Origin of the sequence: Sorlinia euscelidii, from assembly GCF_036452135.1 — a bacterium.
GTDB classification, from domain to species: Bacteria; Pseudomonadota; Alphaproteobacteria; order Acetobacterales; family Acetobacteraceae; genus Sorlinia; species Sorlinia euscelidii.
Genome location: NZ_JAWJZZ010000001.1, coordinates 341729 through 399399, shown reverse-complemented (window position 1 = coordinate 399399; position 57671 = coordinate 341729). Strand labels below are relative to the sequence as shown.

General features: G+C 57.1%; 52 protein-coding genes and 1 pseudogene (2 of these 53 running past the window's edge). 36 read left to right on the top strand and 17 right to left on the bottom strand.

Features of this window, described 5'->3' with window-relative positions; all coding sequences use genetic code 11:
* The 4 genes from CGLAMM_RS01930 to CGLAMM_RS01915 form a co-directional block, all read right to left on the bottom strand.
* Positions 1-222, bottom strand: partial view of a hypothetical protein gene (locus tag CGLAMM_RS01930; RefSeq protein ID WP_394819570.1) — the beginning only. The gene continues 252 nt to the left of window position 1, outside the view; only the first 222 of its 474 coding nucleotides appear in the window; it begins with the start codon at positions 220-222; the stop codon falls past the left edge of the window.
* Between the two features lie 20 nt (positions 223-242).
* The gene (locus CGLAMM_RS01925) at positions 243-998 is read right to left on the bottom strand and encodes a 2OG-Fe dioxygenase family protein (RefSeq protein WP_394819571.1); all 756 of its coding nucleotides are present in this window, start codon (positions 996-998) and stop codon (positions 243-245) included.
* Between the two features lie 90 nt (positions 999-1088).
* On the bottom strand, positions 1089-2324 hold the full coding sequence (argJ, locus tag CGLAMM_RS01920; RefSeq protein ID WP_418115278.1) for a bifunctional glutamate N-acetyltransferase/amino-acid acetyltransferase ArgJ: 1236 nt from the start codon (positions 2322-2324) through the stop codon (positions 1089-1091).
* A 143-nt stretch (positions 2325-2467) separates the two neighbouring features.
* A complete protein-coding gene (locus CGLAMM_RS01915) occupies positions 2468-3361 on the bottom strand; it encodes a peptidylprolyl isomerase (RefSeq protein ID WP_394819572.1) in 894 nt (297 codons plus the stop codon).
* A gap of 276 nt (positions 3362-3637) precedes the next feature.
* Here CGLAMM_RS01915 and secA point away from each other — a divergent pair.
* The 15 genes and pseudogenes from secA to glmM all read left to right on the top strand — a co-directional run bounded on the left by secA (position 3638) and on the right by glmM (position 19800).
* Positions 3638-6348, top strand: a pseudogene (gene secA / locus CGLAMM_RS01910) (preprotein translocase subunit SecA).
* Between the two features lie 22 nt (positions 6349-6370).
* Entirely contained in the window at positions 6371-7120 is a 750-nt protein-coding gene (locus CGLAMM_RS01905) for a YebC/PmpR family DNA-binding transcriptional regulator (protein ID WP_394819573.1), read from the top strand.
* Positions 7121-7627 carry a crossover junction endodeoxyribonuclease RuvC gene (gene ruvC, locus CGLAMM_RS01900; protein ID WP_394819574.1) on the top strand — a complete coding sequence of 169 codons (507 nt, stop codon included), beginning with the start codon at positions 7121-7123 and terminating at the stop codon, positions 7625-7627.
* A complete protein-coding gene (ruvA, locus tag CGLAMM_RS01895) occupies positions 7624-8226 on the top strand; it encodes a Holliday junction branch migration protein RuvA (RefSeq protein WP_394819575.1) in 603 nt (200 codons plus the stop codon). The genes ruvC and ruvA overlap by 4 nt, the downstream gene beginning before the upstream one ends.
* On the top strand, positions 8223-9284 hold the full coding sequence (gene ruvB, locus CGLAMM_RS01890) for a Holliday junction branch migration DNA helicase RuvB (protein ID WP_394819576.1): 1062 nt from the start codon (positions 8223-8225) through the stop codon (positions 9282-9284). Before ruvA ends, ruvB begins: the two co-directional genes overlap by 4 nt.
* On the top strand, positions 9274-9693 hold the full coding sequence (locus tag CGLAMM_RS01885) for a YbgC/FadM family acyl-CoA thioesterase (protein WP_394819577.1): 420 nt from the start codon (positions 9274-9276) through the stop codon (positions 9691-9693). Before ruvB ends, CGLAMM_RS01885 begins: the two co-directional genes overlap by 11 nt.
* Positions 9694-9852: 159 nt before the next feature.
* Positions 9853-10500 (top strand): protein TolQ, encoded by a 648-nt coding sequence (gene tolQ / locus CGLAMM_RS01880; protein WP_394819737.1) that lies wholly within the window; start codon positions 9853-9855, stop codon positions 10498-10500.
* A 3-nt stretch (positions 10501-10503) separates the two neighbouring features.
* Positions 10504-10938 (top strand): protein TolR, encoded by a 435-nt coding sequence (tolR, locus tag CGLAMM_RS01875; protein ID WP_394819578.1) that lies wholly within the window; start codon positions 10504-10506, stop codon positions 10936-10938.
* A gap of 14 nt (positions 10939-10952) precedes the next feature.
* On the top strand, positions 10953-11948 hold the full coding sequence (locus CGLAMM_RS01870) for an energy transducer TonB (RefSeq protein ID WP_394819579.1): 996 nt from the start codon (positions 10953-10955) through the stop codon (positions 11946-11948).
* A gap of 34 nt (positions 11949-11982) precedes the next feature.
* On the top strand, positions 11983-13344 hold the full coding sequence (gene tolB, locus CGLAMM_RS01865; RefSeq protein ID WP_394819580.1) for a Tol-Pal system beta propeller repeat protein TolB: 1362 nt from the start codon (positions 11983-11985) through the stop codon (positions 13342-13344).
* A gap of 237 nt (positions 13345-13581) precedes the next feature.
* The gene (gene pal, locus CGLAMM_RS01860; protein WP_394819581.1) at positions 13582-14061 is read left to right on the top strand and encodes a peptidoglycan-associated lipoprotein Pal; all 480 of its coding nucleotides are present in this window, start codon (positions 13582-13584) and stop codon (positions 14059-14061) included.
* Positions 14062-14238: 177 nt separating this feature from the next.
* On the top strand, positions 14239-14943 hold the full coding sequence (locus CGLAMM_RS01855; RefSeq protein WP_418115277.1) for a tetratricopeptide repeat protein: 705 nt from the start codon (positions 14239-14241) through the stop codon (positions 14941-14943).
* A complete protein-coding gene (gene tilS, locus CGLAMM_RS01850) occupies positions 14934-16223 on the top strand; it encodes a tRNA lysidine(34) synthetase TilS (protein WP_394819583.1) in 1290 nt (429 codons plus the stop codon). The genes CGLAMM_RS01855 and tilS overlap by 10 nt, the downstream gene beginning before the upstream one ends.
* A 188-nt stretch (positions 16224-16411) precedes the next feature.
* A complete protein-coding gene (gene ftsH / locus CGLAMM_RS01845) occupies positions 16412-18334 on the top strand; it encodes an ATP-dependent zinc metalloprotease FtsH (RefSeq protein ID WP_394819584.1) in 1923 nt (640 codons plus the stop codon).
* An 86-nt stretch (positions 18335-18420) separates the two neighbouring features.
* A complete protein-coding gene (gene glmM, locus CGLAMM_RS01840) occupies positions 18421-19800 on the top strand; it encodes a phosphoglucosamine mutase (RefSeq protein WP_394819585.1) in 1380 nt (459 codons plus the stop codon).
* A gap of 107 nt (positions 19801-19907) precedes the next feature.
* On the opposite strand, the gene CGLAMM_RS01835 is transcribed toward glmM, so the two are convergent.
* The gene (locus CGLAMM_RS01835; RefSeq protein ID WP_394819586.1) at positions 19908-20633 is read right to left on the bottom strand and encodes a response regulator transcription factor; all 726 of its coding nucleotides are present in this window, start codon (positions 20631-20633) and stop codon (positions 19908-19910) included.
* 378 nt (positions 20634-21011) lie between these two features.
* On the opposite strand from CGLAMM_RS01835, the gene CGLAMM_RS01830 reads away from it, so the two are divergent.
* Positions 21012-21410 carry a hypothetical protein gene (locus CGLAMM_RS01830; protein ID WP_418115276.1) on the top strand — a complete coding sequence of 133 codons (399 nt, stop codon included), beginning with the start codon at positions 21012-21014 and terminating at the stop codon, positions 21408-21410.
* A 58-nt stretch (positions 21411-21468) separates the two neighbouring features.
* On the opposite strand, the gene hisC is transcribed toward CGLAMM_RS01830, so the two are convergent.
* Positions 21469-22536 carry a histidinol-phosphate transaminase gene (gene hisC / locus CGLAMM_RS01825; RefSeq protein WP_394819738.1) on the bottom strand — a complete coding sequence of 356 codons (1068 nt, stop codon included), beginning with the start codon at positions 22534-22536 and terminating at the stop codon, positions 21469-21471.
* 4 nt (positions 22537-22540) lie between these two features.
* Positions 22541-23068, bottom strand: a complete 528-nt coding sequence (locus tag CGLAMM_RS01820; RefSeq protein ID WP_394819588.1) for an ankyrin repeat domain-containing protein — start codon at positions 23066-23068, stop codon at positions 22541-22543.
* A gap of 512 nt (positions 23069-23580) precedes the next feature.
* Here CGLAMM_RS01820 and tkt point away from each other — a divergent pair.
* The 8 genes from tkt (at position 23581) to CGLAMM_RS01780 (ending at position 34398) form a co-directional block, all read left to right on the top strand.
* Positions 23581-25701 carry a transketolase gene (tkt, locus tag CGLAMM_RS01815; RefSeq protein WP_394819739.1) on the top strand — a complete coding sequence of 707 codons (2121 nt, stop codon included), beginning with the start codon at positions 23581-23583 and terminating at the stop codon, positions 25699-25701.
* A 135-nt stretch (positions 25702-25836) separates the two neighbouring features.
* Positions 25837-28704, top strand: coding sequence for a bifunctional transaldolase/phosoglucose isomerase (locus CGLAMM_RS01810; protein WP_394819589.1), 2868 nt, complete (start codon positions 25837-25839; stop codon positions 28702-28704).
* Positions 28705-28785: 81 nt separating this feature from the next.
* Entirely contained in the window at positions 28786-29781 is a 996-nt protein-coding gene (gene gnd, locus CGLAMM_RS01805) for a phosphogluconate dehydrogenase (NAD(+)-dependent, decarboxylating) (protein ID WP_394819590.1), read from the top strand.
* 142 nt (positions 29782-29923) lie between these two features.
* Positions 29924-31468, top strand: a complete 1545-nt coding sequence (zwf, locus tag CGLAMM_RS01800) for a glucose-6-phosphate dehydrogenase (RefSeq protein ID WP_394819591.1) — start codon at positions 29924-29926, stop codon at positions 31466-31468.
* Positions 31469-31497: 29 nt separating this feature from the next.
* Positions 31498-32382, top strand: coding sequence for an HAD family hydrolase (locus tag CGLAMM_RS01795; RefSeq protein ID WP_394819592.1), 885 nt, complete (start codon positions 31498-31500; stop codon positions 32380-32382).
* Positions 32379-33119, top strand: coding sequence for a 6-phosphogluconolactonase (pgl, locus tag CGLAMM_RS01790; RefSeq protein ID WP_394819593.1), 741 nt, complete (start codon positions 32379-32381; stop codon positions 33117-33119). Before CGLAMM_RS01795 ends, pgl begins: the two co-directional genes overlap by 4 nt.
* The gene (rpiA, locus tag CGLAMM_RS01785; RefSeq protein ID WP_394819594.1) at positions 33116-33847 is read left to right on the top strand and encodes a ribose 5-phosphate isomerase A; all 732 of its coding nucleotides are present in this window, start codon (positions 33116-33118) and stop codon (positions 33845-33847) included. The genes pgl and rpiA overlap by 4 nt, the downstream gene beginning before the upstream one ends.
* Positions 33848-33858: 11 nt before the next feature.
* Positions 33859-34398, top strand: a complete 540-nt coding sequence (locus CGLAMM_RS01780) for a gluconokinase (protein ID WP_418115275.1) — start codon at positions 33859-33861, stop codon at positions 34396-34398.
* Between the two features lie 87 nt (positions 34399-34485).
* On the opposite strand, the gene CGLAMM_RS01775 is transcribed toward CGLAMM_RS01780, so the two are convergent.
* Together CGLAMM_RS01775 and cysS are read right to left on the bottom strand one after the other, a co-directional pair.
* Entirely contained in the window at positions 34486-35310 is an 825-nt protein-coding gene (locus CGLAMM_RS01775) for an RNA methyltransferase (protein ID WP_394819597.1), read from the bottom strand.
* Positions 35307-36668: a cysteine--tRNA ligase gene (gene cysS, locus CGLAMM_RS01770; RefSeq protein WP_394819598.1), complete on the bottom strand. Its 1362-nt coding sequence runs from the start codon at positions 36666-36668 to the stop codon at positions 35307-35309. The genes CGLAMM_RS01775 and cysS overlap by 4 nt, the downstream gene beginning before the upstream one ends.
* 97 nt (positions 36669-36765) lie before the next feature.
* Here cysS and CGLAMM_RS01765 point away from each other — a divergent pair, with 97 nt between their 5' ends.
* From CGLAMM_RS01765 to CGLAMM_RS01755, 3 genes are all read left to right on the top strand, one after another.
* Entirely contained in the window at positions 36766-38163 is a 1398-nt protein-coding gene (locus CGLAMM_RS01765) for an MATE family efflux transporter (RefSeq protein WP_394819599.1), read from the top strand.
* 241 nt (positions 38164-38404) lie between these two features.
* Positions 38405-39022, top strand: coding sequence for a 30S ribosomal protein S4 (gene rpsD / locus CGLAMM_RS01760; RefSeq protein ID WP_319806086.1), 618 nt, complete (start codon positions 38405-38407; stop codon positions 39020-39022).
* Between the two features lie 89 nt (positions 39023-39111).
* Positions 39112-40677, top strand: a complete 1566-nt coding sequence (locus tag CGLAMM_RS01755; RefSeq protein WP_394819600.1) for a peptide chain release factor 3 — start codon at positions 39112-39114, stop codon at positions 40675-40677.
* 2 nt (positions 40678-40679) lie between these two features.
* Here CGLAMM_RS01755 and CGLAMM_RS01750 read toward each other — a convergent pair whose 3' ends face one another.
* From CGLAMM_RS01750 to aroB, 3 genes are all read right to left on the bottom strand, one after another.
* Positions 40680-41573: a hypothetical protein gene (locus tag CGLAMM_RS01750; protein ID WP_394819601.1), complete on the bottom strand. Its 894-nt coding sequence runs from the start codon at positions 41571-41573 to the stop codon at positions 40680-40682.
* Positions 41574-41892: 319 nt separating this feature from the next.
* Positions 41893-43032, bottom strand: coding sequence for an OmpA family protein (locus CGLAMM_RS01745; RefSeq protein ID WP_394819602.1), 1140 nt, complete (start codon positions 43030-43032; stop codon positions 41893-41895).
* A 332-nt stretch (positions 43033-43364) separates the two neighbouring features.
* Positions 43365-45047, bottom strand: a complete 1683-nt coding sequence (gene aroB / locus CGLAMM_RS01740) for a 3-dehydroquinate synthase (RefSeq protein ID WP_418115274.1) — start codon at positions 45045-45047, stop codon at positions 43365-43367.
* Positions 45048-45184: 137 nt separating this feature from the next.
* Here aroB and CGLAMM_RS01735 point away from each other — a divergent pair, with 137 nt between their 5' ends.
* The 3 genes from CGLAMM_RS01735 to CGLAMM_RS01725 are packed head-to-tail and all read left to right on the top strand — an operon-like array spanning position 45185 to position 47375.
* Entirely contained in the window at positions 45185-45457 is a 273-nt protein-coding gene (locus CGLAMM_RS01735) for a hypothetical protein (RefSeq protein WP_394819603.1), read from the top strand.
* A 14-nt stretch (positions 45458-45471) separates the two neighbouring features.
* Positions 45472-46392: a tyrosine recombinase gene (locus CGLAMM_RS01730; RefSeq protein WP_394819604.1), complete on the top strand. Its 921-nt coding sequence runs from the start codon at positions 45472-45474 to the stop codon at positions 46390-46392.
* A 29-nt stretch (positions 46393-46421) separates the two neighbouring features.
* The gene (locus CGLAMM_RS01725) at positions 46422-47375 is read left to right on the top strand and encodes an acetyl-CoA carboxylase carboxyltransferase subunit alpha (RefSeq protein WP_394819605.1); all 954 of its coding nucleotides are present in this window, start codon (positions 46422-46424) and stop codon (positions 47373-47375) included.
* Between the two features lie 12 nt (positions 47376-47387).
* Here the strand turns inward: CGLAMM_RS01725 and CGLAMM_RS01720 are convergent, their stop codons facing one another.
* Positions 47388-48143: a competence/damage-inducible protein A gene (locus CGLAMM_RS01720; protein WP_394819740.1), complete on the bottom strand. Its 756-nt coding sequence runs from the start codon at positions 48141-48143 to the stop codon at positions 47388-47390.
* Positions 48144-48208: 65 nt separating this feature from the next.
* On the opposite strand from CGLAMM_RS01720, the gene CGLAMM_RS01715 reads away from it, so the two are divergent.
* The gene (locus CGLAMM_RS01715) at positions 48209-49117 is read left to right on the top strand and encodes an SMP-30/gluconolactonase/LRE family protein (RefSeq protein ID WP_394819606.1); all 909 of its coding nucleotides are present in this window, start codon (positions 48209-48211) and stop codon (positions 49115-49117) included.
* A 2-nt stretch (positions 49118-49119) separates the two neighbouring features.
* Here CGLAMM_RS01715 and CGLAMM_RS01710 read toward each other — a convergent pair whose 3' ends face one another.
* Positions 49120-50130, bottom strand: coding sequence for a bifunctional GNAT family N-acetyltransferase/(deoxy)nucleoside triphosphate pyrophosphohydrolase (locus tag CGLAMM_RS01710; protein WP_394819607.1), 1011 nt, complete (start codon positions 50128-50130; stop codon positions 49120-49122).
* Positions 50131-50188: 58 nt separating this feature from the next.
* Entirely contained in the window at positions 50189-51034 is an 846-nt protein-coding gene (locus CGLAMM_RS01705) for an ATP-binding protein (RefSeq protein ID WP_394819608.1), read from the bottom strand.
* Between the two features lie 112 nt (positions 51035-51146).
* On the opposite strand from CGLAMM_RS01705, the gene yajC reads away from it, so the two are divergent.
* The gene (gene yajC, locus CGLAMM_RS01700) at positions 51147-51464 is read left to right on the top strand and encodes a preprotein translocase subunit YajC (RefSeq protein WP_394819609.1); all 318 of its coding nucleotides are present in this window, start codon (positions 51147-51149) and stop codon (positions 51462-51464) included.
* Between the two features lie 36 nt (positions 51465-51500).
* Here yajC and CGLAMM_RS01695 read toward each other — a convergent pair whose 3' ends face one another.
* Together CGLAMM_RS01695 and CGLAMM_RS01690 are read right to left on the bottom strand one after the other, a co-directional pair.
* Positions 51501-52109 (bottom strand): superoxide dismutase, encoded by a 609-nt coding sequence (locus CGLAMM_RS01695; protein WP_394819610.1) that lies wholly within the window; start codon positions 52107-52109, stop codon positions 51501-51503.
* Positions 52110-52801: 692 nt separating this feature from the next.
* Positions 52802-53383, bottom strand: coding sequence for a LabA-like NYN domain-containing protein (locus CGLAMM_RS01690; RefSeq protein ID WP_394819612.1), 582 nt, complete (start codon positions 53381-53383; stop codon positions 52802-52804).
* Positions 53384-54082: 699 nt separating this feature from the next.
* Between CGLAMM_RS01690 and rpoZ the strand changes: the two genes are divergently transcribed.
* The 4 genes in view from rpoZ to lepB are tightly spaced (at most 50 nt apart) and all read left to right on the top strand, a layout consistent with a single transcriptional unit that may run on beyond the window.
* Positions 54083-54466 carry a DNA-directed RNA polymerase subunit omega gene (rpoZ, locus tag CGLAMM_RS01685; protein ID WP_394819613.1) on the top strand — a complete coding sequence of 128 codons (384 nt, stop codon included), beginning with the start codon at positions 54083-54085 and terminating at the stop codon, positions 54464-54466.
* Between the two features lie 50 nt (positions 54467-54516).
* Positions 54517-56781 (top strand): RelA/SpoT family protein, encoded by a 2265-nt coding sequence (locus CGLAMM_RS01680; RefSeq protein WP_394819614.1) that lies wholly within the window; start codon positions 54517-54519, stop codon positions 56779-56781.
* Positions 56782-56788: 7 nt separating this feature from the next.
* Positions 56789-57223 (top strand): holo-ACP synthase, encoded by a 435-nt coding sequence (gene acpS / locus CGLAMM_RS01675; protein ID WP_394819615.1) that lies wholly within the window; start codon positions 56789-56791, stop codon positions 57221-57223.
* A gap of 35 nt (positions 57224-57258) precedes the next feature.
* On the top strand, positions 57259-57671 hold the 5' portion of the coding sequence (lepB, locus tag CGLAMM_RS01670; protein ID WP_418115273.1) for a signal peptidase I. 376 nt of this gene lie beyond the right edge of the window; 413 of the gene's 789 nt are visible here — the first part of the coding sequence; it begins with the start codon at positions 57259-57261; the stop codon falls past the right edge of the window.

Sequence of the window (57671 nt, the reverse complement as noted above, 5' to 3'; positions counted from 1 at the left end):
CATGGTCACAAGGATGATCGGGTCATCATTATGGCGGCGTGCATCTTTGATCGCCTCCGCATTGAGCTGCCGCGCAAGGCTTTCAATCGCCGGCGTTGCGGGCGTCGTGAGTGTCAATGATTTCGAGGCAGCCCGCACGGTGACGGCGTTCAGGGTCAGCGCGCTGCTCCAGACGGCGCATAATAAGAGGCTGCGGCGATAAAGAGATGATTTCAAAAGCATTGACCTCTCACTGAATGTCATCATGCGCGACGGATTGTGACAACCAGGACGTCGCGATGCCCCGGCGCGGAAGGGTCGACCCGGGTGATGGGCGTCACACCATGATAGACCCGGTGATCATCAACGAATGCACTGTCTAACGGGTTGCGCAGGGTGAAACGTCCGACCTCGTTCTTTGACAGATCATGGATTGAGGTCACGCCCTCCGCGACGTTCTGCCGCGCCACCATCATGACCCAGACCCAGTCAACACCATCCCGATGGAGCCCCTCCGGCGTGGGGTTGCCCGTCCCTTCCTCCGCAACTTCAATCCGAAACTGATGCATTTCCGCGTGCCATTTTTCAGGCTGGGCGGCGTCTGGCGTCAAAATTGTGGCGAGATGATAGAGATGACCGAGAATTTTCAGTAGAAGCGGGTTGCGTCCCGTGGCTTCCTCAACCGGGCTGAACCAGCGCTGCACGCCGCCATTCAACGTATTATAGTCGCGACTTTGATAATGCGGCTGGTGCTGCTTGGCCGTGATGTGGCCATCATGAAGTGAGAAGACCCCATAGCGGCGGCGGCGATAACGCCCCCCATCCGCCATGTAACGGTCAAGCCCGAGATGGTTCCAGCTCTCCGCAAAATGGGGCCAGCTCTCCAGTTCCTGCGGCGTGAAAGCGGATTTCATCTCCTCACCCGTTGCGAAAACGAACCCGCTTTGGATGAGCGATTTCCTTATATCATCCGGTAGGCTCGGCTTCTGATCCGACGGGTGGTGATCTGAATGCTTCATGTTGGTGGCCCCGACCTCATTCATAACAGTGCTGCGCTGCACCCCGTCCACGTCCGTATGAAGCCGGGCCTCGCGTCACATCGCCTCGGTTCAGCTGCGGTAGGAACCATTAATATCGACATAACCATGGGTCAGATCGCAACCCCAAATCCGCGCTGCTCCATTGCCGAGACCGAGATCAATCTGGATGGTGACGTGACGCTCATGAAGGTGCTTCTGGATAGGGGCCTCCTCATAATCCGCAAGCAACATGCCATTACGCGCAATCCAATGACCGCCGATCCCGACGGAAAGCGTGTCCCGGTTGGCGGGCTCACCACTTTTCCCCACGGCCATGACGATCCGCCCCCAATTTGCATCCTCGCCGGAAATCGCGGTTTTGACGAGAGGGGAGTTGGCGACAGCCAGCCCGATTCGTCTGGCAGAATGCGAGTCGACGCCCCCCGAGACATCAATCTGAATGAGCTTGCTCAGGCCTTCCCCATCTTTGACGATCATAATGGCGAGTTCCTGCATGGTGTCCGCGAAGGCGCGGCGGAAATCGGCAAAAGACGGGTCGTTCACGTCGCGGACCTTGTCGTTCGCGGCCGCGCCGGTCGCGAAGGCGAGGACCATATCCGAGGTGGACGTGTCTGAATCGACCGTGATGCTGTTGAAGCTGGTTTCAACGGTGCTGGAGACGAGCGTCTGCAACGCGTCATGGCCAATCCGGGCATCCGTCGTGATGAAAGCCAACATCGTTGCCATGTCGGGCGCGACCATGCCGCTTCCTTTGGCGATACCCTGAATTGTCACCGTCGTCTCGCCGATTTTCACCTGTTTGGACACGGCTTTCGGGAAGGTATCGGTCGTCATGATGGCGCGGGCTGCGTCTTCCCAACCGTCCGGCTTGAGACTATTAAATAAATCCGGCAGAGCATCGGTGATTTTCTGGGTGGGTAAAATCTCCCCGATGACCCCGGTTGACGCTAGAAAGACCTCCGAAGACGCACAGCTGATCAGCCGCGCCGCGTGGGCGGCTGTGACCTGCGTGGCCTGCGCCCCCGCCCGCCCGGTAAAAACATTGGCATTACCGGAATTGACGACCAGGGCTCGCGCATTGCCGAGTGAAAGGCAGGCCTTACACCAGTCAATCGGCGCCCCCGGGCAGCGGCTTTTCGTGAAGACCCCCGCAACCGACGTGCCTTTATCAAACACCATCATCATCAGATCAGGCCGGTCCATATATTTGATCTGCGCCGCCGACGCGCCGAGACGCACACCCTTGACCGGTATGAATGACGGCAAGGGGCACGCCAAAGGGGAGACGGAGGTGATATTGGCCATTATCTGGGTCCTTTTCTGCACTTCAGGGAGCATATCGTTGGGAGCGGCATCTCACGGCGGCTGAATCAAAAGAGGCCCGGCCCGACAATATTGTCGTAAAAGCCGGGCCCCGATAAATATGGCTGAGATCGCCTGATTCGAAATTATTTCGCCTTAGCCGGCGCCACAGCTTTGCCTTTATCATCGTAATGGACGATTTTGACCTGTGACATGGCGTTTTGCACTACCTTCTGCACGTCTTCACGCACGAGTTGCTGGCGGATTTCCTCCCGCACCTCATTCAGCGGCGGTACTTTCGCCTTGCGGCTACCGAGGACTTCAATCACGTGCCAGCCATACTGCGTTTTGACCGGTGTCTGGCTGACGGTATTCGGCTTCATTTTGAAAGCAGCATCTGAGAAAGCCGGAAGCATGTCAGTTTTCTTGAACCAACCGAGATCACCGCCACTTGCACCCGTGCCCTTATCGGTGGAGAGTTTTTTGGCCAGGTCGGCGAAGTTTGCGCCTTTCTTGAGCTGGGCAATGGCATCCTTCGCCTGCGCTTCCGTCGCGACAAGAATGTGGCGGGCGTGGATCTCAATATCATTTTTATGGGCTTCGTAATCTTTCTGATAAGCCTGCTGGATGGCGGCATCCGTCACCATCGGGCGGACTTTTTCAGAGAGATAGGCGTTCTGCAATGCGCTGTTGGCTGCATTCTCCATCATGGCCTTGACTTCAGGCTTCTTGGCCAGTCCGTCACGCTCTGCGGCGATCTGAACCGCTTTCTGGCTGATCATCTGGTTCGTCAACGCGCCGATGATGGTCTGGACAGGGAGGCGCTGCAGCTGAGGGGGCAGGTTGGCGGCGGCCTGTCTGACATCGTTGAGATAGATCTTCTCGCCATTAACGGAGGCAATAAGGGGGTTTTCATTTTCTTTTGCTGCGGGGGCAGGCACTGTCGATTTCGCCGGAGCGGGCGCCGCGAAAACCGAGGACGACAAAGCTGTGCCGGAAATGATCATGGCGCCAAGGAGCGCGGAGCGGATAAGCCGCATGTTGTTTAACCCTCAAAGAATTGCGTCGGTCACGAATTATGAAGGCTTTGAGGTGTCATAACAAGACGCGGCGGCTAAATAATCGTAATTTAATAAAACCCCCTTCCGGGCAGGAGAGTGCGGCCAGCGCGCCTCACGACGAGGTTGCGGGGGTGAGAAGCGGCGACATCGTACTTGACCCGGCAAATGCAGGTGTTGGCGATAGTTGGTGCTGGTGTTAGAATCCCGCGCCTTGTTTCTGAAGTCGTTCAGCTTCTGGTTGTCAAAAGGACTATTATGTTCGGATCTCTCGCCCGTGCGCTTTTTGGTACCGCAAATGAGCGTTCGCTCAAAGCCTTTCAGCGGCGTGTGCCCGAAATCAATGCCCTTGAGCCCCAGATGCAGGCCCTGAGTGACGACGCATTACGCGCCAGAACGGATGATTTCCGTGCGCGGATCGCCGCCGGGGAGGCGCCGTCAAAAATCCTGCCGGAAGCTTTCGCTGTCTGTCGCGAGGCGTCCCGGCGTGTGCTCGGCATGCGGCATTTTGATGTGCAACTCGTCGGCGGCATGGTGCTGGATGCCGGCAAAATTGCTGAAATGCGCACGGGTGAGGGCAAAACCCTTGTCGCAACCCTCGCCGCTTACTTCAGCGCTTTGCAAGGCAAGGGTGTGCATGTCGTCACGGTCAATGATTACCTTGCGCGTCGCGATGCCGAGGAGATGGGCCGGCTCTATGGTTTTCTGGGCCTCAAAACCGGCGTGATCGTCTCCAACATGTCGGATGAGGAGCGTCGGGAAGCTTACGCGGCCGACGTCACATACGGCACAAATAACGAGTTCGGCTTCGATTATCTGCGCGATAATATGAAGTATGGCCTCTCAGAGATGGTGCAGCGGCCATTTTATCATGCCATCGTCGATGAGGTGGATAGTATCCTGATTGACGAGGCCCGGACGCCCCTCATTATCTCCGGCCCGACCGACGACACGTCAGAACTTTACCGCGCCGTCGATGCGGTGGTCGCAGAACTGGTCAAATCAGCGCAGCATTATGAAAAAGATGAAAAAGCGCGTTCCGTCATTTTGACGGAGCAGGGCGCGGATGTGGTGGAAGAAGCGTTGCGCGATGCCGGTGTCCTGTCAGATGGCGGGTTGTATGACCTGCAGAACGTCGCGGTCACGCATCACGTGCAGCAATCCCTGCGGGCTTACACGCTCTATCAACGCGATGTCGAATATATCGTGCGGGATGGCAAAGTCGTCATTATTGACGAGTTTACCGGGCGCATGATGGATGGGCGGCGTTATTCCGACGGGCTGCACCAGGCGCTGGAGGCCAAGGAAAAAGTCGAAATCGAGCCGGAAAACCAGACTCTGGCCTCGATCACCTTCCAGAATTATTTCCGCCTCTATCCTAAATTATCGGGCATGACCGGCACCGCCATGACGGAAGCGGATGAGTTTGCCGAGATCTACAAGCTCGATGTCGTGGAAATCCCGACCAATGTCCCGGTCGCCCGCATCGATACGGATGATGAGATTTACATCACCGCGCGTGAGAAATTTGATGCGGTGGCTGATCTCATCTCCAAAGTCGCGGCGACGCGCCAGCCTGTCCTTGTCGGCACGACATCCATTGAAAAGAGTGAGCATCTCTCCGCCCTGCTCAAGAAACGCGGCGTGCCGCACCAGGTGCTGAATGCCCGTTTCCATGAAATGGAATCGCAGATCGTCGCGCAGGCCGGGGCGTCAGGCTCCATCACCATCGCCACCAACATGGCGGGGCGCGGAACGGATATTAAATTGGGCGGTAATGTCGAGATGCTGATCAAGCAGCAGATCGCCGCCATTGAAGATGAGGATGAACGCGCCGCGCGTGAGGCCGAATTGCGCGCCAAAGTGGCGGAGGACCATGAGCGCGTTAAATCTCTGGGGGGCTCTTCGTGATCGGCACGGAGCGCCATGAAAGCCGACGGATCGATAATCAGTTACGTGGACGTTCCGGCCGTCAGGGTGACCCGGGCTGCTCGCGCTTCTTCCTGTCGCTGGAAGATGACCTCATGCGCATTTATGGCGGCGAGAAAATGGGGTCACTCTGGAAGAAACTGGGCATGAAAGAGGGGGAGGCGATTGTCCATCCCTGGCTCAATAAAGCGCTGGAACGTGCGCAGAAGAAAGTCGAGGCCCGCAATTTCGACCTGCGTAAAAATATCCTCAAATATGACGATGTGATGAATGATCAGCGCAAGGAGGTTTATCAGCATCGGCGTGAATATATGGCGATGGAGGATGTCTCCAGCGTCATTGAGGAAATGCGCGCCCATGCGATTGAGGATGCGGTCGCGGCACGTATCCCTGAAAAATCCTTCCCTGAACAATGGGAAAGCGCGGATCTTGAGTCGGATCTTCATCAGCTTCTGGCGCTTGACGTCCCGGTTCAGAACTGGGCGCAGGAGGATGGGGTGGACCGCGATGTCGTTTCGGCACGTGTGGAGGAGCAGGCGACGCAATCCGCCGCTGCCCGCGCCGCCAATATCGGCCCCGCTTTAATGCGCAGTATCGAAAAGCAAGCTCTGCTGACGACATTTGACTCCGTCTGGAAGGAGCATCTCCATGCCCTTGACCAGATTCGTGAAGGGATCGGCCTCCGCGCCTATGGACAACGTGACCCGTTAAATGAATATAAGCATGAGGCTTTTAACCTCTTCTCCAATATGCTGGATGAGTTGCGGTATCGGACAACATCCACACTTTCCCGCATTGAAATCCTCTCCCCGCGTGAGGCGGAGGCTTTTGCGGAGACGCGACAGGACGTATTCGGCGCTCAGATGACCTTTGCGCATGACGAGGTTATCGGGGTGGACGGCAATGTGGTGCCGCGGACGGATAAGGACCCGTCGCCCGAAATTTCGTCGTTCAACGCGATGGATGAAACGCCACGCAACGCGCCGTGCCCCTGCGGGTCCGGCAAGAAGTTCAAACATTGTCACGGTCGATTGGCGTGACACGCTTAGCCCGGGGGTAAGAATGGCCGGCCATTCACAATTTAAGAACATCATGCACCGCAAAGGTGCGCAGGATGCGAAACGCGCCAAGCAATTCGCGAAAGTCCTGCGCGAAATCACCGTCGCGGTGCGCTCCGGCTCGCCGGACCCCACGGCCAACCCGCGTCTGCGTGCGGCCATGACGGCCGGGCGTGAAATCAATATGCCGAAGGATAATATTGAGCGGGCCATCAAAAAAGCTTCCGGGGCCGGGGCAGGGGATGATTATACCGAAGTGCGTTATGAGGGTTACGGCCCGGCAGGCGTCGCCATCATTGTGGAAGGTCTGACGGATAATCGTAACCGCACAGCGAGTGAAGTGCGCGCCGCTTTCTCAAAACATGGTGGTTCCCTCGGGGAGAGTAATTCCGTCTCCTTCATGTTTGCGCATGTCGGAGTCATCAGCTTCCCCACTGACATCGCAAGTGAGGAGGAGATGCTGGATGCCGCGATTGAAGCGGGTGCCGACAATGTCCTGCTGACGGAAGACGGGCATGAAATCATCTGCGCGATGGAGAATTTCTTCGCCGTGCGCGACGCGCTTGAAACGCGTTTCGGGGAGCCGCAATCTGCGAAACTGGATTGGCGGCCGGAAAACAGCGTGGTGCTGAATGAGGAAACGGCGCGTTCCGTCCTGAAATTGATCGACGTGTTGGAAGATAACGACGATGTGCAGGCGGTTTATGCCAATTTTGACCTCCCGGACGATGTTGCACGGGCCCTGGCTGCCTGAATGACGCGACTGATCGGCATTGACCCCGGACTACGCTTTACGGGCTGGGGCATTATCGATGTTGAGGGCAACCACATGCGCCACGTGGCTTCCGGCGTGATTGGCAGTGACGGCGATGAATCCGTTCCGCATCGCCTGTGTGAGCTCCATGGCGCTTTGACGGCTCTTATCAGGGAGTATAATCCTCAGGAAGCCGCGGTGGAGGAGACGTACGTTAATCGCAATGGCGCTTCCACCCTCAAACTTGGCTATGCGCGCGGCGTTGCACTTTTAGTGCCGGCCTATGAGGGTTTATTTGTGGCGGAATACGGTGCCAAGCAAGTCAAAAAATCTGTCGTGGGCACGGGTGCCGCCACGAAGGAACAGGTGACCCTCATGATCACGCGTCTCCTGCCCGGTGCCATCATTAAAAAAGCAGATGCGTCGGATGCGCTGGCCGTGGCCATCTGCCACGCCCATCATCGCGCAAGCCACGCCGCCTACGCCCGAGGAAGGCGCATGGCATGATCGGACGCCTCGTCGGACATGTCGTCGCAACGGAGCTTGATCACTGCCTGATCGATGTTCATGGCGTCGGATATCTCGTCTCCGCATCCAGCCCGACCTTGTCGCAGTTACCGCCGTCATCCGAGAAGGCGACGCTGCTGATTGAGACGCATGTGCGCGAGGATGCGATCCAGCTTTTCGGCTTTGCTTCGCAAGGGGAGCGCGCCTGGTTCCGCACCTTGACGACCGTGCAGGGTGTGGGGTCGAAGGTCGCGCTCGCGATCCTTTCCGTCTGCCCGCCAGAGGCCCTGCCGCTGATCATCGCCAGTGGCGATAAAGCTCAGCTCGCCCGCGCAACCGGGGTCGGGCCGCGACTGGCAAGCCGCATTATTTCCGAGCTCTCGGCAAAAACGGCAAATCTGCCAGATTCCGCGTCGGTCGCAAACCCGGCAGCGTCAGGCGTATCCTCCTCTCTTGAGGGTGACGCCATGACGGCTTTGGAAAGCCTCGGTTTCCGTCGCGTGGAAGTCTGGGATGTCCTGACCCGCATCATCAAAACCCATGAAGGGGCGAATCTGGAGAAAATCCTGGGGCTGACGTTGAAAGAACTCGGACGATGAGCGCCCCGGAGGACCGGATCCTCGACCCTGAACGAAAAGAGGATGATTTTTCCGAGAGCACGCTCCGGCCGCAAACGCTTGACGACTTTACCGGCCAGCGCGCCAGTCGTGAAAATCTTTCCGTCTTTATCCAGGCGGCAAAAGCGCGGGGTGATGCGCTGGATCATGTGCTTCTCCACGGCCCGCCGGGGTTGGGTAAAACCACCCTTGCCCAGATCGTCGCACGGGAGTTGGGGGTCGGTTTCAGGGCGACATCCGGGCCGGTCATTCAACGGATCGGGGATCTCGCTGCTATTCTAACAAATCTCCAGCCGCGCGACGTGCTCTTCATTGATGAAATTCACCGCCTGCAGCCAGCGATCGAAGAAATCCTCTATCCCGCCATGGAGGATTACCAACTCGATCTGATCATCGGCGAGGGGCCCGCGGCGCGGTCCGTGCGGATTGACCTGCCGCCTTTTACGCTGGTCGCTGCCACGACGCGTGCCGGATTACTGGCCACGCCCCTTCGGGATCGCTTCGGCATTCCGTTGCGGCTGATCTTTTATTCACCGGAGGAACTGCGTGCGATCGTCAGTCGCGGTGCGGCGCGCCTCGGTGTTAATCTGACGGAAGACGGCGCCGCGGAAATCGCCCGTCGCTCACGCGGGACGCCGCGCATTGCTGGACGCCTGCTGCGCCGCGTGCGGGATTTCGCGGCTGTGGGGGCACCGCGAGACCGTGCCATAACGCGGGAAATGGCGGATGCGGCCCTCACGCGGCTTGAGGTCGACCCTATAGGGCTGGACGCGATGGACCGGCGTTATCTGATGCGGATTGCGACATTTCATCATGGTGGGCCGGTCGGTATTGAAACACTTGCCGCCGCCTTGTCCGAGGCGCGCGACAGTCTTGAAGATGTTGTTGAGCCCTATTTAATTCAGGAGGGATTGATCATGCGCACTTCGCGGGGGCGCGTCCTGGGTGAACGGGGATGGGCGCATCTCGGCCTGAAGCCGCCCCAGAATGCCGTGATGCAAAGTGACCTCCCGCTTGATGGATCCATTGATGCGCCATGAATTTTCCATTCGTATTTATTATGAAGACACTGACGCGGCAGGGATTGTCTATCACGCGCGCTATCTGCATTTCGCCGATCGTGCGCGGACGGAGCTTCTGCGCCAGAATGGGATTTCCCTCCAGCAACTGGCGGAGGAGGAAGGACGTGTCTTTCTCGTGCGCAGCCTGACCGTCCATTACAGGAAACCGATTTTCCTTGATGATGAGATCACTGTCTGCTCTGAAGAAATGGAAACTTCCATCTCGCGATCGATTATAAGGCAGGTGATTGAGCGCAATGGCGAGGAATGCGCACGGCTGGAAGTTGAGCTTGTCTGCCTTGATCGCGCCACGAACCGGCCCGGGCGTTTTCCGCCTCAGATTGTCTCGGCATTAGGTGCGTATCGCGCGACGCATCTCGCCAGGTGACGCGGACGGCAAATCATCGTAAAGAAAGCAAAATCAGGGCGCGAGTCCTGAGGTGTATACGGGGAAAAAGGCTTCCCCAGGGAGGTTGGATTGGATCGTACGGTAGATACAGCAAATCTGGGGGCGCAAGCGATCAACCTGTCCCCGTTGCACCTTTTTATGCACGCATCCATCGTCGTGCAGCTTGTCATTCTGGGGCTCGTTTTCTGCAGCGCCTTTGTCTGGGCCGTCATTATTGAAAAATATATGTCGGTCCGGCGCGTCAATCGTGAAGCGGACGCTTTTGAGGAGCGCTTTTGGTCCGGCGGCAGTCTCGACGATATCTATGAAGCGGAGGGGGCAAAACCCTCCAACCCCATGGCGGCCGTCTTCGGCGCGGCGATGGGGGAGTGGCGACGCTCCGCCCGGATCAACGGTGCGGATATGAGCCGTGGCGGCGTGCGGGAACGTGTTGATCGCGCCATCACCATCACCGTCACGCGGGAAATGGATCGTCTCGGCAAGCGGCTGATCGCGCTGGCGACAATCGGCCCGGTTGCGCCTTTTATCGGCTTGTTCGGGACGGTTTGGGGCATCATGCACGCATTCGGGTCCATCGCCGCGCAGCACAATACCAACCTCGCCGTCGTCGCGCCGGGTATCTCCGAAGCCCTTTTCGCCACGGCGATCGGGCTCCTGACGGCCATTCCGGCTTATGTCGCCTATAACGTGACCAGCGGCGCTCTGGACCTTTTTGCTGAGCGTCTCAATTCCTTCGGGATTGAGTTTGCCGCAATCCTGTCCCGTCAGTCAGAAGAGCGGAGCTGAGTCATGGGCATGCCATCTGCCGGAGGGTCGCGGCGGGGGCGGCGCTTTCGTCCCAGCGCGGAAATCAACGTCACCCCGCTTGTCGACGTCATGCTGGTGCTGCTCATCATCTTCATGGTGACAGCGCCGATGCTGACGAGCGGCATCAACGTCGATCTGCCGAAATCCAGCGCCGCGCCGCATAATGTCGATGTCAAACCCGTCAATGTCTCCGTCAAGGAGGATGGGACGATCTATCTGGATGACCATCCCGTGGCGGAGCAGGATCTCGTCGCGCAATTGCGTGAGCGGGTGCATGACGACCAGCAGCAACGCATTCATGTAAGGGGGGATCTGCGGCTGAGTTACGGCCAGGTGGCCCGTATCATGGCCATGATTGCGGGGGCCGGTTTCAAACGCATCGCGCTTGACACGCGGGAACAGCCGGCGGGCCAATAGGGAAGGGGTCGACATTGCACCGTCCTCTCTCTGCGGATACGCGGCGTTTCCGGCGTTCAGCTGTGGCGTCCGGGTTGCTGCATCTTGGCGTGATCCTCTGGATTGTCATCCATATGCATGGGTCCGTCCCGCCGGAGCCACCCCCACTTGACTCCGTCGATGTCACGCTGGATGTGGATGCGCCACCGTCGATCCCGCATAAGTCCGATCAGCTTTCGAAAGAGAAGTCGCCCGCCCCTGCGCTCGTGATGGAGGATGCGCCGCCCGCGCCGGACGTGCCGAAAGACGTGCCGAATGAGGAGCCGCCGCCCGCCCCGCCACCGCCGCCGCCCATCCCTCCCGCGGCGACAAGTGACGCGCAGACATTGCCGGAGCTTAAACCGATGGAAAAGCTCCCGGATGACGATGCGGAGCCGATCAAGACTGTCCCGACGCCGCCTGCACCACCATCCGCAGCGCATCAGGTGGTGCCGCCTCAGGCCCTGACCCGCAAGGACGTCGCGCCGCCCAAAATTTACCAGCCATCGCACATCGCGCAGCCCAATGTGACGAAGAAAATGCAGACGGATTCCCATTCCCTGCTTTCAACACTTGATGCGTTCCGCGTTGATCAGAAGCAAACCCACCCGCCTAAGGCGCGTGCCAATCCGAAACAGGGTGGTGCCCCGAAGGGGGCTGGCGCGCCGGAAGGGGATATCACCAGCGCCTTGACGCCGACGCAGCGCGGGGCCATCGGGCAGGGCGTGCGACGGTGCTATACGCAGGATACAGCCGCGCAGAATTACGCCAGTTTTTCCGCCGCGTTGGAAATCACCGTGGATGCGCAGGGCGTTGCGCGTCGCGCGGAATTATCTGCCGATACAATCCGGCGGGCGGAGTCAGATCCTGTCTTTCAGGTTTTTGCTGAGCGCGCGCGTCAGGCTGTTTTAAGCCCGACTTGTGCCAAGCTGCGTCTGCCGCCGCAAATGCTCGGGGATGTGCATCGGTTGAAGTTCATTTTTAGGCCGTAATCTTCGGCCAGGATCATTGACGGAGGAGCTTGATATGCGTGGCACTGATATGTTCATTGGTGATGACGAGGCTGAAAGCCTGCGCCAGTTCCTCCTCTCTCGTCGGACAGCGCTTGGCATGGGGGTGGCCGCGATCAGCCTTTCCGCCCTCTCACCCCGTTCTGGCTTTGCGCAAGGTTCAGGCCAGTCGGGCGCCGCCATCACGGTCGATCAGGCCCGCTCTGCCCCGATCCCCATTGGCATTCCCAGCTTCGGACCCGGCCTGGGTGCGCAGATCAGCGAGGTTATCGCCGCGGATCTGGGCAATACGGGGCTTTTCAAGGTGCTGGCCTCGTCCCCCGGCGCACCTGACTTCGACATGCTGAAAAGCGAGGGTGCGCGCGCCGCTGTCAGTGGCAATGTATTGGGGAGCGGCGATGTGCAGGTTGAGATGCGCCTTTGGGACGTCCTGACCGGCGGGCAAATCCAGGGCACGCGTTATTCCGCCAATCGGGCGAACTGGCGCCGCATCGCACATATCATTGCGGACGTCATTTACGAGCGTCTGGTGGGTGAAAAAGGGTATTTCGACACGCGCATTGCTTATATTTCCCGCACGGGTCCGGGGCGTCAGCTGACGACGCGGCTGGCCATTATGGATCAGGATGGGGAGAACGCGCATATTCTGACTCAGGGACGGTGGCTGACCTTGACACCACGATTTGACCCGCGACAGGATCGCCTCGCTTTTATGTCGTACGCCAATAACCGCCCGCGCGTTTATCTTTTTGACATTAAGTCGGCGCAGCAGAGATTGCTCGGCGAATTTCATGGTATCTCCTTTGCGCCGCGTTTCTCTCCCGATGGTCATCAGGTTGTGCTGTCTGCTACACGGGCGGGCGGTTCTGATATCTGGGTGGTTGATCTCGCTTCCGGCGTGAAACGGCAGATCACCAGTTCAGGCGCGATTGATACGAGCCCCTGTTTCAGCCCCGATGGCACGCAGATTGTCTTTAACTCGGATCGCGGCGGGTCGCCCCAGCTTTATATCATGAGCGCATCCGGCGGTAATGCGCGGCGAATTTCCTACGGTCAGGGGAGTTACGGCTCCCCCGTCTGGTCGCCGCGCGGGGATGTGATTGCCTTCAGCCGTATCGCCAATGGCAGTTTCTCCCTTGGTGTGATGGGGCCGGATGGTGGGGGTGAACGTATCCTGACAGAGGGCTTTACGGTTGAAAGCCCCACATTCTGCCCGAATGGGCGCGTGCTGGCTTATTGCCGCCAGACGCGGGCCGGACATCGCGGCGCAGGTTTTTCAACGATGATCGACACAATCGATATTACCGGTTTTCATGGACGGACGATTCCAACGCGCACCGGTGCGTCGGACCCGGCCTGGTCACCTTATAACGGTTAAGATTTTCGGACAGGAAGCGGCGCATTTTCTGGGGAACCCGCCAATACTCCATTAAGGTTTCTCAGGTGGTTCCGTGGGAACTTGACCGCCTCCGAGAAGTTTGATTATGGAAGAATTGGACGCTTTATGTCCAAAAAACGCTGCGCGATGGGGTTTGAATTCATCCCTCATCCTAGTAGTCGATCCGTTTATCTGGTTCGGACCTGATGTCAGGCCGGCCTTTCAGGATGGCATATTATGAATTTCAAACTCTTAAGCTGTGTCGGTATCGCGCTTGCGTTGACCGCGTGTTCCGGTAAGCCAAGCAATACCGGTTCCACCGATGGCAATGGCGCCGTCGCACAGGAAACGGGCGTGACGCCCGGCAGTGAAGCCGATCTCGTCGCCAATGTCGGGGACCGTGTCTATTTCGCGCTCAATCGCAATGAGCTTTCCAGCGATGCGCAGGCGACGCTGGATAAGCAGGCGGAATGGCTGGGGCGTTACCCGCAAGTGACCGTGCAACTCGCCGGTAACTGCGATGACCGTGGGACGGAGGAATATAATATTGCTCTCGGCCAGCGTCGCGCCAATGCCGCGCGGGATTACCTCGTGGCCAGAGGCGTGAGTGCGTCGCGCATCACCACGATTTCCTACGGTAAGGATCGTCCGACAGCGCAGGGCGATAATGAGGAAGCGTGGTCGCAGAACCGTAATTCAATCACGTCTGTTCAGTAAAAACATGTCGCCCGCAGCCGGATAAAAGCTTCGGTTGCCGGCGGGCTTTTTATCATTTATCGAATGTAGTCGGCACGGTCCTGGATCGCGCCGACAATAAACTTTACCTGCAGGCTGGATTGATCCTCGCATCATACGGCGTGGAGAGACAAATTGCGACATCACAACGCTAAATGGTTGACCCGATTTTCCTGCATCACCGGACTCGGACTCGTGATCCTCTTTTCCACTTCGCCGCTCAGCGCGCGCGCGGAGGATGAAGGCGGGACGCGAGACCTCGTCGCGCAATTATTGCAGCGCGTGGCCGCTCTGGAAGCGTCGCAACGGGAATTGCGCGGTGATGTCGACCAATTGAGTAATCAGGTCAAAACTCAATCTGAGGCGCTCAATAAAAAACTGGAGGACGCGCAGTTCAATGCGGGTGCGGGCTCAGGCATGGCGGCCAAAAGCAAGGATGCCGCGGCACCTCAGGAGAAGACGGAGAGCGCCCGAGCCGCTCCCCCCGCAGACCTCATCAAGCAGGGCAAAGCGGCACTTTTAGCTCGCAATTTCGATGTCAGCCAGGCGAAGGCGCAGGCGGCCATCAAAGCAGCGCGTGATACGAAGACGAGAGTCGATGCACGCTTCCTGCTCGCGCAGTCTCTCGCTGGGCAGAAAAATTATAAGGGGTCGGCACTGGCCTATTTTGACGCGTACAAGGCCGCGCCCCGCGCTGTTTCCGCGCAGGAATCCCTCCTCGGTGTCTCGGCCTCCATGCTGGCCCTGGACCGTCGCAAAGATGCGTGTGAGGCTTTGGGGAAATTGAAACATGATTTTCCGGACATGTCATCGCGCATCCACAAGGCCTATAATTCATTCTTCCGACGGGCGCATTGCGGCTGAGTGAGTTTCTGCCGGTTCACGAGGCTGAATTCGCGGGGTTGATGACGCCTTACGGGCCGTTCCCTGCCGATGAGGCACGTTATCGCGTTGCCGTTGCGGTTTCCGGCGGTGCGGATAGTCTCTGCCTCGGCCTTCTGGCGCATCGCTGGCGCGCGCGCAGCGTCGCCCTGATCGTCGATCACGGGCTGCGTCCCGAAGCCGCGCGGGAAGCTCAGGAAACGCAGCAGCTTCTGACCCGTCAAGGGGTGGAAGCTCATATCCTTCGCCTCACCCATCTGTCGAAAATGCGTGGCGTGCAGGCGCGCGCGCGCGCGGCGAGATACGACATCTTCACGCGATGGTGTCGTCAACATGGCATTATGGATCTTCTCGTGGCGCATCATCGCCGCGATCAGGCCGAAACGTATTTTTTAAGAAAGGAAAAACGGAGCGGCGCGGCCGGCCTCGCCGGAATGGCGGCGGCCCGTTTCACACCCGACGTTCGGATCATCCGCCCGTTACGCGATATGCCCCCCGAACGATTGCGCGCAACCCTTGACGCAGAAAATATAAAATGGGTTGAGGATCCATCAAATCTCAACGCGCAATTTCGACGCGTCGCGATCCGGCAAAGCGTGTCAAAGCAGGATATTGACCGCGCTTTGAGCGAGACGCGCCGACACGCCGCTTTGCGTCAGAAGGCTGAGACGAGCCTCGCCACATATTGCGGACAACTTATTCCTCATCCTTTTGGCTTTGTCCGTATCTTGGGGGAACTGCCATCCGCTGACATATTGTCGCGCATTTGCCAGGCTGTTTCCGGTGCGGACTGGGCGCCGTCAAGGAGACGGCTGGCGCAGCTCCGCGAAGCCCCTCAAGACACCACGTTGGGTGGCGTATGGCTCTTCCAGCGTCGACATGCGGGTGTGACGCGAGGCTGGTGCCTTGTCCGGGAGCCTGTTGCGGCCGCGCAGCTCATTAATGTCGATGATGCTGCGCTGGCGGAGGATCTCATCTGGGACCAACGCTGGCGCCTTCAGGGACGGCCCGTGCCGGGTATCGCCATCCGCCGCCTCGGCAGGGCTGCGTCGCAATTCAAATCGCGGGACCTGCCCGCACGCTGCCTCATGGCTTTGCCCGCCATCTGGCGCGGTGATCGGCTCATCGCCGTCCCCCACTTCGGATTCTGTAACGATGAGGCGGTGGCTCAACTCCGCTTTGTAGCGTGGCGGCGCGCACCCGTCACGGATGCATCCTTATGGTGCCAGGCGCCGCCCGAAGCCCCGTATTCGCGCCTGTGAACAGGATCCTCAAGGTCCTGCGACGGGATAAACCTGTTTTTTAACGACAAAGCGTCTTCAGGCGGGGTTGGTAACATGCGTGCTCATGCTTATGTTATCTTCACTCGGTTGAGTTTCCCTCTCATCTGTTCGACAATCCGTCATGTGCGACCACGCCCAAGCCGGGCTGTATTTTGGTAGAGAATCTTATGAATAAACTAGGGCGTAGTCTTCTGGTCTGGATAGCGGTCATCGTTGCGATCGTCATGGTCTTCGTGGCATTCCAGCCGCATGATGAGCATGCTGTGACGCAGCAGCTTGCCTATTCCGACTTCGTCCATGACGTTGAAAAGGGTCAGGTCAGGTCCGTCACCATCCGGGATCAGGACATTACCGGCAAATTGAAGGATGGCGTCGCTTTCCAGACCTATGCGCCGATTGACCCGACCCTCGTCTCGCGACTGACTTCCAAAAATGTCGAAGTCAACGCCAAGCCGCCTGAGCCTGAGGGAAGCCCGGTTTTAAGGGCGATCGCCAACTACCTCCCCATTATCCTGATGGTCGGCATCGTGATCCTGTTTCTGCGCCAGATGCAGATGGGGAATGGCAAGGCGATGAGCTTCGGACGGTCCCGCGCAAGGCTGCTGAGTGAGAAGCAGGGGAAAGTCACGTTTAATGATGTTGCCGGGATTGATGAGGCGAAAAGTGAACTGGAGGAAATCGTTGATTTTCTGAAAGATCCGCAGAAGTTCACGCGCCTCGGGGGTAAAATCCCGAAGGGCGCATTGCTTGTCGGGCCGCCAGGTACGGGTAAAACATTGTTGGCGCGCGCCATTGCGGGCGAGGCCAATGTGCCGTTCTTCAGCATCTCCGGCTCCGACTTCGTTGAAATGTTCGTCGGTGTCGGCGCGTCCCGCGTGCGTGACATGTTTGAGCAGGGGAAGAAATCAGCGCCCTGCATCATCTTCATTGATGAGATCGACGCGGTCGGGCGTCATCGCGGTGCCGGGCTGGGCGGCGGCAATGATGAGCGGGAACAGACACTCAACCAGATGCTGGTGGAGATGGATGGTTTCGAAAGCAATGAGGGCGTGATCCTGATCGCCGCGACCAACCGCCCCGACGTGCTTGACCCCGCGTTACTGCGTCCGGGGCGTTTTGATCGTCAGGTGGTTGTGCCCAACCCGGATGTGACGGGTCGGGAGCGCATCCTGCGCGTCCATATGCGCAAGGTTTCCCTCGGTAATGACGTTGACCCACGCGTGATTGCCCGTGGCACGCCCGGTTTCTCCGGGGCGGACCTCGCCAATCTCGTAAATGAGGCGGCGCTGATGGCGGCGCGTCTCGGCAAACGTTCCGTCAGTATGCGGGATATCGAGGCCGCGAAGGACAAAGTGCTGATGGGCGCGGAGAGGCGTTCCATGGTGATGAGTGAGGAAGACAAGCGTCTTACCGCTTATCATGAAGGTGGCCACGCCCTTTGCGCGATGCTGACGCCCGGATGTGACCCGGTGCATAAGGCGACGATCATCCCACGCGGGCGTGCCCTCGGCCTTGTTATGAGCCTGCCTGAGGGGGATGCTTATTCAAAGACGAAAAGCAAATGCCTGGCTGAGCTGGTTCTGGCCATGGGTGGCCGCGCTGCGGAGGAGATTATTTTCGGGAAGGAAAATATCTGCACGGGCGCCTCCAGCGATATCAAAATGGCAACGGATCAGGCGCGCCGTATGGTGACGGAATGGGGCATGAGCGAGAAGCTCGGCACAATTGCTTACGGAGATAACGGGCAGGAAGTGTTTCTCGGACATTCTGTCACGCAGAATAAATCCGTGTCCGAGGCGACGGCGCAGGAAATTGACCGGGAGGTGCGCGATATTGTGGAGCACGCTTACCGTCGCGCTCACAGTCTTTTGTTGGAACATATTGACGACCTGCATCGTTTGGCGAAAGCCCTGCTGGAATTCGAAACCCTGACAGGTGATGAGATCAGCCAGCTCCTGAAGGGGCAACCGATTGAGCGGGCCGATATCTCAGATGATGGGCCGGAAAACCGTCGGGCCTCCGTGCCGACCGTCAGTACCGGTTGGGGGGCAGGTCCCCTGACAGGTGCGGCGTCTCCGCAGCATGGATAGGAGGAGAGAGGGCTTCGGCCCTTTTTCTTCAAGTTTCAGTCCGGCCGCAAAGCCTGCGGCAATTTGTATGTTACAAGGCGATGTCAATGTCTAAAGCTTCGTCCACGCGCCGCCTCTTCGGTACAGATGGCATTCGCGGGCTTGCCAATTGTTTCCCCATGACGATCGATATCGCGCAAAAGCTTGGCCAGGCTGCGGGAATATTTTTCCGTCGGGGTGATCACCGTCACCGTGTCGTCCTGGGTAAAGATACGCGCCTGTCCGGTTACATGCTTGAGAATGCCCTTGTCTCCGGCTTTCTTTCGGCCGGGATGGACGTCACCCTGGTGGGGCCGTTGCCGACCCCGGCCATCGCCATGTTGACGCGTTCGCTGCGGGCGGATCTGGGCGTGATGATTTCGGCCTCCCATAATCCTTTCGGGGATAATGGCATCAAATTATTCGGCCCTGACGGCTATAAATTGTCCGATGAGGATGAGGCGAAGATTGAAGCGCTCATGGCGCAGGATCTCTCAGATTATCTCGCGCCACCCCAGGATGTCGGCCGTGCCTCGCGCCTCAATGACGCTGCAGGACGATATATTGAAAGCGCGAAAGCGTCGCTTCCCAATCGATGCCGACTGGACGGATTGAAGATCGTCCTCGATTGCGCAAATGGTGCGGCTTACCGGGTCGGCCCCACAGCATTGTGGGAACTGGGCGCGGATGTCGTTAAAATCGGTTGTTCACCCAATGGCACCAACATCAACCATCGCTGTGGCTCCACCGCGCCGCAAAGATTGCGTGAAGCCGTTCTACAGGAGAGGGCGGATATTGGCATTGCGCTGGACGGCGATGCAGACCGCCTCATCATAATCGATGAACGCGGGGAGATCGTTGATGGGGATCAGGTCCTGGCCTTGATTGCGTCCCATTGGCAGAGCGCAGGGCTTTTGCGCTCCAATAATATCGTCGCGACGGTGATGTCTAATCTCGGGCTGGAGCGCTTTCTGCAGGATCACGGACTTGAATTGCATCGCACCGCGGTCGGTGACCGCTACGTCGTGGAGCGCATGCGGTTTTTAGGTAGTCAGATCGGCGGGGAGCAATCGGGGCATATGGTGCTGTCCGATTACGGCACCACGGGTGATGGCCTCGTTGCCGCGCTTCAGGTGCTCGCTGTGCTTGTTGAAACGAAGAAGCCCGCCAGTGAGGCCTGCCGTATGTTCACGCCTTTTCCGCAGACGCTGCGCAGCATACGTTTCAGCGAGGGAAATCCACTTCAGGCAGATTGCGTCATCGACGCGCAACGCCATGCGGAGGGGCAATTGCAGGGTCGCGGGCGCATCTTATTGCGCGCCAGCGGCACGGAGCCGCTGATCCGCATCATGGTCGAGGCAGATGACGGGCAGCTTGTCGAGAACGTCGCGGATGCTCTCACGGAGGCTGTTGAGTCGGTCGCCAGACTATCAACACCGATAAAGTAAGCGTGGCCCGTAAAAACGGGCGCTTATAAATTGACCCCGGCAAGCATCTCAGTCAAAGAGACGCTTGCCGGGGCCGTGCGCTTCACCTTCGCAAATGTCGCTGGGTCCTAGGCGTTGATAAGCGACGATGGTTGCGGGTTTGTGACGCGGGAAACAGGTTGGAATTCCTCCCTCAGCACATAGCCGCGTCCCCAGACAGTGCCAATAAGATTATCAATACCGTGTTCCTGCAATTTGCGCCGCAGCTTGCAGATGAAGACGTCGATGATCTTCATCTCAGGCTCATCACGTCCACCATAAAGATGATTTAGGAAAGCATCCTTGGTGAGGATCGTGCCGCGTCGCAGCACAAGAAGCTCTAAGATCGCGTATTCTTTACCGGTAAGCGGAATGGAAACGCCGGAGGCAAAAGCGCTTTTGGCGTTAAGGTCAATTGTCAGATTACCCAGAGTAATGACAGCCGTGCTGAATCCGCGCGACCGTCTTGCGACCGCATGGAGACGTGCGATCAATTCTTCATCATCATAAGGGCGTTCGATAAAATCATCCGCGCCTGCATTGAACGTCGCAATCTTATCCCGGGCGGAACTGCCCTGTGACGTCACGATAATCGGCGTTTCAACGCGTGCGCGGCGGACACGGCGTATGACATCGCAACCGTCAAGGTCATCGATCGAGAGATCAACGATGGCGAGGTCATAATCATAGTGTTGTAGCATTTCAATCGCGTCGAAGCCGCTCCCCGCGTGGTCCACGGTAAACCCGCCTTGGTGAAGGGTCTTCAGCGCTGAAACACTCTCGCCACAATCATTTTCGACTAGAAGGAGGCGCATGTTTTCATTCTCCACATCTGATGAATTTTTATTACTACCTAGGTTTGATAAGGACAAGTCAATTACGCCTTCAATGTGAAAAAGTTTTTCCCATTGCTAAGTAATAGTTAAGGAGAACGTAAATTTCCAAGGGAAACCATTGATTAACAACAAAAAATAGGTTGAACCTTTTACTAAACTTCAACTTAGTGTTGCAGAATGAGCACGTTACGCTAAGATTTGAGAGGGCGACAATATCAGCCCATTCAGTTTAGCTTAACGTTTTGGACGTTATAAAGGTCCGTATTAAGAAAGAAGTTTTTAAAAATAATCTTTTCGGATAACTTGCAGCGTCAGATAACGAAGCGGGAACATTGTTCAGCGAGGAATCGGACTTAGGTGACGATGCATTCTATGTATGACATGCCGTCGGAGGAGATCTCCCTCCGGCAGCTCAGCATTTTGCGGAAGAGCGAGCGCAACTTGGCGCGCGCAAATGCCTTGGCGGCGTGTGAGCAGGAGGAAAGGCTTCGCTCTGAACGCACGCGCGTTGAGCGTGCGATCTATGAAGAGGAATATGAAGTCCTCGCACTTTCCATGGACGACGTTGAAGTTGAACAGTTTATGAGCTGGCTTCCGCAGGCACGCCGGGCTGTGTCAGAGGCGCGACGTCTTGAGGGACGGGCGCGGATTGACATGCTTTATGCCCTTACAGCGCTGGAGACAGCGTCCGCTGCTGTTGAGGAGGCGGACGTTGAGCGTCAGGTCACGCCGTCACGTCTTCCGCAATCTGTCTGATATTGCAGCTGACCTCTCACCGCTTTGCAGCCTGACCATTCCCAGGCTGAAAATCTTTTCAGCTGGACTGAAGGAGTCGATCAAGAGCTGTCAGAAGGCGTTGATGCTGTGCTTCTGAGCCTATAGTGATGCGGACCCAATCGGATATGCGTTGCGTCGCCATGTGGCGTACCAGAATATTTTCTTTCCTCAGATCCCGCGTCAGATCGTCGGCGCGGACATTGATATGGCGCGCCGCGATAAAATTCGCCTGAGAGGGCAGGATCGTGAACCCCCGCGCTTCCAGCGCGCGAGTCAGATCCTCCCGCAAGCGCGTTACCTGCTGCACCGTCTCCTCCAGCCACATCGTGTCCTCAATGGCGGCAATGGCGCCGGCCTGCGCCATGCGGGAGAGAGGGTAGGAGTTGAAGCTGTCCTTAACGCGGGTCAAAGCGTCAATCAGCTTCGGGTGCGCCAGGGCAAAGCCGACACGCAGCCCGGCAAGTCCCCGACTTTTGGATAAGGTCTCAACGACGATGAGGTTAGGGTTTTCGCTGACGAGGCTTGCGGCGCTCTCCGCGCCGAAATCGACATAGGCTTCATCAATCAGCACCACGCAATCCCGCCTTGCGCGGACAAGTCGCTCAATCTCCCGGCGGGGGAGGGCTAAACCCGTATTGGCATTCGGATTGGCAATGACAATTCCGCCAGCAGGCCGCGCGAGATAGGCATCGACGTTGATTGTGAAATCGTCAGAGAGCGGGACATGTTGATAGGTCAGACCGAATAAACGGCAATAAACGGTATAAAATCCGTACGTGACATCCGCGAAGAGTATGGGCCGATCGTCCTGCATCAAGGCCCGAAAGGCATGAGCCAGAACCTCATCCGACCCGTTTCCGACAAAAACATTGCCCATGTCACATGCGTAAAGCCGTGCGATTGATCTCCTCAAAGCGGCGGCTGTCGGGTCAGGATAGAGACGCAAATCGGCATTACACGCGGTGCGCAAGGCTTCGAGCGCGGCAGGTGATGGCGGGAAGGGCAACTCGTTTGTGTTGAGCTTGACCAGATCCGCTTCCTGACTCTGTTCTCCCGGAATATAGGGGTCCAACTGAGGGACGAGACGGCTCCAATAAGGGTTCATCATCTTACGTCCGATCCGTTCCAGAGCGGCATTGCCGTTCATCCGTCCGGGTCAGTTCAGCCCGTGAGTGAGCGAGGTCACGCGCGCAGACGCCGTCCACATCTTTCAGGTCAAGATCAGCGCCGTGCTCAAGGAGGAGCTTGACGATGTCATGGCGCTCAAACATCAGGGCGAACATTAAAGGCGTGCGACCCAGATGGTTTTGATGGTCGATCTTCGCGCCATGCTCAAGCAGCAGGCGCGCCACGCGCTCATGCCCTTTAAAAGCAACCCCGCTCAACGCGGTCGCGCCTTTCCTGTCTTCAGCATCCACCTTGGCACCGTGGCGCAGTAAAAGCGCCGCCGCATCGTAACGGTTTTTATATGTTGCAACAATCAACGCTGTGTGTCCGCGACTATCTGCCGCGTCAACCTCCATACCGGCTTCAATAAATTGTTTGATGGTGTTCAAGTCACCCTCACGCGCGGCATCAAGGAAAAGCGCGGCGATCTGCTCGTCCGTCAAGTGGCCTTCAGAGTCTTTTTCGCGCATTGCGAAGTCCTGTTCAATATGCTTCACCATCGTCGATTGCGGCACAGATGATGCGCCATTCGATCCCGCAATCGCGATATATATGGGAAATCTTGCACCAATCTTCCTTACTACGAAGGTTTTTCCCGCAGGACCAGCCTTTAAAACTGCGTTTAATGCACTATATTTCGCTTTGAGCCGTCTTGGCGGGGCAAAATCACGAAATGTTTATCTCGTGACGAAACCGTCATGATTGCTCCGGTTTAAGTGCAAAATCCACTTTTTATACCGTAGGTTAGCGGCTGTGACGCGGGGCCGCTGTTAATGAGCTGAGTGAAGAGATGATTTTTTTAGGCCACGCTCTTGCGTTCCGGCCGAAGCGTCCTAAAACCCTATCTGAAAATTCTGTGCAAAATATGTGTGATTTTCTGTCGGGTTGGAGTCGCCATATCGCTGCGCTACAGCGTCGAGCCGATTGCTGTGTCCTGTCTGTCGGTTCAACGAGATGATGAGAAATTGGAGGTCAGTTTTTGATGCGTTCTTTAAGTAACCAAGTCGCGTACAACGCGCAGGCGGGCTCTGGCGGCGCCGGTTCAGGTGATATCGCGCAGCTGACGATCAACACCATCCGAACCCTCTCCATGGATGCCGTTCAGAAAGCCAACTCCGGCCATCCTGGCACGGCCATGGCACTCGCCCCGGCAATGTATGCCCTTTGGCAGCATGAACTCAAATATGACCCCCAGCAACCGCTTTGGCCGGCGCGGGACCGCTTTGTCCTGTCAATCGGCCATGCTTCCGTCCTGCTTTACTCCACCATCTTCCTGACCGGCATCCGTGATATTGAACACGGCAAGGTGGTTGATCGCCCGTCCCTGACCGTCAAGGATATTGAGCAGTTTCGTCAGCTCAGCTCCAAAACGCCGGGCCATCCCGAATATCGCTTTACGTCAGGCGTTGAAACCACGACCGGTCCGCTGGGACAGGGCTGCGGTAATTCCGTCGGTATGGCGATCGCTGAGAAACATATCCAGGCGACGTATGGCCGTCCCGGCTTTGAGGATCTTTTCAGCCATTACGTTTATACGTTCTGCGGCGATGGCGACATGATGGAGGGTGTTGCCTCCGAAGCCGCGTCGACTGCCGGTCATCTGGGCCTCGGTAATCTGATCTGGCTCTACGACAGCAACCAAATTTCCATTGAAGGTTCAACGGAAATCGCGTTCACGGAAGATGTGGGCAAACGCTTTGAAGGTTATAAGTGGCATGTCCAGACCCTCAGCGACGCGAATGACGTCGATGCCATCCGCAAGGCGCTTGAGGCCGCGCGTCAAGTCAAGGACCGCCCCAGCCTGATCATCCTCAAGACGGTCATCGGTTACGGTGCGCCGAAAAAGGCGGGTACGGCGGCGGCTCACGGTGAGCCGCTTGGTGCGGAAGAAATTGCCGGCGCCAAAAAAGCCTATGGCTGGCCATCGACCGAACCTTTTTATGTGCCCGATGGTGTGCAGGATCATTTCAAACAAGGTCTTGGCAAGCGCGGTGCGGAAGCCTATGCCGCCTGGACGAAGAAATTTGCTGAATATACAGCGAAATATCCGGACGAGGCGGAGCAGCTTAAGGCGATTTACGAGCATCGTTTGCCGAAAGGCTGGGATAAGGACCTTCCGAAATGGGAGGCTGACCCCAAAGGTGTGGCCTCACGCGCCAGTTCCGGCAAGGTCATCAACGCCATTGCGAAAAATGTGCCCTGGATGATCGGTGGCTCCGCCGATCTCTCCCCGTCAACCAAAACGAACCTGACATTTGATGGGGCAGGGAGCTTTCAGCCCGCACAATGGAATGGCAGCTATGCGGGCCGCAACCTGCATTTCGGTGTGCGTGAACATGCGATGGGCGCCATCTGCAATGGTATCGCGCTTTCCGGCATCCGTCCTTACTGCTCAGGCTTTCTGATCTTCTCTGACTACATGAAGGCACCGATCCGTCTCTCCGCCATTATGGAGTTGCCGGTGATCTACATCTTCACCCATGACTCTATTGGTGTTGGTGAAGATGGTCCGACGCACCAGCCGATTGAGCAGCTCGCCCAGTTGCGCGCGACGCCAGGCCTGATGACAATCCGGCCTGCCGACGCCAATGAGGTGGATGCAGCCTGGCGCACGATCATGCCGCTGACGGAGAAGCCGGCCGTGCTGATCCTGAGCCGTCAGAACCTGCCGACGATTGACCGCAGCAAATATGCACCTGCGGAAAATCTCTCGAAGGGCGCTTACGTCCTGGCATGTTGCGGGTCGAAACCGGATGTGATCCTGATGGCGTCCGGGTCGGAAGTGGGCCTGGTCGTTGAGGTCTATGAGAAGCTGATTGCGGAGGGCGTCAAGGCCCGTGTCGTTTCCTTCCCGTCATTCGACTTGTTCGAAGAGCAGGATCAGGCTTATAAAGACAGCGTATTACCCCCTGATGTTAAGGGACGTGTTGCTGTTGAGCAGGCGGCCGCATTCGGGTGGGATCGATATACAGGGCAGGGTGGCGATATCATCGCCATGAACAGCTTTGGCGCTTCAGCCCCGCTCAGCGCGCTGCTGACCAAATTTGGCTTCACGCCTGAAAAGGTTTACGAGGCTGCCCTTAAACAGTCTAAACGGAAGTAAGACTTTGCTTGGGCCTCGTCAGTCTTCTGCCGAGGCCCTCATTTTTTGTTACGCCTTGCATTGCGGTTCCGAAACTTGTTTCGCTGCGGTGAAACCGTGAATGCCAAGGTGATGGTATGATGAGAGGAGGACGTCATGGGCGTCGAACAAAAGCCTAACGCGGGGAAAGTCGCAAATGTATTGCGAGGGATGGCAGAATTTGGCCAGTCTCCGTGGCTTGATTTCATCCAGCGTTCGTTCACCGCAGACGGCAGCTTGAAAAAACTCGTTGACGAAGATGGACTCAAGGGTGTCACGTCAAACCCTGCAATTTTTGAAAAAGCGATGGGCTACGGCTCAGATTATGACGCGCAAATCAAAGAATTGCTTGCTGACGAGATCCTCTCCCCCGGAGAGCTCTACGAGAAACTCGCCATCACGGATATTCGCGCCACAGCCGACGTGATGCATCCGGTTTTTGAGGCAACCAAGGGCCTCGATGGCTATGTCAGCCTCGAAGTATCGCCTTACCTTGCATTCGAGACGGACGCGACCGCTGACGAGGCGCGCCGCCTCTGGCGTGAGGTCGGATGCAAAAATCTGATGATTAAAATCCCTGGCACGCATGAGGGTGTCCCGGCCTTCCAGCAGGTGACGTCGGAAGGGATCAGTGTCAATGTCACGCTGCTCTTCTCCTTCGCCGCCTATAAAGATGTGTTGGAAGCCTATCTGAAAGGGCTCGAAACCCGCCATGCGCGCGGTGAGTCGATTGACAAGATCGCCAGCGTCGCGTCCTTCTTCGTCAGCCGAATTGACGGCAAAATTGACGCTGAAATTGATCGTCGCGTCAAAGAAGGCGATAAGGATGCCGAGGCCCTCAAGGCGCTGCGCGGCAAAGTGGCGATCGCCAACGCCAAGATGGCGTATCAGCACTACCTTGAGGTCATCAAGTCACCACGCTGGCAGAAGCTTGCCGCGGCGGGGGCGCAGCCTCAGCGTCTGCTCTGGGCGTCGACAGGCACGAAGGATAAAGCCTATTCAGACGTGCTTTATGTTGATGAGCTGATTGGTAAGGAAACGGTCAATACCATTCCGCCCGCCACTTTTGACGCTTTCCGTGACCATGGCAAACTACGCGCGAGCCTCACGGAGGATGTCGAAGCTGCACGCCATGTGATGGATGAGCAGAAGCGTCTCGGCCTGAATCTTGACGCGGTGACGGAAACCCTCGTGACGGAAGGCTGTGCCTCCTTCTGTGACGCTTTCGACAAGTTGCTGGGTGCCGTCGCGCAGAAGCAGAAGGCAATGCTCGGTGACAAGGTGTTGAAACAATCCGTTCAACTCCCTGAAGCGTTGAAAAAAGATGCCGCGGAAATCACCGAAGCGTGGCGCAAAGAGGGTAAGCTCCGCAAACTCTGGGCACGTGATCCATCTGTCTGGACGGGCGGTGAGGAAGCAAAGTGGCTTAAATGGCTCGATATCGTTGAGGAGCGTCTTGCGCACGCGGTGGAGCTTGAAGCTTTCGCGCATGATGTGCGGGCACGGGGTTTCACCGATGTGCTTCTGCTCGGTATGGGCGGGTCAAGCCTCGGGCCGGAAGTGATTGCCGAAACGTTTGGCCGTCACGCCAATTTCCCGAAACTGCATGTTCTCGACAGCACGGACCCGCAGCAGATCAAAGCATTTGAAAATGCTGTTGATCTCAAGAAAACATTGTTCATCGTGTCCTCCAAATCCGGTGGGACGTTGGAGCCGAATATCCTGAAAGCTTATTTCTTCGCTGCGGCGGAGAAGGCCCTCGGCAAGGCGCCCGGCGCACATTTTGTCGCGGTGACTGATCCCGGCTCCCACATGGAGGAAGTCGCGAAGAAAGATCTTTTCTGGAAGATCTTCTACGGCGAGAAACAGATTGGGGGACGTTTCTCCGTTCTCTCCAATTTCGGGCTGGTGCCGGCGGCGGCGAGTGGGCTTGACGTTAATGCCTTCCTGCGTTCAGCCCTCCATGCTGTTAAATCCGCCGCTGCGAGCAATCCACCGGCGCAAAATGAGGCTTTCCAGCTTGGTGCGATCCTTGGTGCCGCGGCGACGCGTCACAAACAGGACAAGGTCACGATTATTGCCTCACCTGAGATTTACGATCTCGGTGCCTGGTTGGAGCAGCTCATTGCCGAGTCAACGGGCAAGAAGGGCACGGGCCTCGTGCCGATCGATGACGAGACGCTCGGCGGCCCCGAAGTCTACGGGAAGGATCGCGTCTTCGCCTATCTTCGCCTAAGCGATAAGGCTTCGGCGGCGCAGGATAAGGCGGTCAAGGCACTTGCTGAGGCGGGTCACCCCGTTATCACCATCGACCTTGCGGATAAAATGGCAATCGCGCAGGCTTTCTTCCATTGGGAGTTTGCAACAGCGGTCGCGGGCTCGGTCCTCGGTATCGACCCGTTTGATCAGCCAGACGTCGAATTCAGTAAAGTCGAGACGAAGAAGCTCACGAACGCTTTCAATGAGACGGGCAAATTGCCGGATGAGGCAGCTTTCGCAAAAGATGGCGCTTTTGCCTTCTACGCGGATGCGTCCAACGCCAAAGCTTTGGCGGGTCACGATGTGGGGACGATCCTCAAGGCCTTCTTCGGTCGAGTCAAAGCGGGCGATTATATCGGCTTGCTTGCTTACATCGCGCGTGATGAAAAGACGCGGGCCTGGATTCAGGATGTGCGGCTGACATTACGTGATCACCTCAAAGTGGCGACGGCTGCCGAGTTTGGTCCCCGCTTCCTGCATTCGACGGGGCAGGCTTATAAAGGTGGCCCGGATAGCGGTGTCTTCCTGCAAATCACGGCTGAAGATCACGCTGATCTTCCCGTGCCAGGCGAGAAATTCACCTTTGGTGTTGTCAAGGCAGCGCAGGCACGGGGTGATTTCGATGTGCTGTCCGAACGCGGCCGCCGCGCCTTGCGTATCCACATAAGTGGGCCGCTTGAGGCCGGACTGAAGGCACTCGCGGAGGCGATCAGCAAAGCGTTGTAATGTGGATGCGGCCCGACCTCCATCGGGCCGTTTCTCCGAAGAGAAATCACGTTTTCGTAACGTGTTTGAAGGTTTAAGAGAATGCAAATTGGTATAATTGGTCTGGGCCGGATGGGTGGCAATATCGCGGTGCGTCTGACGCGCCACGGCCATGACGTCGTCCTTTTTGATCGTGATCAGGCAGCCGTGTCCCGCACGGCGGAGCGGGCGGAATCCGGCCGTGGCAAGCCGGCGAGCAGCGTATCGGATGTTGTCAGCAAGTTGACGGCGGCGCGTAAAATTGTCTGGGTGATGCTGCCTGCCGGTGACATTACCGAAGCCTGCGTGCAGGAGCTTCATGGGCTGCTCGGCAAGGACGACATCGTGATTGATGGCGGAAATTCCTACTATAAAGACGATATGCGCCGCGCGAAGCAGCTGGCCGAGAAAGGTATTCATTACGTCGATGTCGGCACATCCGGCGGCGTTTGGGGCCTTGAGCGCGGCTACTGCATGATGTATGGCGGCACGAAGGACTCAACGGATCATATTGACCCGATCCTGAAGGCCCTGGCGCCGGGTAAAGGCGATGTTGTGCCCACAACGGGGCGTGACCGTGACGGCCTCGACCCGCGCGCTGAGGAAGGTTACCTGCATTGCGGTCCCGCAGGTTCCGGCCATTTCGTCAAGATGGTGCATAACGGCATCGAGTACGGCATGATGCAGGCTTTCGCAGAGGGCTTTGACATTATGCAGTCCAAGAGCTCTGATGTTCTGCCGGAAGACCAGCGCTTCGACCTCAACACGGCGGATATTGCTGAAGTGTGGCGCCGTGGCAGTGTCGTTTCCTCATGGCTGCTTGACCTGACGGCTGACGCTTTGGCGAAAAACGGCTCCCTGTCGGAATTCTCCGGTGAAGTTGCCGATTCCGGTGAGGGTCGCTGGACGATTGAGGCCGCGATTGAGGAATCCGTTCCCGCGCCCGTGATCATAGCGTCGCTTTTCACACGGTTCCGCTCACGCTCCGGCAATAATTTTGCCGAGAAAGTTTTATCGGCCATGCGCTTTGGTTTCGGTGGTCACGTCGAGAAGAAGTAAGCATTTTACGGGGGCGGCGAAATGCCGCCCTCCCATTCCGAAAACTTCTGCCTTCGCTGCGTTTTTCGATTAGATAGATTTTTATAAGGGTAAGTTGCGCAGGCGGCGTAAATTGTCGCAGGTGGGGCTTAAAGGGCTGGTTATGAACGACGTTTTGACGAGCGACCGTGAGATGCTGTCGCCAACACAGTCATTGCGCAGATTGCGCAAGGCGCCACCGGGTGTCATGGTCATTTTTGGCGGTGGCGGTGATCTTACCAAACGTCTCCTTATCCCGGCTATTTATAATCTCGATTGCGCCGATTTATTGAGTGACGAATTCTCGGTAATCGTTGTCGATTGGGCTGAGATGACGTCAGAGACGCTTCTGGCGCAATTCCGGGAATCCATCGATGATTTCGTCAGTAAACGCGGTTCCAGCGCTGCCAAACTAAAGGAGGAGAACTGGGATCGTATCACGGGAAATATCCAGTATATTCGTGGATCATTTGAGGAAGAGAGCACTTATACCCGTTTGAAAGAGGCCCTGGGTGAGCGCAGTGCCGTTTTTTACCTGGCTGTTGCAGCGCGTTTCTTTGGCCCTGTTGTTGACCTTATCGGCTCAACCGGCCTCGCGCAAGAGACTGAAAATTGCTCACGCCGTGTTATCATCGAAAAACCTTTCGGCTCTGACCTGAATTCAGCCAAAGAGCTGAATGCGCGCCTTTTGCGCTCGCTCGGTGAAACGCAGATTTACCGCATTGATCATTATCTCGGAAAAGAGACGGTGCAGAATATCCTCGCCCTTCGCTTTTCAAACGGCTTTTTTGAGCCGCTCTGGAATCGGGATAATATCGATCATATCCAGATCACCGCGGCGGAGACAGTGGGGGTTGAGCGTCGGGGTCGCTTTTATGAAAGCACGGGCGCTATACGGGATATGGTGCCGAATCACCTGATGCAGCTCCTTTCAATGGTGGCGATGGAAGCGCCGACGTCTTTCGATGCGGAAGCCGTCCGAAATGAAAAATCAAAAGTTCTGAGCGCGATCCAGCCTGTCACGCGTGAGAATGCCGTGCGCGGCCAATATGTCAGTGGTTCCTTCAAAAATGGTGACCATGCGGAGGCGCTGCGCGGCTATCGGGGTGAGCCCGATGTCTCGATGGGGAGTGAGACGGAAACGTACGTCGCCATGAAGCTGCGGATCGATAATTGGCGCTGGGCCGGTGTTCCGTTTTACATCCGCACGGGGAAGCGTCTTCGCTGCCGCAAAACGGAAATCGCCATCCATTTCAAGCAGGCGCCTTACGCACTTTTCCGCGATACGCCGGTTGATAAATTGACACCCAATATCATGGTGCTGCACATCCAACCGACGGAAGGGGTGACGATGCAGTTTTCTGCCAAAGTCCCCGGCCCCTCCGTCCGACTTGGCGGCGTACGCATGAAGTTCGATTACTCGGACTGGTTTCAGGAAGGGCCCAGCACGGGTTATGAGACATTGATCTATGATTGCCTGATCGGTGACCAGACATTGTTTCAACGCGCGGACTCGATTGAGGAGGGATGGCGCATCGTGCAGCCTGTGCTCAGCCAGCAGAGTGCGGAGCAGCCACCCTTATGTTTCTATGCGGCAGGCCTCGATGGCCCGCGTGAGGCTGATGAGCTTCTATCACGCAACCGCCGCAAGTGGCTGCCGCTCAAGTAATTTTTCAGGGAAAAGGGAGGGGGCTTCATATGGGACAGCCGGATGATCAACCTCGTCAGGAAAATAGCTCGGCCGCAACGACGATCAGACTGGTCGTTTCCGACATGGACGGGACCATCCTCAATAAGGGGAAGATCCTGAGTGAGGAGACACTGCAAGCCGCACGGAAATTATCAGCGCAGGGGATCAAGCTCTGCCTGGTCAGTTCCCGTTTTCCACCGGGGATGGAGAGGTTCCGTCGCCAGATGGGGCTGGATACGCCTCTCGGCGCGCTCAATGGTGCTGAAATCGTCGATTCCCAGGGTAAAATCCTTTCATCACTGACACTCGCGCCGGAAACCGTTCAGCACGCCTGCAGGATTTTGCAGGAAAACGGCGTTGATGCGTGGCTCTACAGTCAGCGTGACTGGTATGTGACGGATAAATCAGCACCACATGTCCAGCATGAGAGTGATGTCGTCGGCACGCCGCCACAGGTGGTTGATGATCTCAGCGCCCATTTTCATCAGGTCGGTAAAATTCAGGGCGTATGCGATGATGCGGAGAAGCTTGAAAAGCTTGAACGTGACATCGCTGAGACGTTGGGAGACGCGGCGAGTGTCCATCGTTCAAGCGACTATTACCTCGATATTACGCCACAAAAGGCCAATAAGGGCTTTGCTCTGAAGTTCCTCGCCGCGCATTATGGTTTCAGTCTGGAAGAGGTCGCCTGTATCGGTGATATGAGCAATGATGTGCCCATGCTCAAGCTCGGCCAGGTCTCTATCGCCATGGGCAATGCGCGGGATGACGTCAAGCGTCACGCGAAATATGTGACCGCAAGCAATGCGGAGGAGGGCTGGGCCAAGGCGATGGCGCAATTCGTCCTCCCTCATGCGCCGGTTACCGGAATAAACAGGAAGGAAACGCCATGAGCGGCGATACCGTCAAAACAGCGAAAATCATCGTCCGTGCTGATGGCGCGGAGGTCGCTCTCGATATGGCGCAACGCCTTGTCGCGCTGGCTCAGGCCAGTAAAGATACTTTCCGCATCGCCTTGTCAGGGGGCAGCACGCCGAAAAAGCTTTTTGAGCTTCTGGCCTCGCCTGGTTTTGTCGCACGTATGCCGTGGGAGCGCGTTGCATTTTACTATGGCGATGAGCGTCACGTGCCCCATGATGATGCCGCCAGTAATTACCGTATGAGTTGTGAGACGCTGTTTAATCATGTTGCAGCCACGGAGGGGCGCGTTTACCCGATCCCGACCCATGGCACAGCGGAAGAGGATGCGGCTTCCTATCAAAAGCTGCTACAGGCGCATTATGGCGCGCCGGATCTTGACCCGGCGCGGCCGTTCTTTGACGTTGTCATGCTGGGGATGGGGCAGGACGGGCATACAGCGTCACTTTTCCCCCGGCAACCCGTTTTGCAGGAGCGTGAGAAGTGGGTTGCGACATGTGTGCCGGATGATGCGCCCCATACACGCATCACCCTGACCTACCCCGCCATAGCCTCCAGCCGGCATGTCGTTTTTCTGCTTGAGGGCAGGGGAAAGGCAGAAATGTTCCGCCGTGTCCGATCGGGCGACGATGCGTTACCCTCCAGCCATGTCACGTCACAGGGTGAGATGACGTTTCTATGCGACAAAGCCGTTACTGAGGGCGTTTCATGACCGGCTTATCATCGGAAGACATCTCGCATCAGCGTGACGCGCAGCTTCAATTCAAGCGGGAGGCGGCGCAGGCTGCCGTAAAATATATTGAAGACGGCATGGCGGTCGGGCTGGGAAGTGGCACGACAGCAAGCGTCATGATTGATGCGCTCGCCGTGCGCGTCAAAAATGAGAATCTCCGCATCCGGGCGATCCCGACTTCGGAAGCAAGCGGAGAACAAGCGCGGCGGCTGGGGATCACTTTATCGGATTTCGTCCAGGACCCTATTCTCGATATTGCCATCGATGGCGCGGACGAGGTCCATCGTGAAACTCTGACGCTGATTAAAGGGCGTGGCGGCGCGCTCTTGCGGGAAAAAATCGTCGCCTCGGCGGCACGGAAATTCATCGTCATTGTCGATGATCGGAAAATCGTCGATTCTCTCGGTTCCCGCATGCCTCTACCGATTGAGGTCATCCCCTGGGGGTGGGAGCGTATCCAGACCCTGCTGATTTCCAAAATCGGGGCGCGCACAGCGCATCCCCGGACAGAGAAAGACGGCAGGATTTATCAGACGGATAACCATAATTTCATCCTTGACTGCGTGTTTGACCCGATCACCGATGCGGCCTCCCTCGCACGTGACATCGCAGCGATCACGGGCGTTGTTGACCACGGACTTTTTATCGACATGGCCTCAGAAGTGCTTGTTGCAGGTCAGAATGGCGTGGCAAGTTTACGGCGATAACGGAGGAATTCATGGAACGTTATGCGTCAAAACTAGTCGTTGTGATGGGTGTGACCGGCACAGGTAAATCGGCAATCGCCAAGGCGTTGAGCACGGCGTTTGACTGGCCGTTTCAAGAGGGGGATGAGCTTCATGGCCCCGCCAATATCGAAAAAATGAGTCACGGCATCCCCCTGACGGATGAGGATCGCTGGCCCTGGCTGGAACGCTGCCATCAATGGCTCCGTCAGCACCGTGAGACGGGTGGCGTTCTGACATGTTCTGCCCTGAAGCGCGTCTATCGCGACGTGTTGCGTCAGGATCTCGATCTCACCTTCCTGTATTTATGGGCGCCCCAGGCGGCGTTGGAGGATCGGCTCAGGCATCGGCAGCATCATTTCATGCCGGCATCGCTCGTGCCAAGCCAGTTGCGAACGCTGGAGCCGCCTTCTGAAGACGAGCCTGTCATCCCCGTTGACGCCTCACCACCGAAAGATGTGGTGTGTCGCGACGCGATTGACGCCGTTCGTTTACAGCTGATCGGTGAGGTGCCGCCCGTTCTGGGATCGTGACCCGATAAGTCGTGACGGTTTGATCCAGGTCGTGGCGCGCCTTGACTGACCAATGCGGTTTGAAAAAGTCTAGCAATCAACGGGGGTTTAAGCGTCGGGCTGGCCCTCATGCGCGTTGCCTTGCGCCGCCTTTGCTGCAACAGATTGTTCCGCCGTGCGGGATAGCTCCGTCACCACGCCATGCAGGGTGCGGAGCTCCTGCTCCGTGATTTCCCCCCGCTGGAAATAATGTCGCAGATTGCGGATCATCCCTGGGCGCTTCTGCACATTGCGCCAGAAGCCGGTCTCATCCAGGCGCCGGGTCAGATTTCCGAAAAAATTCTCGATAGCGCCTTTACTGGCCACTTGTGTCTCATTCGTCATAAGGACGTGCGGCGCGGTATTGTCGGCCGCCATCCACCATTCATAAGCCATGATCAGCACAGCCTGTGCGAGGTTAAGAGACATGAAGTCCGGATTGAGAGGATACCGGATCAGCGTGTCAGCGCGGGCCATATCCTCATTATCGAGCCCGGCGCGTTCCGGCCCGAAGAGAATGCCCGTGCGGAGGTGACGGGCTTCAGTCAGGCGCATGTCAGCGGCGGCATTACGGGGTGTCATCACCGTCTTGATAATATGACGCGGGCGCGGGCAGGTGGCGAAGACACGATGCAGGTCCGCAACCGCCTCATCCACCGTCTCATAAATTGTCGCCGCATCAAGGATTCGGTGCGCCCCGGAGGATGCATACCAGGCGCGCTCCTGCGGCCATCCATCGCGCGGTGCAACGAGACGCAGGTGAAAAAGCCCGCCATTCGCCATGGCGCGAGCGGTGGTGCCGATATTTTCCGCCAATTGAGGCCGGACAAGGATAATGACCGGGCTATTCTCCGTCGTCGGGCCGATGGCGGCGCCGCCGTCACGCCCTGTCATACGCGCCTCCAGACTGTGCCCTGCGCCGAATCCTCCAGCACAATGCCCATCTCATGAAGCTGGTCCCGAATGGCATCCGCACGGGCAAAATCGCGCGCGGCTTTTGCGGTGGAACGCTCAGCGACAAGACGGGTGACGTCTGGGTCCGCATCCTGCCGACCGAACCATTGATCCGGGTTCGAGTTCAAAAGGCCCAGGAGGGCGCCGGCGGCTTTCAAAGACGCGGCGGCCTCACGGTCTCCCCCCAATGCGCGGGTCGCGTCATGATGCATAAGCGCAAGTGCCTGAGCCGTGTTGAGATCGTCGCAAAGTGCTTCCATCACGGCTGGCGCAACAACTGCTTCAGGAAGCGCAACGCCCTGATGCGCCTCAAGAGCGCGGTAAAAGCGATCCAATGTGTTTTTCGCCTCTGCCAGTCGCTCCCATGAAAAATCGAGCACGGCGCGATAATGGGTGCTCAGCATCAGAAGGCGCAAAGCTTCCGCTGGCGCTTTGGCGAGCACATCGCGGACGGTGTAGAAATTGCCCAGTGATTTGGACATTTTCTCGCCATTGGAGAGCAGCATGGCGTTATGCAGCCAATAATTGGCGAAGCGGCTCTCAGGGGCGCAGCAAAGTGACTGGGCGCGTTCATTCTCATGATGCGGGAAGAGCAGATCGTCCCCGCCGCCGTGAATATCGAAAGACTCACCAAGGTAACGCCGCGACATGGCTGAGCATTCAATGTGCCAGCCCGGGCGTCCAAACCCGTAGGGACTGTCCCAACCGGGTTGATCGGCCGCGGAGGGTTTCCAAAGCACAAAATCCCCGGGGTGACGTTTGTAAGGCGCGACTTCTACCCGTGCCCCGGCCAGCAGCTCCTCCGGCGCGCGTCCCGAAAGCGCGCCGTAGGAGGTGAAATCCGCGACGGAAAACAGCACATGGCCTTCCGCAATATAAGCGTGGTTTGAGGCGATGAGGGTCGCGATCATCTCCAGCATTTCACTTATATGCTGCGTTGCGCGTGGCTCAATATCGGGCGGGACAATGTCCAGCTCCGCCACATCCGCATGAAACATCGCGGCCGTCCGCGCCGTCAGCTCTGCAATGCTCTCACCATTTTCAGCCGCGCGGGCGGTGATTTTATCATCCACATCGGTAATATTGCGCACGTAGGTGACATGCGGGTAAAGGCGTCGCAATAAACGCACCAATATATCGGCGCTGAGCATGGCGCGCAGATTGCCGATATGCACCGCATCATAAACGGTCGGGCCGCAATAATAGACGCGCACGTGGCCAGCTTCGAGGGGTTTGAAGACCTCTTTCTTCCGGGTAAAGCTATTGTGCAGCGTGAGCTTGTGATAAGACGGCGTCATAATGGGCTTTCATTGCTTGAGTCTGTCGGGCAACGCAACTCTCATTCTCACAAATTGCTGAAATAACTTGGCGATTTATTTGTTTTGGCGTCTTAACGTGACTGAAGATTCCAGCCAGCAGGCGCGGCTCTGGCGGGCACAATTGCACCGGCTCATCCTTCTGGCTCTGCCACTCAGTTTTTCGCAACTGAGTGAAATCGCCATGGGCGTCACCGATTCGATCCTCCTTGGCGGGTTGGGGGCGACGGCGCTGGCCGTGGGCGGCCTGACCTCGACATTGTTTTTCTGTACGCTGATCACGTTCCAATCCGCCCTCGGCGCGGCCAGTATCCTGATCGCCACGCGGCGCGGGGAAGCCCATGCGCGTCAGAAACATCTGACCTCCCTCGCTGACCTGGTGACAACGGGCGTCGCGCTGGGCGCGTTTCTCTGCGTGCCGGTATTTCTGATCCTGTTTCCGATTGGTGCGATCTTCTCATGGCTGGGTGAGCCGGAGATCATCGTCACGCAAGGCCGCAATTTCATGCACATCCTCCTCTGGGGATTGCCGCCAATATTGGTCGTGATCGGGCTGCTGCGCGTCATCCTGCCAGCCTTGGGGAGTGAATTCCTTCTTCTCTGGACGATGCCGCTTATGGCGCTGGCCAATGGTTTTCTCAATGCAACGTTAATTTATGGCTGGTTCGGCCTGCAGCCGCGCGGCATGTGGGGCTCCGCGGTCGCGACGACCATAACGGGTTGGGGCACGGCGATCGCGCTGATTATCGTGTCCCTGTCGTGCCATCACCTTAGGGATCATCTGCGCCTGACCCGGGTCGACTGGCCGCAACTGTGGAAGATGCTCAAACTCGGCCTTCCCATGGTGGGCGCAAGCGGCGCGGAACTCATGGCCTTTGAAATTTCCGGCCTTAATGCGGGTGTGCTCGGCACGGATTCCGCCGCGGCGCATCAGGTGGCGCTGAATATCGCGACGCTGAGCTTCATGGTCAATCTGGCTTTGTCGCAGGCCGTCAATATCCGCGTGTCATTCTGGCTGGGCGCGCGGGATGTCGTTGCGGCGGGGCGCTCCGCCGTCACCTGCATCGGGCTCTCCATGCTCTGGAGCCTGTTTGCGGCAACCGTCATTTTTGTCTTCTCCGATGATATTGCCCGGTTCATCATCGACCCGAAAACGGATAATGCCCCGCATGTTATCGCAATGGCATCGAGCCTGCTGAAGATCAGCGGATTGTTCCAAATCGTCGATGGTCTGCAAGCTGCCTGTAACGGGATTTTGCGGGGATGTCAGGATACGCTTCTGCCGATGATCTTCATGTTCATCACTTATATCCCGATTTCGGTTTTCGGTGGGCGCTGGGTGGCTTTTCAGGGGCATTACGGTGTTGAAGGGCTTTGGTGGGGGCTTGCGGCAGGGCTGGCCGTGCTGTCGCTCATGCTCGTCATTCGTATGGGTTACGTTCTGCGGGCGCGGCGTGTAGCATTGGGGGTGGCCTGATAGGTGGGCTGAACAGGTCGATTACAGATTTCGGTTGATTTATCGCGATAAAATCGCTACTTGCCCCATCATTGCCGGGAACGTGGACATATCGGACCGGACCGCTCTGGGTGCTGCCCCATCGGTTGAGGTATTGGATATGCGCCCGCTTCTTCTAATTCGAGAGGAAGCCTACCGGCGCAACAGGTGGTGATCTTGCAGCGCAGAGGTCGCCCATATTGTGAAATGAGTTCTTGCAAAAATGAGCAAGCGCCAGGAAAGCAAATATAAGATTAACCGTCGCCTTGGGGTCAACCTTTGGGGACGTGCCAAATCACCGGTCAATAAACGTGAATATGGCCCGGGCCAGCACGGACAGCGCCGCAAGCAGAAGCCGTCAGACTACTCTGTGCAGCTGATGGCGAAGCAGAAGCTGAAGGGCTATTACGGCAATATCAGCGAGAAGCAGTTTCGCCGTTATTATGATGAGGCTGTGCGCCGCAAGGGTGACACCTCGGAAAACCTGATTGACCTGCTCGAGCGTCGCCTTGATGCGGTGATTTACCGCCTCAAATTCGCGATCACGCCTTTTGCGGCGCGTCAGTTTGTCAGCCATGGCCATATCACGGTCAATGGGCGTAAAGTGAACATCCCGTCTTTCCTCGTGCGTGATGGTGACGTCATCGAAGTGCGTGAGAAAAGCAAGCAACTGGCCATCGTCCTCGACGCCGCGCAAAGTGGTGAGCGTGACGTGCCTGAATATATCGAGGCGGATCATCGCCAGATGAAAGGCAAGTTCCTCCGCACCCCACGTCTGACGGATGTGCCATATCCGGTGCAGATGGAACCGAACCTCGTCGTCGAGTTCTATTCTCGCTGATTTTCAGCTTCGGCTGAAGAATTGCGACAACGCCGGACCGGGGCAGCCTGGTCCGGCGTCTTTGTTTCGCGTGTTGTTGGAACATTCCCATGTCTGAAAGCCCCCTCACATCCGCGTCCCAAAAGGCCCTGACGCAGGAGATCACCAAGCGGCGCAGTTTTGCGATCATCTCCCATCCTGATGCGGGTAAGACGACCCTGACAGAGCGCATTTTGCGGGCAGGTGGTGCCATCCAGATGGCGGGCAATGTCCGTGCCAAGGGTGAGAGACGCCGCACCCGCTCGGACTGGATGGGGATTGAGCGGGATCGCGGCATTTCCGTCGTCACTTCTGTGATGACGTTTGAATATGGCGGGTGCATCTTTAATCTTCTTGATACGCCGGGCCATGAGGATTTCTCCGAGGATACGTATCGCACCTTAACCGCCGTCGATTGCGCGGTGATGGTGATTGATGCCGCAAAGGGCATTGAGGCGCGGACGCGGAAGCTTTTCGAAATCTGCCGCCTGCGGGATATTCCCATTGTCACATTCATCAATAAAATGGACCGTGAGGCGCAGGATTGTTTCGGGTTGCTGGATGAGATCTCCGCCGCCCTGGCTTTGGACACCGCGCCTGCCACCTGGCCGATCGGGCGCGCCGCGCAATTTGTCGGGACATATGATCTGCGCACGCGGGCAACACATTTCATCGCGGCGCCTTTGCCGGATGATGATCCGAGAATGGTGCAGCTTGCGGAGGAGTTAGAGCTTGTTGAGGGGGCGCTGCCACCTTTCGACCGCGACGGCTTCAATGCGGGCCATCTTACCCCGGTCTTTTTCGGTAGTGCGATGAAGGAGATCGGGGTGACCGATCTGCTGGATGCGCTCGTCGCTTACGGGCCTGCACCACGCGCCCAACCGGCCGAAACGCGGGATGTCAAAGGTGATGAGCCCGGCGTAACGGCGCTGGTCTTCAAAATCCAGGCGAATATGGACCCGAACCACCGTGATCGCATCGCCTTCGCGCGCGTATGCTCGGGGCGGCTCCACCGCGGGATGCGTCTCAAACATGTGCGCACCGGCAAGCAGTTCGCGTTGCACACCCCGCAATTCTTCTTCGCGCGGGAGCGTCAGCTGGCGGAAGAGGCTTTTGCCGGTGACGTTGTGGGCATACCCAACCATGGCACGCTGCGCATCGGCGATACGCTGACGGAAGGGGAAGATCTGCGCTTCACAGGCGTGCCGTATTTCGCACCTGAAATCCTGCGTCGTGTGCGACTTGATGACGCCATGAAAGCGAAAAAACTGCGTCAGGCGCTGGTCGAGCTCGCGGAAGAGGGGGTTGTTCAGCTCTTCCGGCCGCAGGATGGCCTGGCGCCGATTGTCGGCGTTGTCGGCGTCCTGCAGCTGGATGTGCTGCAATCTCGCCTGAAGGCTGAGTATGGTGTGGCGATCGGGTTTGAATCGACGCCTTTCACCATGGCGCGCTGGATCACAGGACAGGACAAAGTCATTGAGGCTTTCAGCCAGGCGCAGCGAAGCGCGATGGCCGATGACATTGATGGCGATCCCGTCTTTCTGGCAAGCTCAGCCTTTATGCTGCGTCGCACCATTGAAATGACGCCTGACCTGACTTTTCATGACATTAAGCAGATCGGCACGCAGAAGATCTGATTTTAGCATAAGGGATGAGGCGCGCCTGCCGGGTGCTCCTCTTCCCTGACGATGGATGTGACGCGCCGCATTGTGTCGAGATGGATCACGAGGTCGGCGCGCTCGGGCATTTCGTCAATGATGTGCCGCGTCAGGCGTTCATAATGCTGGACAAAGCGGGTCACTTCCGTATCGCTCATAACATGTCGCCCGCTTTCCCCACGTTGCGTCATTTCCCGCCTCAAAGCATTTTCCTGCTCTTGTCGCCATTGCGTGACGATGTTGAAATCAGGCGGGGAGAAAAAACAAAGCGCGTCGAGCTGTGAAAAGACTTTTTGATAGTCAGACGCCAAAGCGTCATTGACGGCGGCGCGCCACACGCCATGAGGATCGTCCTTCGCCTCAAGGCCATTTACCGCTTCGGACAGGGCGCTCACAGATTGCGGTCGGGCGCCTACGCACCATCCCTCCAATATAACCACGTCAGGATGGGATGGAGACTGGACCCATTTGTCGGACGGGAGCACGTCATCAAGGCTCTTATCGAACGAAGGGATGAGGGTTGGTTGTCCTTCCATTAAGCTGTTGATCGTGCGGATCGCCAAAGCGATGTCGTGCGTCCCTGGCACGCCGCGTGTCCTGAAGAGTGGGTGGATGGCCGCGGCGTGCTCATGCCGCTTCAGGCGCGGGAGATAGAAATCGTCGAGAGAGAGGATGAGCGTGGTCAGGCCGGATGATTCAAGCAGATGTCGTGCGTTGCTACAGGCGGTGGACTTACCCGCACCTTGTGGACCGCAAACGCCAATCAGGATAGGGCGGTCTGACCTGACGCGGTCCTGAATAAAGGCGGCGATCAGCGTCGGGACGTCAAGGAGAGAAGCTGCATCCGCTTTTGATCGGTCAGGGCGCACGGACATGCACATGGTCCCTTTGAAACTGTTTGGAAAATGTAGCGACGCCGCGCGCACTGGTTGAAGGCGCGTCTGCGCGACGACCATCCTGGAAACGCATCCCGCGGGAAGGCTACCACAAAGCGGCGGCAAGGCGCACGGCGCGTCAGGAATAAATCTTCACGTTTCACTGAGCCGCGTCGCCGTCATCGGGCGGGGCAGTAAGCCGGGGCAGGGAGAGAGGTAATGAACTGGGCAGGCAGTTGGACAAAAAAAATCCCTCTGGCGAACCAGAGGGACTTCTTCCGAGAGACGCTTGCACGTCTCTCAAACCATGAGCGGTGAATTACCGGAGGATAATTTCAACGCGACGGTTCTGAGGCTCACGGGTGTTCGGACCCGTCGGGACCAGCGGATGCTGCTCACCATAGCCATGGATGTCGATTGCCGTCTCGGGGACACCGTTACGGATCAGCTCAGCCTTGACAGCTTTCGCACGACGCTCGGACAGGCCGAGATTGTAACGCTGGCCGCGCGCACCCGGGTGAGCCGCGGAGTTATCGGTGTAACCGTTAACTTCGATGCGGGTCGTCTGGACGTGCGTTGAAGCTTCAGCAGCCTGACGGACGATCTCGCTCGCGCGGGATGTCAGTGTCGACTTATCCCAGTCAAAGAAGACCAGGTAGGTGCGTGCCGGAGCAACCGCAGGCGGTGTCACGACAGGCGCCGGCGGCGGCGGCGGCGGGGCTGTGTCAAACGCATACCGCATACCCAGAATGAACTGGTGATTGAAGCGGTGGTCGAAATTGACATTGCCCTGCGCTGTTGCGCCAGCAGCCGTGGTTGTGCCCGACGTGTAAGCGCCTGCGCTGAAGGTCTGGCCAATCATACGGTATTCCGTCGTGACAGCAAGACCGGGAACGCCCGGGATGTCCCAAGCCGCACCGATGATGCCCTGGTAGGCAAAGCCACCGCGCGTCTGGTTCAGGCTGTTGGCAGCGCCGTTTGTGTAGGTCGTCGAGAAGTCATAGGTCTGCCAGAGATAACCGGCACCGACACCGACATAAGGTGTCATCGGCAGGTTAAGACCGAAGCGGGTGAGGTCAATGTCGTAAAGGACATTGATGAAGCCGCCGTAAGACCGGTCATGACCGCTTGTCGAACCGGGGACAGCTGTGCCGCCACGGTGGTTGATTTGCGACCAGTTATAGACGCCCTCAACCTCAGCGCGCAGACCGTTGCCGAAGCCCCAGCCAAACGACGCGAAACCTGTATAGCCATTTTTGTGGCGCAGGTTACCAACGGTGCCACCCGCATTATCGGAGCCATCAGCGAAGGAGCCGGGCGCGAAGTGCGCGTGCTGGTTTTGAACAAGATTATAACCGGCGCCAATATTGACGTAGGGGCCGGTGATGGTGCTGGCCGATGCTACCACAGGGGCAGCGACCATTGCCGTCATGGCAAGAAGTGCCGTGCGCAGACGCATTTATTTCGTCCTCTATTCATTCATCCAATCAAGATTGCTGCATCTTCCTTCTAGCCGAAGGGAAGAGACTGCAACGTTCCTAGCGCGATGCATACGCCGGTATAAGACCGTAGGTTGCGCTTGAGGAAGGTCCCAACACGCTGATTTTGACAGGATCTCACAGACTGTGTCGGGGATGCAACAGTGGACCTCTCCACTGATTTGAAATGAAACACTGTAGAGATGCGTGATATAGCCGCTATCTACCTGCGACTCAACGTGAATTCCCCTCGAGAATCAACGGTCTTATAATATTATGTGAGTATAAGGCGCTAATAGCGGCGAAGCAAGTTTCAATTATCACATCCTTCAGAAATTAAAAATTGTTTTACCTCATCGAGATCTACATCTTTAGTTGTAAACGCTTCACCAATATCGTGGAGGAGGATCAACATAATCCTCCGATCAACCATTTTCTTGTCTCGCGCCATATGGGTGATCAGGCGGGCTGCACTCAAGCGATGCGAGAGGTTGGACAGGGTGCACGGCATGCCATGCGCCTTCAGGTGGTGGTCGACACGAGTCAGAACCGAGGCATCGCAATAATTTTTCCGGACCGAAAGAGAGGCTGCGAGGTGCAGGCCGATGGACACCGCTTCACCATGCAGAAGGCGTCCATCATAATGAAATTCGGCCTCAAGCGCATGGCCGAAACTATGGCCAAGATTCAGCAGGGCGCGACCATTATGGGGGGAGATTTCCCGCTCATCCTCCAGCACAACGGACGCTTTGAAAGCGCAGGCGCGCCGAACGCCCTCCTGGATCGTCTTTTCATCCCCTTCCAGCAGGGCAGCGCCATTCGCCTCACACCATGTAAAAAGATCACGATCACCGATCAGTCCGGCTTTGACAATCTCAGCATATCCCGCGACGCGCTCCCGTCGTGGCAGGGTTCTCAAGGTGGATGTGTCCGTCAGAACGGCGCTTGGCTGATGAAAGGCGCCAACAAGGTTTTTGCCGCGCGCGGTGTTGATGCCGGTTTTCCCGCCGACAGAGCTGTCAACCTGCGCCAGCAAGGTCGTTGGAATCTGCACGAAAGGCACGCCGCGTAAAAGTGTCGCGGCGACGAAACCGCTCAGATCCCCGACGACGCCGCCACCTAACCCGATGACCGCCGTGCGACGTTCAACGCCATGAGTCAGCACGTTTTCACAGAGTTGGGCATATTGCGTGAAAGATTTGGATTCCTCGCCGCCGGGGATGATTTCCGCATGGGTTTCGAAGCCGACCTCATGCAATGAGGCCTCTAATCTCGACAGATAAAGGGGGGCGACCCGCGCATCCGTGACAATTACGGCACGGCGCTGTTGCAGAATTGGCGCGAGCAGCGCGCCGGCACGGTCAAGCACATCACTGCCGATTACGATATCGTAAGGATGATCAGGGAGGGCAATCGGGAGGCGGGCAGGCGGGTTGTGGGATGAAAGGGCCGTCACGACCCGTTCAACGGCGGAACGGACGGTTTCATCGCCGCAATCGACGATGATATCGGCCTCAGCATAAATGTGATGACGTGTTTTCCTCAAGGTTTCCAGCACTTCTGAAATATTGCCATCGGCCAGTAACGGGCGTCCGGGGCGTCCCTCAAGCCGTTTGCGCAGAATGTTGAGGGGGCAGCGAAGCCAGACGGAATGGCCGTTTTCCCGGATGATCTGCCTTGTCTGGGGGTTCATGAAAGCGCCGCCCCCTGTTGCGAGCACCATGGGCCGCCCGTCAAGGAGGCGCTGTATGACGCGTCGCTCACCTTCACGGAAGGCTGCCTCTCCATGTCGATCAAAAATTTCGGAGACGCTGCACCCGGCGGCGCGTTCAATCTCCTGATCCGCGTCGATGAAGGGCAGGTCCAGAGCGTGCGCCAAACGACGGCCGATGGTCGTCTTGCCCGCGCCCATCAGGCCGATCAGCACAATGACGCGTGGGAGGGGCGCAGGCTTCCGCCTGTCAGCTTGTCCTGCGACGGCATCTTTTGGAGTCATCAAGGGCGTTGCAGGTTTGATGGTCATGGTATGACAGGTCATTATCGGCTTGAATGAGAAAGGCGAAGGCTACCATATCGGGCCTCGACTCGCTATGAAGCTTTTAACTTATATCTGTCATCAGAAACGTGCACGCTGTGCCGGATCATGATGCCGGCATCGGGAATGAAGGGATCATCGTCATGTCGAGCCTGAGTTGGCCTAAAATCTCACTTGCTTTGGTGGCGGTGCTCCTTCTTGGCGGGGCGGCGGCGATTTTTTACCTTGGTGCGACGCTCAGCCCACCGGCTCAGACCGTTATTCAGAAGGAGCTCGCTTTGCCGGGTGCCGCGGCGGGTGGCTATACGCCGTCTGTCTCCTCGCTGCCGGACCTGCCAGCCCCGCCGCCCCTGCCTGGCGCCGCGCCTTGACACGTTGAGACGGCGTGACATCACCGTCCCGACACGTTGAGGCTTTTCTGGAAATGCTGGCCGCGGAACGCAACGCGGCATTACAGACGCGCGCAGCTTATGAAACGGACCTCCGTCATTTCACCAGCTTCATGGCATCGCAGGGCCTGAATGCTGAGGACGCGGTGATGCAGGCTGAGAGCGGCCTCGTTGAAGCTTACATGCAAAGTTTGGGGAAAGACGGACTGTCGGCCCGGACGGCCGCACGCCGCCTGGCCTGTCTGCGGCAGTTTTTCCAGTTCTGCGTGCGGGAATCGTGGCGCAAGGATGACCCGACGGCCAAAATCGAGAGCCCGTCTCTGGGCCTCGTCTTACCGAAATTCCTGACTGAGGCGGAGATTGAGCGCCTCCTTGAGGCGGGCACGCGCGGCCATGAAGACCCGCGTCGCAACCTGGTTTCCCGCGCGGCTCTGGAACTGCTTTACAGTGCAGGGCTACGTATCTCCGAGTTGCTGAATTTGCCAGCCCGCATCGCTTTATCCGAGTCGACGATGATTCCGATACGCGGCAAAGGGGGGCGGGAGCGATTGATCCCGATTTCGGAAAAAGCCCGCGACTCGATTCTGGCATTGCAGGCGCATGACGCGGCATTGCGAAGCAAATGGCTTTTCCCCGGGCGGGACCCGCAACGTCATCTGACGCGGCAGGGATTCGACAAAATCCTGCATCAATGCGCCCTTCATGCGGGGATTGACCCGGCGCGCCTGTCCCCACACGTTTTAAGACACTCCTTTGCCACGCATCTGCTGGAACGCGGTGCGGATCTCCGCGCTTTGCAGACGCTTCTCGGCCACGCGGATATCGCGACAACACAGCTTTACACGCATGTCCTGCAGGCGCGCTTGCAGGCGCTTGTGGAGACTCATCACCCCCTTGCATGCAACGTGGATTGTTGAAGCTCTCGCAAGCGTGCTACATATCGGGCATGCTTCAATATCTTGACTTCGAAAAGCCCGTCGCGGAGCTTGAAAACAAAATCGCCGAATTTCGACAGATGGTCAAAGACGGTGGGGGCATCAACATCTCTGACGAGATTGCCAAGCTCTCCGGGAAGGTGGAAAAGCAGTTACGCATGCTCTACGCCAAACTGACCCCATGGCAGAAAGTTCTGGTCGCGCGGCATGCGCAGCGACCGCAGGCATTGCAATATTTCGATGCGCTCCTGACCGAGTTCACGCCTTTAGCGGGCGACCGGCTTGGCTATGATGATCAGGCCATTATCGGGGGTATGGGTCGGCTGGAAGGTCGCCCCGTCATCGTGATCGGCACGCAGCGCGGCTATGACACAGAGTCACGCCTGAAACATAATTTCGGCATGCCCAAGCCGGAAGGATATCGCAAGGCCCAGCGTCTCGTTGAACTGGCGGGTCGCTTCAAAATGCCGATTCTTACTTTTGTTGACACGTCCGGCGCATGGCCCGGTATTGATGCCGAGGCGCGCGGTCAGGCGGAAGCCATTGCACAAACTGTCGCGTATTTCCTTCGTGCGCCCGTGCCGACGATTGCGACGATTATCGGTGAGGGTGGGTCTGGCGGCGCGGTGGCGCTGGCGGCGACGAACAGCGTGATGATGCTGGAGCACGCGATCTACTCCGTCATCGCCCCGGAGGGTGCGGCCTCAATCCTCTGGCGGGACCCGAAACAGGCTTCTGTCGCGGCGGAGGCCCTTAAATTGACGGCGCCTGACCTCCTGAAACTGAAACTGATTGACCGCGTGATTGAGGAGCCTGTGGGTGGCGCGCAGCGGCGACCGGAGGAGGCGATCAAATCTGTCGGAGCGGCCCTCCATGAGGAGCTTGAGCGCCTCACCCGTCTGGAACCGGGCGTGCTGCTTTCGCAGCGCCGGGACAAATTCCTGTCAATGGGGCATGCGCATTAGGGTCGCGTTGCATCAGTCGACGGGCGGCTCGCCTTCCTCAGGGGTGACGCCGAGTTCGAGGAAGAGCTGTCGGATCTCCTGACTGGCCGCCGCCACGCGGTCCGGCACGTAACCCTTGGCAACAAGGGCCACGCTATGCACGCCGGCCGCGCTTTCATACGGGTAGGAGCCAAGGTCGAGTTCAGCGAATCGGCTTTGGATATTTTCGAGCCCGGCAGCAAGCGCGCCCTCTCCAATCCGCCCACGCCAAGTTGCGGAGATGAGGGGTGGGCCTTTCTGAAGGGTTGGGGCGAGGGCGTCGAACATGGACTGCATAATGCGTGGCACGCCCGCAAGGACATAAACATTCCCGATCCGAAACCCTGGCGCGACGGAAGCCGCACATTTGATCGGTTGTGCTCCATGTGGCAGATAGGCCATGCGCTGCCGGGCGGCGTTGAATTTCTCCGCACCCATCGCGTGCATCAGGGCGTCGAATGTCTCCTGATGCACCGTTAATTGCACGCCAAAAGCGTCGGCGATGCACCTTGCAGTGATGTCGTCGTGGGTTGGCCCGATCCCACCCGTCGTAAAAACATAGTCGTAAGCTGCGCGGCACAGATTGACCGTTTCAACAATGCGCGCGGCGCGGTCGGGAATGATGTGCACGCTTTCGAGAGCAATGCCAAGTTCGGCGAGACGGCGCGCGATAAATATCGTATTGGCATCCTGAGTACGACCCGAGAGTATTTCGTTGCCGATGACGACAAGACAGGCTTTGGCCGGCATGTGAAAAACTTTCATCAAAATCTTCCGCGTTTTCGCAGGATACCGGTTGTCGAAAGGATAGCAAAATGGATTCACAACTTGCCGTGCCGCAGCTTCAATGCTCGACCGCACTCCGGACGCAGCTCGGTGAGGGGCCGATTTGGGTTGCGGAACGAGAGGCGCTCTATTTTGTCGATATCGTCAATAAGAACCTCCATCGCCTTCGCCCGCGTCATAATGCCCTCAAAACCTGGGCAACGCCTTTAAGGCCGGTTTTCGTTGTGCCAACCGATATGGGGTCACTCCTCGTCGGAATGGAGGATGGATTATATTTATTTGATGAGACGGAGGGTGATTTCACCTGTATCCAACCCATCCCGATGGCGGATGGGGATCACACCCGTCTGAATGATGCCTGTGTTGATGCGGAGGGACGCCTCTGGTTCGGAACGATGGATGAGGAGGAGAAAGAGGGGAAGGGCATTCTCTTCTGCTTCAAGGCTGTGCCCGGTGGATACGCCGTCAGCCAGCATGATGATGACTTCATCGTGACGAATGGGCCGTCCGTCACGCCCGACGGTAGAACGCTCTATGTCAGTGACACGCCGCGCGGCGTCATTTACCGCCACAATTTATCGCCGGATGGTACGTTGTCGGACAAAACGGTGTTCGCGAAGTTCAGTGATGGGGAAGGGGGGCCGGATGGTGTCGTCTGTGATGCTGACGGCAACTTATGGGCGTCCTCATGGGGGGGCGGCAAAATTATCGTCTTCCGGCCTGATGGGTCACGCCGCCTGGAATTGTCTCTCCCGAGCCCGAATATGACTAAAGTGGCTTTTACCGGCCCTAAACTCTCGACTGTTTATGCGACGTCAGCACGTCAGAACCTGTCGGAAGAAACATTGGCACAATATCCTGAAGCAGGCGGCCTTTTCTCCGGAGAGACGCCATTTCGCGGGATCGAAACGCGTCTTTTCAGATGTCTCGCCGTCTGATGTTAAAGAAGTGATAGGAGGAGCGGGATGAGGGGCGCGTCCGCTTCCGGCATGTCATAATGCGCCATCTCAGAGGGGCGGACCCATGCAAGGGTTTGGCCCTCTTTTGCCGTGGGCGTGCCGGACCAGGCGCGGCACAGATATAACGGCATGAGTAAATGACCCGTGCCGATATCGTGGGACGCAAAAGTGAAGGGAGAGAGGCAGGACGGGTTGATCCCGATACCCAATTCCTCACGTAACTCGCGTATCAGCGCGGCTTCCGGCGTTTCTCCGGCTTCCACCTTGCCGCCGGGGAACTCCCATAACCCGGCCATATTTTTACCCTTTGGTCGGGTCGCGAGCAGGATGCGCCCATCCGCATCGATAAGTGCGACGGCGACAACGAGGATGAGGCGTTTCCCGGTTTTCGGATCAGACATAGGCGGCGTTTCAGTCTTTAAGGTGGTGGTGCTTTCCGTGGCGGGGGGCGTTGTCGTTTCGAAGATAAGAACCGGCTGGCGGCCCCCGCGGGCCACGAGATGTCGAATATCCGCCCCAACCTGCCGAAAGCCCGCGTGGGTGAGAACGGAAATCGACGCCCGGTTATCCTCAGCGACTTCCGCATAAATGCGTTCAATATTGAGCCGTGCGAAGGCCCATTTCAGAACGGCCTGCACGGCCTGGGTGGCGATGCCCTGCCCCCAATGTGCCCGGCCCACCCAATAACCGACGCGCGCCGCCTTCCGCAATTTCTCAAACGTGACGCCGATACAGCCGAGCAATACGCCGTTTCGCTCCATCGCGAAGTGCCATGCCGTTCCCGCCTCGGCCTGACGCTGGGTGCCGGTGATCCAGCTTTCAGCCAGCCCGCGCGGGTAGGGAAAGGGCAGGTTGCTCAGCATCCGGACGACCTCCCAATCATTGGCGAGGCGATGCACCGCCTCAGCGTCCCGCGGTTCCAGCGGGCGGAGAGTGAGATGGTCAGAAAAAGGGTGGGGTGGGGCGGTGTGATGTGAGAGATCGATCGTCATGAAAGCACATCTCTCATCAATGAAATCTCCCTTGGTAGTTTTAAGGCACGTCGCATCATCATCGGGGACGGGTCGTGTCCAGGCTGTCGATAAATTGTTTTGCGACCCGGCCGGAACGGCTCCCTCGCTCAAGTGACCAGATGAGCGCCTCCTGATGAAGTTTGTCCTGTGAAAGGCTTATGCGTGACGCATCTGCGTAGGCATCAACCATATCAAGATAAGTCGTCTGATCACAACCATGCAGACCGATCCACAAGCCGAAACGATCAGAGAGGGAGACTTTCTCCTCAACCACCTCTTTCGGGTCGATGGCGTGATCGGACTCGTTTTCCATCATATCTCGCGGCATGAGGTGGCGCCGATTGGAGGTGGCGTAGATAAGAACATTCTCCGGCCGTCCCGCCAGGCCACCATCCAGGGCAGATTTGAGGAGCTTGTAATGCATGTCCTGACTCTCAAATGAGAGGTCATCGCAGAAAATAATGCAGCGTCGCGCCTGTCCGCGCAGAAGGCGCATGAGATCGGGGAGAGATGCGAGATCTCCCGCCTGGATTTCGATGATCGCCAGGGCGTGCGGCAGGGCCTGGTTGACGTCGGCATGGGCCGCTTTCACGATGGATGATTTGCCCATCCCGCGCGCGCCCCATAGCATGACATTATTGGCGGAAAGCCCTTCGGCAAACCGGCGCGTATTGGCAAGCACACGGTCATATTGCATCGACACACCCCGCAGGAGGGCGGCCTCAACATGTGCAACGCGGGAAATCGGGGTAAAAATCCGGCTTCTGCCAGACCACATATAGGCATCTGACGGGTGAAGATCGATGACATCGGGCACGGGGGGTGCCAGACGCTCAAGCGCCGCCGCGATCCGCTCACAATTTTTGAGAAATTCCTGTCTCATAAGGCTTTCTTATAGGATGCGCTGCCTTGACGCCAGCGCCCCACCATTTATGGTCTCCCTCAAGAGGGAAGACATCCCTTGAACCTTGAATTGTCTATCATGGGCGGCATCAATGCTTACAAATAGTGGGATTGTTCAGTTTCTTCCGCTGATCATCGTTTTCATCATATTTTATTTTTTGCTGATCCGCCCGCAACAGGCGCGTCAGAAGGAGCTGAAACTGAAACTTGCGGGACTTCGACGCGGTGACCGCATTGTGACGTCTGGCGGGATCATCGCCACAGTCATTCTCGCGAAGGAAAATGATCCCGAAATTGACATTGAAATTGCGTCGGAAACGCGCGTGAAACTGCTCCGCGCGAATGTTGCCACAGTGTTAAGCAGCAGCGCGAAACCGGCGAATGACGTCAAGAAACCGAAGCAGAAATAACGGGCGCGGCCGGCATGGCGCCGGCCGACATCGATCTCAGGCTGCCAGAAGGTTGGCTTCAGCAAACGCGTAATTGGCGAGATTATCCAGAAAGTTGGAGATGTAATCGGGACGGCGGTTCCGATAATCAATGTAATAAGCGTGTTCCCACACATCGGCGCAGAGAAGGATTTTACCCTGATCTTCCGAGAGGGGGCTGGCCGCGTTCGCCGTTTTTGTCACGGCAAGCTTGCCATCTTTCCCGAGGACAAGCCACGCCCAACCTGACCCGAATTGCGTTGTGGCGGCGGTTTTAAACGCGGTCTTGAACGCGTCGACACTGCCGAAATCCTCATTGATTTTCGCCTCAAGGCGACCGGGGAGCTTACCGCCCTCCGGGGAAAGGCTTTTCCAGCAGATGCAGTGATTGAGGTGCTGACCGGCATTATTAAAAACCGGCGTGTCATCCGCATTCTTGCGCGCTGCCAGAATGATGTCCTCGAGGGATTTGCCCTGGTAGGCAGGTTTGGCCTCGACGAGGCCATTCAAAGCCGTGACATAAGCCTGATGATGCTTGCCGTGATGAAATTCGAGCGTCTCCTGGCACATATTTCTCTTTGCAAGGGCGCTTGCCTCGAAGGGCAATGGGGGCAGTTCAAAGGCCATAAAACTCTCCTATCACGTAGACGGTCATATGAAATCACCATGCGCGACGAGGCATGACGTCATCGTGCACTTGATGATCTCCGTCAGGTTGCTTAGTGCCCGGATGATGTCTTGCTGACAATGATTTTCCGAGGGCATCAGGGACGGCACTGTAGTCCCGCTGCGCATGCTGTGCAATGGTGAGGGGTGGAGGCAGGTCCGAAGTGGCGGTTTGACGGCAAGAGTGATCGGCGCATTGTGGCACGACATCACCTTGACATGCGACGTGGAAATCGTGCAGCAGATAGACTGGGGTTACCGTGACGATTGGGGTAACAATATGCATCTGCGCGCCTGCTGAATTATAGATGACGGCTGCAGAATGATGCCCCGCTTGCAGCACCGATTCGAATTGCTTGTCGGCCCATAATGTAAAGAATGGGTGCGAATATTCGTTGGAGAAGGTCAAATCCGGCCCGCCGACTTCAATTTTGCCCCTTGATACGCATCGCTTCAGTTGGAACCGGCTTTAATTCCATCAAAATCGACTCAATATTTTGGCGCGTCGCGATGAAACCCTGCTATTGCTAGCAAGGATCTGCCCCCGTCTCAATTCAGCCGGGCTGTCTTTCCCGTGAGGGCCTGGGAGACGCGTTTCCGCTAGGTGGTCACGATCATGGCGCCACACTAAAATTTTCACGATCTACACGGTGTCATGCGCGCTCCAATGCCGGTTCAGGGGAGGGTTTCTGACGCGCATTCGGCTCTGCCGCCCGGCGTGTGAAGTGCCCCGCAATATCCGCAAGTTCCACAAATTGATCGACCTGGCGCCGAAGATCATCACCGATCAGGCTGGGGCTGGAGCGTAGGGATGAGATGACTGTTACGCGCACACCGCGCCGTTGCACGGCCTCCGTGACTCGTCTGAGATCTGAATCCCCGCTGAAGATCACGGCGTGGTCAATATGGCGCGACTGCTCCATAAGATCGACCGCGATCTCGACATCCATATTGCCTTTGAGGCGTTTGCGCCCGCCTTGATCCGTAAATTCCCGAACTGTTTTGGTGACAAGGGAATAACCGTTATAGGCCAGCCAGTCTGTCAGCGGCTTTAACGGGGAATAATCCTCTGTCTCAGGTATGGCGACGTAATAAAACGCGCGCATAAGTCGGGATTTCAAACGAAAAAAATCAAGCACCATTCTATAATCGACTTCGAATCCCAGATTTCGCGCAGCGAAATACAGGCTAGAACCATCGATAAAGAGAGACGTTTTTTCATTCTTATCAAACATAGCGACATATCACTATAAAAAATTTTTTTGTTCAAGTTTTTTTTCAATATCTGTGGATATCGATTCGATCTGCTTTGTCGAAAAAACGAAAGTAGATCGCGTGATATTCGGAATAAAATTGTGAATATTGAAGATTTCGAATTCTGTTCTCAAATTCCACATTATGTAAAAAAAACGTTTTGCATGTGGGTGCTTTGGCGAGAAAGATCGGGTTTGTGATATGGCGATAGGTTTTAAATGCCTCTTTTACATGGCTTTACAGCGCAAATGGTAATTTAAGATATTTCATAATAGTACGGTACAGATATTGTCATTTGGCAAGTATTTCCGAAACGATCTTTTTAATATTAACTTATATTTTTTTCGCAAAATGTTTTGTGGGTCACGTTTATAATTGCTTTCTCCCCCTGCAGCACGTTTTTCACTATCCATACTCATATGAAATTCTTGCTGCCGAAGCGATCGCGGGCGTCATTTTAACGCATGCCGAGATCAGGGCGCCACCTTGGCGAAATCAATGCGTGATGCAGAGCGCTGGGGCGAGGGCGCTGAGATCTTCCTTCAGGCGGGTCAGGCAGGGGTGGCCTCCCCATTATAAACGTCATTGATTTATCGGACCAAATTTTGTAAATACGTCTTATATTTATGTGAGTGACCCTTACATCTTTAGGCTTCCATTGTTTTTAGGGAACGTACCGCATGGCTCGCGTCACCGTTGAAGATTGCATTGAGAAAATCCCCAACCGATTCGAGTTGGTTCTGCTCGCATCTCAACGTGCGCGTGCTGTGGCCCGCGGTGAGGAGATCCTCGTCACACGGGATAATGACAAAAACCCGGTCGTCGCCCTTCGTGAAATCGCGGATGAGAAGCTGAATCTGACTCATCTGGAAGAGGGAATTGTCCGTTCCCTCACCCGCGCGCCGGAGCCGGAACCGGTAGATGAGGAAGTTCTAGACCTGATCCCGACCGATCAGAATATTTTCGGTCTTCAGGATGTCACCGCGGATGAAGAGCAGGCTCATCTGGCCGAAGGCGGCTCGGAGCGTGGCTTCTCCATTCAAGGTGCCCGCCCGCGCAGTTGACATCTTGACGTCGCGTTGCCCAGCATCCTCACTTGGTCAAGGGGGCTGACGTGTCGTCTGAGCTCCAGCCCAGTGCCCATCGCAATGGGCTGGGGAACACGCCCGTCATCTCGATAAACGGGCTTCTCTCCCGGTTACAGAAATACATCCCGGAAGGCGAGTTGGACCTTATCCGGCGCGCCTATGACGTGGCCAATAAAGCCCATGAGGGGCAATTGCGGGATAATGGCGACCCCTATATCGTCCACCCCCTCGCCGTTGCGAATATCTTGGCAAAATTCCGTATGGATGCGACGGCCATCGCTGTCGGCCTTTTGCATGATACGGTTGAAGATACGCGGGTCACGCGGGATGTCCTGAAAAATGAGTTCGGGAGTGACCTTGTCGGCCTTGTCGATGGCGTGACAAAACTCACGCGTCTTGAGCTTCAATCTGACCGGACAAAACAGGCCGAAAATTTCCGTAAACTCGTGCTGGCCATGTCGCGCGATATCCGCGTGCTCATCGTCAAACTGGCGGATCGCCTTCATAATATGCGCACGCTCCATTATGTGGAGCGTAAGGACCGCCGACTGCGCATCGCGCGAGAAACAATGGATATCTATGCGCCTCTGGCTGAGCGCATCGGTATGGATCGGGTCAAGACGGAACTTCAGAACCTCGCTTTCGAGGAGCTGGAGCCTGAAGCGAATGCGACAATCCGGCGGCGGCTGAATTACCTTCGCGGGCATGGCGCCGATATTATTGAGCAGATCTGTCAGGACCTGCTGGCGCTTCTGCATAAGGCGGATTTCCACGATGTCGAGATTCGCGGGCGTGAGAAATCCGCTTACTCCATCTGGGCGAAGATGCAGCAGCGCAATGTCGCGTTTGAGCAGCTTTCGGACATTATGGCTTTCCGTATCATTGTCCCCACGCGGGAGGCTTGTTACACGGCGTTAGGCACCATTCACGCGACATACCCCATGATCGCCGGCCGCTTTAAGGACTATATCTCCACGCCGAAAGCCAATGGTTATCAAAGCCTTCACACGGGCGTCACACTCTCCCGACCCCGGAACCAGAAAATAGAAGTGCAGATCCGCACGCCGGAAATGCATAATTTCGCCGAGAATGGCGTCGCTGCACATTGGGCGTATAAAGAGCGCCCTTCCGCACACGCGACCTCCACCGAAGTTACCCCGCTTACATCGGTTAAAATGCGCTGGGTACAGGATCTGCTCGAAATTCTGGAAGATTCGGAAGCGCCGGAGGATTTCCTCGAAAACACCAAGCTTGAGCTTTATCAGGATCAGGTTTTCTGCTTCACCCCGAAAGGCCAGCTCATTTCCCTCCCGCGTGGCGCAACCCCGATCGATTTCGCCTACGCGGTGCATAGTCAGGTCGGGGATGCGTGCGTCGGGGCCAAAATCAATGGTCGCCTGATGCCGTTGCGGCATGAGCTGCAAAATGGTGACCAGGTTGAAATCATGACGGCGCGGGGCGGTGTGCCTTCCCCATCGTGGGAACGCTTTGTCGTCACGGGTAAAGCCCGGGCGCGCATCAGGCGCTTCATCGCCCTCCAGCAACGACAGAATAATATTGATCAGGGGCGTTCCGCACTGGCCAAACTCTTTCGGCAGGAAGGGGTGGACGGTAGCGAAAAAATTATTGAGACGACACTCAAGGCCCTTAAATGCGCGACGGTTGAAGATCTCTACGTGGCGGTCGGGGGCAATCAGATCTCACCGCGTGAAGTGCTGAACGCCGCTTACCCGGAATTGCGCCTTCTCCCGCGTGCGCCGCGCATGGTGCCGGGCCTGACATCCCGTTTCGCAGCGGCCAATGCCGCCTCGGCACGTGGTCGCGCGGCATCGGCCATTCTTGCCGGGGTGGGAAGTGGCATTGATGTGCAGTTTGCAGGGTGCTGCCACCCTTTACCCGGGGATCAGATCGTCGCGGCCATCGCGCAGGGGCGGGGGGTGACGGTGCATCGGCGCAATTGCCAGAATATGACGGCGTCACGTCTATCGCCGGAGAAGCGCCTGTCGGTTGACTGGAATTACGAAGCGTTGAAGCTTGATCACAGCCAGCTAAAATTTCCCGGGCGATTCAGCGTCATCACGGCGGATGAGACCAATGTGCTTTCTGGCCTGACGAATGTCGCCAATAAACATGGCGGGAACGTTACGAATATCCGCATCGTCAACCGCCAGCTTGATTTTCTGGAGATAATTTTCGACGTTGAAGTGCAGGATCTTCGGCATTTCCTCGCCATTTTAGGCGCGCTCCGCTCTGTCGAAGGGGTTATTCAGGTTGAGCGGGCGCAGAGTTGAGGCGGGTATGATCATCGGCACCGGCATGGATATTTGCGATATCAACCGCATCGAAAAAGCCTGTGAGCGCCATGGCGAGCGCTTTCTCGAACGGGTTTTCACGCCGGATGAGCGGCAACGGGCCCTGCGGCGCCAGGGAACGAGTCGTTTTGGCACGCTGGCCAAACGATGGGCGGCAAAGGAGGCCTGCGCCAAGGCCCTCGGGACCGGGTTTTCAGAGGGCGTCTTTCTACAGGATATAGAGGTCGTCAATCTGCCATCCGGCCAGCCTTCACTGATCCTGACCGGTGGCGCCCAGGCGCGTCTGGATGCGTTAACGCCGCCAGGGCGGCGTGCCGTCATTTTTCTATCTTTAACGGATGAACATCCTTACGCTATCGCGCAGGTCTTTATCGAAGCGCAGGAAATCGATAAAGACAGCTTTCCTCCCAACCCGCCCTGAGGGCGATGGCGCACGCTGCGCAGGTAAAGGTCACCATGTCATCAATAAATCAAGATAATAACAAGGACGCCCCTAAGCGGGAGAGCTGGTGGCAAGTTCTAAGATCCCTCATCACAACCATCATCGTCATTCTGGCGATACGTACGTTGATTATCGCGCCGTTCACGATCCCGTCCGGCTCCATGATCCCGACATTGCTTGTGGGGGATTATGTTGCTGTGACGAAATTCGATTATGGCTGGTCCCGATACGCCATTCCGTTTGCGCCGCCTCTTTTCGATGGTCGCATTGCAGGTAAATCACCGCATCGCGGGGATGTCGCGGTATTTCGATACACACATGACACGTCGATTGATTATATCAAACGCATTATCGGCCTGCCGGGAGATCGGATCGCGATGCGGGAAGGGCGTCTTTACGTGAATGACCAGCTTATTGACCGCAAGCC

Excerpts from the sequence above, each read along its gene's own strand:
- CGLAMM_RS01925 (WP_394819571.1), bottom strand. The coding sequence starts at position 998 with ATGAAGCATTCAGATCACCACCCGTCGGATCAGAAGCCGAGCCTACCG.
- argJ (WP_418115278.1), bottom strand. The coding sequence starts at position 2,324 with ATGGCCAATATCACCTCCGTCTCCCCTTTGGCGTGCCCCTTGCCGTCA.
- CGLAMM_RS01915 (WP_394819572.1), bottom strand. The coding sequence starts at position 3,361 with ATGCGGCTTATCCGCTCCGCGCTCCTTGGCGCCATGATCATTTCCGGC.
- CGLAMM_RS01905 (WP_394819573.1), top strand. The coding sequence starts at position 6,371 with ATGGCCGGCCATTCACAATTTAAGAACATCATGCACCGCAAAGGTGCG.
- ruvC (WP_394819574.1), top strand. The coding sequence starts at position 7,121 with ATGACGCGACTGATCGGCATTGACCCCGGACTACGCTTTACGGGCTGG.
- ruvA (WP_394819575.1), top strand. The coding sequence starts at position 7,624 with ATGATCGGACGCCTCGTCGGACATGTCGTCGCAACGGAGCTTGATCAC.
- ruvB (WP_394819576.1), top strand. The coding sequence starts at position 8,223 with ATGAGCGCCCCGGAGGACCGGATCCTCGACCCTGAACGAAAAGAGGAT.
- CGLAMM_RS01885 (WP_394819577.1), top strand. The coding sequence starts at position 9,274 with ATGCGCCATGAATTTTCCATTCGTATTTATTATGAAGACACTGACGCG.
- tolQ (WP_394819737.1), top strand. The coding sequence starts at position 9,853 with ATGCACGCATCCATCGTCGTGCAGCTTGTCATTCTGGGGCTCGTTTTC.
- tolR (WP_394819578.1), top strand. The coding sequence starts at position 10,504 with ATGGGCATGCCATCTGCCGGAGGGTCGCGGCGGGGGCGGCGCTTTCGT.
- tolB (WP_394819580.1), top strand. The coding sequence starts at position 11,983 with ATGCGTGGCACTGATATGTTCATTGGTGATGACGAGGCTGAAAGCCTG.
- pal (WP_394819581.1), top strand. The coding sequence starts at position 13,582 with ATGAATTTCAAACTCTTAAGCTGTGTCGGTATCGCGCTTGCGTTGACC.
- ftsH (WP_394819584.1), top strand. The coding sequence starts at position 16,412 with ATGAATAAACTAGGGCGTAGTCTTCTGGTCTGGATAGCGGTCATCGTT.
- glmM (WP_394819585.1), top strand. The coding sequence starts at position 18,421 with ATGTCTAAAGCTTCGTCCACGCGCCGCCTCTTCGGTACAGATGGCATT.
- CGLAMM_RS01835 (WP_394819586.1), bottom strand. The coding sequence starts at position 20,633 with ATGCGCCTCCTTCTAGTCGAAAATGATTGTGGCGAGAGTGTTTCAGCG.
- hisC (WP_394819738.1), bottom strand. The coding sequence starts at position 22,536 with ATGAACCCTTATTGGAGCCGTCTCGTCCCTCAGTTGGACCCCTATATT.
- CGLAMM_RS01820 (WP_394819588.1), bottom strand. The coding sequence starts at position 23,068 with ATGCGCGAAAAAGACTCTGAAGGCCACTTGACGGACGAGCAGATCGCC.
- tkt (WP_394819739.1), top strand. The coding sequence starts at position 23,581 with ATGCGTTCTTTAAGTAACCAAGTCGCGTACAACGCGCAGGCGGGCTCT.
- CGLAMM_RS01810 (WP_394819589.1), top strand. The coding sequence starts at position 25,837 with ATGGGCGTCGAACAAAAGCCTAACGCGGGGAAAGTCGCAAATGTATTG.
- gnd (WP_394819590.1), top strand. The coding sequence starts at position 28,786 with ATGCAAATTGGTATAATTGGTCTGGGCCGGATGGGTGGCAATATCGCG.
- zwf (WP_394819591.1), top strand. The coding sequence starts at position 29,924 with ATGAACGACGTTTTGACGAGCGACCGTGAGATGCTGTCGCCAACACAG.
- CGLAMM_RS01795 (WP_394819592.1), top strand. The coding sequence starts at position 31,498 with ATGGGACAGCCGGATGATCAACCTCGTCAGGAAAATAGCTCGGCCGCA.
- pgl (WP_394819593.1), top strand. The coding sequence starts at position 32,379 with ATGAGCGGCGATACCGTCAAAACAGCGAAAATCATCGTCCGTGCTGAT.
- rpiA (WP_394819594.1), top strand. The coding sequence starts at position 33,116 with ATGACCGGCTTATCATCGGAAGACATCTCGCATCAGCGTGACGCGCAG.
- CGLAMM_RS01780 (WP_418115275.1), top strand. The coding sequence starts at position 33,859 with ATGGAACGTTATGCGTCAAAACTAGTCGTTGTGATGGGTGTGACCGGC.
- CGLAMM_RS01775 (WP_394819597.1), bottom strand. The coding sequence starts at position 35,310 with ATGACAGGGCGTGACGGCGGCGCCGCCATCGGCCCGACGACGGAGAAT.
- cysS (WP_394819598.1), bottom strand. The coding sequence starts at position 36,668 with ATGACGCCGTCTTATCACAAGCTCACGCTGCACAATAGCTTTACCCGG.
- rpsD (WP_319806086.1), top strand. The coding sequence starts at position 38,405 with ATGAGCAAGCGCCAGGAAAGCAAATATAAGATTAACCGTCGCCTTGGG.
- CGLAMM_RS01755 (WP_394819600.1), top strand. The coding sequence starts at position 39,112 with ATGTCTGAAAGCCCCCTCACATCCGCGTCCCAAAAGGCCCTGACGCAG.
- CGLAMM_RS01750 (WP_394819601.1), bottom strand. The coding sequence starts at position 41,573 with ATGTCCGTGCGCCCTGACCGATCAAAAGCGGATGCAGCTTCTCTCCTT.
- CGLAMM_RS01745 (WP_394819602.1), bottom strand. The coding sequence starts at position 43,032 with ATGCGTCTGCGCACGGCACTTCTTGCCATGACGGCAATGGTCGCTGCC.
- aroB (WP_418115274.1), bottom strand. The coding sequence starts at position 45,047 with ATGACTCCAAAAGATGCCGTCGCAGGACAAGCTGACAGGCGGAAGCCT.
- CGLAMM_RS01725 (WP_394819605.1), top strand. The coding sequence starts at position 46,422 with ATGCTTCAATATCTTGACTTCGAAAAGCCCGTCGCGGAGCTTGAAAAC.
- CGLAMM_RS01720 (WP_394819740.1), bottom strand. The coding sequence starts at position 48,143 with ATGCCGGCCAAAGCCTGTCTTGTCGTCATCGGCAACGAAATACTCTCG.
- CGLAMM_RS01715 (WP_394819606.1), top strand. The coding sequence starts at position 48,209 with ATGGATTCACAACTTGCCGTGCCGCAGCTTCAATGCTCGACCGCACTC.
- CGLAMM_RS01710 (WP_394819607.1), bottom strand. The coding sequence starts at position 50,130 with ATGACGATCGATCTCTCACATCACACCGCCCCACCCCACCCTTTTTCT.
- CGLAMM_RS01705 (WP_394819608.1), bottom strand. The coding sequence starts at position 51,034 with ATGAGACAGGAATTTCTCAAAAATTGTGAGCGGATCGCGGCGGCGCTT.
- yajC (WP_394819609.1), top strand. The coding sequence starts at position 51,147 with ATGCTTACAAATAGTGGGATTGTTCAGTTTCTTCCGCTGATCATCGTT.
- CGLAMM_RS01695 (WP_394819610.1), bottom strand. The coding sequence starts at position 52,109 with ATGGCCTTTGAACTGCCCCCATTGCCCTTCGAGGCAAGCGCCCTTGCA.
- CGLAMM_RS01690 (WP_394819612.1), bottom strand. The coding sequence starts at position 53,383 with ATGTTTGATAAGAATGAAAAAACGTCTCTCTTTATCGATGGTTCTAGC.
- rpoZ (WP_394819613.1), top strand. The coding sequence starts at position 54,083 with ATGGCTCGCGTCACCGTTGAAGATTGCATTGAGAAAATCCCCAACCGA.
- acpS (WP_394819615.1), top strand. The coding sequence starts at position 56,789 with ATGATCATCGGCACCGGCATGGATATTTGCGATATCAACCGCATCGAA.